Origin of the sequence: Devosia sp., from assembly GCF_036563435.1 — a bacterium.
In the GTDB taxonomy this organism is placed as follows: Bacteria; Pseudomonadota; Alphaproteobacteria; order Rhizobiales; family Devosiaceae; genus Devosia.
Genome location: NZ_DATCMJ010000004.1, coordinates 1 through 54831 on the forward strand (window position 1 = coordinate 1; position 54831 = coordinate 54831).

Consider the following 54831-nt stretch of genomic DNA (forward strand, 5'->3'; position numbering starts at 1 on the left):
ACGAACCCGACGCCGACATCGCTACCTTATCACCGTAGACCAAACCGTAGACCAGCTAACGCTATTGATCTGTGCTGCGTCTGAGCTAACTTATTGAATTTCTTAGGCAGGCAGTTGCCTTGGCTCCGGCGGGGGGCACCATTTCCCGACATAGCTGACAGAAAACGGCTCACGCGAGTCTGGCGGTCACGCGCCCTTGGTGATGGTGAAGCGCATGGTGCCGTCGGCGCTTTCGAGCGCCTGCTCGTGCCCGTTCTGGCGGCAATAGAGCGGGATATCCACCTTGGCCATGGGGTCGGTGGCAAGCACGACCAGAACCGCACCGCGCGGCAGGGCCGCCAGGCGCTTTTCCATCTTCAGCACCGGCAGCGGGCATTTGAGCCCGCGTGCATCGACCAGGTCGGGCTCAGTCGTCAAGAACCAGAACCCAGTGGATGCCGTAGCTCGAGGTGGGGTTGAACATCACGGCCACGCCGGCCTTGCTGGCATTGGCGCGCAGGCCCGCCGCATCGGCGGGGTTGTTGCGCCAGCCCGAGAATGTCTCGGCAAAGGTGGCGTAGCCGGCGCTGAGCTTCATCACTGTCAGGCCCTGCGGGGTCTTGGGCGGCGTTCCGGTCTGGGCATACTGGTTGGCCAGCGCCTGCGCCGTTCCGTCCAGCGCGGCGTCCGAGGTCAGGGCCGGCAAGCCATTGGTGGCGCGATAGGCATTGATGATGCCGATGGCTTCCGCCCGGTTGAGCTGGGCGCCTGGCTGGTCCATGCGCGCCGAAAGCCCCGCCGACAGTGCCCCGGCCGAACTGGCGCCGCCGCCAGCCAGCCCACCCATGCTGCAGGCGGCAATGGTCGTTGCGGCAAGCAGCGCCGCGAGCGGCACAAGAGCCGGCTTCAGATGGGCAAGGTGGAGCATGGTTTATCCTGGGTCAGACAAGGGGTTTGGCGCCGATTAGGGGGCGAGCAAGGCGGAATGATGGTGCCGTTGTAGGACGGGAGGACTGACAGGGGGTAAACGCGCGCCAATTCACCGCTAGCTGGGCGCTGCCGATGTGATTGCTGCCTACGTCACTCGCCTGGCGGCCGACCGGGACGACGGCGGTCCGGTTCGCCGGGCGGTGGCATGGCCAATGCGGGGCTACGTTCAGCTGTGAAGTCGATGGGGATTGTCAGCGTGCCGGTGAAGCCATTTGTCGGGCTGCCCGAGAGCGCAAGGGTCTGCTGCGCGATCTGCGTTTCCGAATTGTCGCGGAACACGTTGTCGGTTGCCAAGGTGATGCGGCTCAGGTTGGCGGTGCCGCCACCATATCGTGCATCGGCCGCATAGACGGCAGCAGCTGCCTGCTCGGGCAGCGCTATCTGCGCGGTGAGTACCGCAGCGTCGCCAGCAACGGCTGCGTCAATGGAGGAGAATATCTCAAAATGCATATGCGGCCACCTGCCGTCATAGCAGCCCGGGAAAATGGTGGTGAAGCGCACGTGGCCTTCCGCATCAGCCTCGCCGACGCCGCGCAGGTAGTTGGCCGAAGGAAGGTCATAGATGGAGTAGCGGCCCGACGTATCGCAGTGCCAGAGGTAGATGACATGGCCCGGTAGCGGCGTGCATCCGTTTGCGTCGACGAGTGTCAGGTCGAGCTCGAGCTGCAGCCCTTCGGCAGTGCCGGTCAGCCGCCCGAAAGACGGCCGCAGGTCGGTGCGGATGATGCCCTCTTGGGTCAGCGCATTCACCAGCTGCCCACCACTGGTATTGCTGCCATCAGCGGGATAGGGGCCGGCGGTCTCCCAGGGCAAGGCCACGCAGTCGAGCGCCGCGGCAGGCAGTCCGGACAGCGACAGGAGACCCGCGCCACCCAGCAGGGCCAGTAGCCGCCGCCGGCCCAGCAGTCGGGGCAGGTCATGGGCCAATCCAAGGTCATGGTCGTTGTGTTCGTCGTGGTGAAGCGTCTCTGCCATTGCCATCTCCGTCGGCTGAGGGAATGGACGCGTTCTAGGTGAGCCAACCTTGCTAGAGCTTGTGCGGCAGATGAACAGTTGGAAAGGCGCAAGGCTGCACAGAGGCGGCGGAGCCAGTGGTGATCTCGACGGGATTCGAACCCATGACCCCCGGATTAGGAATCCGGTGCTCTATCCTGCTGAGCTACGAGACCACGAATTGTGGATAGCAAATGCGGGGCGGGGGCGAAACCCTGTTTGAGCGCCTCGCGTCCTGCCGACCCGCACCCCTCCGGGCCTTCCCCGTGAAGAGGTGCCACCGCCACCAGACCAAGGCCCCCACCACGTCATTCCCGAGCAGGCGGGAATCCCCCTGCCGGACAAAGGGAGATTCCCGCCTGCGCGGGAACGACGCCGTGGCCAAAAACTTATCCCCACCCCTTCAACCGCGCGTACAATCCCCCCATCGCCTGCAGCAGAGCACGGTCATGACGAGTGATTGCTGCAGGGACTGCCGGGGAGGGTGGGTCGCCACCTTCCCGCATGGATGCTGACCACCGGCTTGCTGCTGCGGCGGGGGAGAGATCTCTCCAGGGGAGAGGTTGCGGATACGGCCAGGAGAGCTCGGCTCTTGTGGCACGATCCACCTCCGCCGTGGTTTCTTGCCGCTCGATGCATGTGCGAAAAATCCCGGCCTGATGGCGAGACCGTTCCTCACCATTCCAACTACCCTTCGAGGCTGCGGTCTCGCCATCGCCGCTCCATCCGGGCGGCACCAGAGCCGGTCCCAACCGCCACAAGCGCGGCGCCTTGCCATGTCTTGCGAATGCCCGCCGTTTGGGGCAAACCCATCGCACTTGCTTTGAGGACCCTGCAATGGCTGCCCATCCGGTTTCCCCGCTCGCCCCCAAATCCTATCCGGAGCTGCCCCCGATCGCGGGTGTGCGCTTCGCCACGGCGGAAGCGGGCATCAAGTACAAAAACCGGACCGACGTGCTCCTTATGGCCTTTGACGAAGGCACAACCGTTGCCGGCGTCGTCACGCGCTCGAAATGCTCCTCGGCCGCGGTGGACTGGTGCAAGGCCAACCTTCCCGGCGGCACGGCGCGCGGCCTCGTGGTCAATTCGGGCAATGCCAATGCCTTCACCGGTGCCAAGGGGCGGGAAAGCGTCGAGCTCACCGCCGACTATGCCGCCAGGGCGCTGGGCTGCGCCACGAGCGAAATCTTCCTGGCATCCACCGGCGTGATCGGCGAGCCGCTGGCCGCCGACAAGTTCGCCGGCGTGCTCGACGAGGCCGCTACGCGTCTGGGCGACACGCCGTGGATTGAGCCGGCCAAGGCCATCATGACCACCGATACCTTCCCCAAGCTCAATGGCGCGGTGGTGGAGCTCGATGGCGTCGAGGTCCGGATCAACGGCATCGCCAAGGGTTCGGGCATGATCGCCCCGGACATGGCCACGATGCTGAGCTTTGTGGTCACCGACATGCCTATCGCCGCGCCGGTGCTGCAGGCGCTGCTCAGCCGGCACGTGCAGACGAGCTTCAACGCCATCACTGTCGACAGCGATACCTCGACCTCCGATACGCTCTTGGTCTTTGCCACCGGCAAGGCGCAGGTCGAACCGATCACCGCGCTGGACGACCCGCGCGCCGAAGTGTTCGGCGAAGCTTTGCGCGATGTCCTCTTCGACCTTGCTATCCAGGTGGTGCGCGACGGCGAAGGCGCCACCAAGCAGGTGTCGGTGCATGTGGAAGGCGCCACCTCCGACGCCTCGGCCTTCCGTATCGCCAAGTCGATCGCCGACTCGCCGCTGGTCAAGACCGCCATCGCCGGCGAGGACGCCAATTGGGGCCGCGTGGTCATGGCCGTGGGCAAGGCCGGCGAGCCCGCTGACCGCGACAAGCTCGCCATCCGCTTCGGCGACCTCCTTGTCGCCAAGGATGGCGAACGCGCGCCCGGCTACGACGAGGCGGCGACCTCGGCCTATATGAAGGGCGAGGACCTGGAACTGACCGTGAGCCTGGGACTCGGGGAGGGCCGCGCCACCGTCTATACCTGCGACCTGACGCATGGCTATATCACCATCAACGGCGACTACCGGAGCTGAGATGGCGCTGCCCACGGTTGACGCCTTCGAGCGGGCGGGCCTTGAGGCCTGGCCCGGCATTGACATCAAATGGGACGGCAGCTGGGTGCGGCGCGCCGCCGGCGGCTATACCAAGCGGTCCAATTCGGTGCAGTGCCTCGATCCCGAAGACGGTGAGGATGCCGACCTGCGCGTTATTTCCGCCAGTACCTGGATGGTGATGCGCGGCATCAAGCCCGTCTTCCGCATCACCCCGCTGGCGGCGCCCGAACTTGTCGAGACGCTGGACGAGGCCGGCTGGCAGGAGATCGACCACAGCCACCTCTTCGCCATGGAACTGGAAGCGCAGGAGCGGGACCCCGAGACAAAGCTGTTCCCCGTGCTCGATCCGGCCTTTCTCGCCGCCCAGCAGCAGCTGCAGGGCTATGACGAGACAACCGTCACCAAGCTGCGCAACCTCCTCGCCGCCTGCACGGTGCCGGCTACGGGTGTCGTGGTCTATCGCGACGGCACCGCGGTGGCCTCGGGCCTGATGGCGGTCGCCCAAGGGATCGTCGTCACCGGCAATGTGGTGACCGACGCCACGCGGCGCCGCCAGGGCTTGGCCGCCGCCATGATGCGCAGCGGGCTCAACTGGGCCCGGTCGGAGGGTGCAACCGTTGCAGCCCTCAATGTCCAGGCAGGCAATGCCGCCGCCCAGGCGCTCTACGCTTCGCTCGGCTACGAGCATCAATACGACTACAGCTACCGCATTCCCGGTGCCCGATGAGCGATCTCAAGCTCCTTCTCGTGGTCGCCGTGGCCCTGGTCGATGCCGACCGGCGCGTGCTGATCGCCCAGCGGCCCGAAGGCAAGTCCATGGCCGGTCTCTGGGAATTTCCCGGCGGCAAGGTCGAGCCGGGCGAAAGCCCCGAGGCGGCGCTGATCCGCGAACTCGAGGAAGAGCTGGGCATCAGCACCAAGGAGGCGTGTCTGGCGCCGGTCTCATTTGCCAGCCATGCTTACGAGAGTTTTCACCTGTTGATGCCACTTTATGCCTGCCGGAAGTGGCAGGGCACGCCCCAGCCGCGGGAACATGTGGCTCTCAAATGGGTCCGCCCGCAGCAGTTGCGCGACTACCCGATGCCGCCGGCCGATGAACCGCTGATCGCCGCCCTCTGCGATCTGCTCTAGGCCCCGGGGAAGCCATGCTGGTCCTGTTGAAGTCATTTGCTGCCGACGATGCGGGCGCCACGGCAATCGAATACGGCATGCTGGCCGCCTTCATCGCCATTGCGCTGCTTGCGGGTTTCGCCCTGGTCGGCGGTTCGGTGCAGCAGCTGTTCGACAACGGCAGTGCCGAAGTGATCGCCCGGCAGACGGCGCTGATCCCCTAGAACTACTGCAGCGTCACGACCTTGTATTTCTGCCCCGGCACGATGGCGTCGCCGGGATAAAGGTCGTTGATGATATAGAAGAGCTCGGTGCCGCGGTTGAGGCCCGACATCTGGCGCGCCAGCGAATCGGCGCTGTCGCCGGCCTTGGCCGTGACGATGCGGACGGCCACCTTGCGGATCAGGCCGAGGTCGCTGGCCTCGGCGCGGCGGAAGCTCCTGAGCGTCTGGTCGGCACCCTGGGCGAAGCGGGCGCTGTCGCTCTTGGCGGCAAAGATGAAGCGATAGACCTGCCCGTCGAGGCGCATCACCGAAACGCGGAAGAACCACTGGTCGGTCTGGGCGAGACCCGATGCCGTCTCGATGCCGTTGATGCTTTGCGTCGTGACGCTGTCGGCCTTCAGCCCGGCAATCCAGCCCGACTTGAGATAGTCGGCCAGCGGCACATTGCTCTGCACATCGGCGCTGTCGAAGCGCACGGCCTCGCCGTCGCCGGCCACGCCCACCACCGCGCTCTGCGAATTTTGCAGCGTATAGCCATCGGGCACGGTGAAAGTGAACTTGGAGGCGCTGTGGATGAAGCGGCGGCCCACGATCGACCCCTGCGCCGGGCTGTCGCCGAAGGTCAGGCCGGCGATCGAGGCGAGGTAGCCGTCCGTGTCGGTCTCGCCGGACGGCTGCTGGCCGAACATGGTCTTTGCCGTGTCGAGCGCCTTCTGGATACGCGCCGGGGTGGAGGGATGGGACGACAGGAACCCGTCGCCATTGCTTTCGCCCGCCGAGAAGCTGGCAAAGCGGCTCATCACCCCAAGGAACCGGGCGGCGGCCTGCGGGTCGTAGCCTGCCTTGCCGGCGAACTTGATGCCTTCGCGGTCGGCTTCCAATTCCTGGTTCTGGCTGAAGGCGGCCATGGATTCGCGGGTGCGGTTGGCCGAGGCATCGGTCGAGGTATCGCCGCCAAAGACGCCGGTGATGACGCGATCGACGATCTGCGTCGTCCGCGTCCGGTCGGTGCGGGCCCGGGCATGGCGGAGCGTCACGTGGGCAATCTCGTGCGCCAGCACGGCGGCCAGTTCGCTGGTGTCGGAGGCCAGCGCCAGGATGCCGCGGGTCACGTAGATATAGCCGCCGGGCAGGGCGAAGGCGTTGACCTCGGAACTGTCAAGGATCGTGACCTGGAACTGCGCATTGGGCTGGTTCGCCGCGGCCAGCAGGCGGCCCACGATGCGGGCGACCATGATTTCGGCCGGACGGTCGGAATAAACCCCGCCATAGGCGGCAATGATCCGCGGATGCTCGCGCCGGCCGATCACCACGTCGTCGGGCTCGGTACCTTCGGGCACGACGGTGGGAGCGGGCACGTCGCCGGTCTGACTCACGGCGATGTTGGAGCCGGTCAGGCTGGTGCAGGCGCTCAGGGCCAGCAGCGAAACTGCCAGCACGCCATGGCGCAGACCCTTGCCGAATTGTCCCTTGCGCATCATTGCAGTGCCAGAACCTCGATCTGCTCGGGATGAGTGACTTCGATGCGTGGCCCGTCCCGGTCGTCCACCCATCCGCGAATGCGCAGCAAGGCATTCTCCAGCGTCAGCGGGTCGATACCCGCAGCCTTGAACAGCCGCAAGGCAGGCGCCTCGATCACGGCCGTGAAGTCTTCTTTCCAGAAGCGGCCAAAATTGAGATAGACCCGCCCGCCGCGCTGCTCGGCGAGAAGGACTCTGCCTTCGACAAGTTCGTAATGGCCGGCCCTGGCGAGGAGGTCGCCGGGCGCAGTCGCCGCAATGATCCTGTAATAGGGATCGCGCCAGATGCCAAGCCCGGCAAGCCGCGCGCGCCCCTCGGCGGCAAACAGCAAGTCTAGGCAGGAGCGGTTATCGGGAAAGGAATAGACCCGCGCCATGCCTGCCGCGACCATGGACTGTTGCGCCCAGATCTCGCCTTCCGGCGTGGCGACGAAGACATGCGCCAGCACCCGGCCGTAGCGGTCCATCTCTTCGCCGCCAAAGCCCAGCCGCACCGGCTTCTGCAGGGCCAGCGCCTCAAGCGCCGCCTTGGCTTCGGGCGCCAGCGGCCAGGTGGGAAAATCGGGCCGGTCGAGCGGCAGCTTGGGCGCTTGCGTGCCGATCATGCGCACGACGCGACCATCATCAAGGATAACGGTATCGCCGTCCGTCACCGAGGTGACAATGCCGCCTTCTTCCATGCGCAGCGTTTCGCAGGCCAGAGCTGCCACTGACACGGAGCTGAGGGCCGCAAGCGCGGCAAGGCGGGCGAGACTGGCGGTAAGCATGGCGACCTCTGGAAAGGTTTCGTTCACCATGCATCCTAATACGGCAAAAAAGGATGAAGAGCGGTGGCGCGGATGCCACGGCTGGGGAAATTATCCCCGCCGTGCCGAATGAGCCTATTATGCCGCTACGCGCTTCGTGCCGGCGATGAACTTCCCAAAGCGGGTGGTGATGAAGGGCACGATGAAGAAGACGATGGTTGTGGCCATGAAGGGAACAAGGATCAGGCTGCGCTGCCAGAATTCCCAGCCTGGTGTGAGGGCGGCAACGGCGGTGGCATAGACCACGACCACGGGATAGACGGCAAAGGTCATCAACAAAGCCATACGGGCGCGAGAAGCAAAGGACATGGAAAGCCTCTAATGAAACGGTACGTTTCGTTATTAACGGAACGAGCCGTTTCGTTCAAGCCTTTTCTTTTGCTGTTCCGTGGCCCATATAGGAAGCATGACCGCCACCGATATAGATGAGGCACGCCGCTCGATAGGCGCGCGACGCAATCCTGCCAGTCAGGAGGCAATCCTTGACGCGGCTGAAGCCATCATGCGCGAGGAGGGGATAGCCGGCTTCTCCATCGAAGCTGTGGCTCGACGCGCGCGGGCTGGCAAGCCGACTATCTATCGCTGGTGGCCAAACCGCACTGTATTGATGCTCGACGTCTACCGGCGCTTCAAGAATGCCACGCAGTTCCCCGATACCGGCACCTTGCGGGGCGACCTCGTCGCGTTTCTCGAGAACCAGCTCCTGGGCTTCTGGAAGGACCGGCTTTGCGGCACGGTTTACCGCGCCGTCATCGCCGAGGCGCAGACCAATGCCGATGCGGCCGAAGCGCTTTATGCCTATCAGGCCGAGCGCAAGAAGGTGGCCGTGCAGATCGTGGATCGCGCCAAGGCCCGGGGCGAGATCGGCGCCGATGTTGACGGCGATCTCATCATCGACATGATCGTGTCTTTCGCCTGGCACCAGTTGCTGCTTGGGCGGGTAGGCGAGGCCATGAAGTCGATCGAGGGCGTGGTGGACGGGATTCTCATTGGCTGCGCCGGTCTAAGGAGCAGCTGACGGCCCGCATAGAGCGGGCCGCCGCTTGCGTAATGCTTACGGCTGCGCAGGCTCTCCGGCGGCAGCTTCGGTCTCGGTCTGGGCGTCGACCGCAGCCTTGAGTTCAGCGTCCGGGATTTCGATCTCGACGCCTTCCATCAGGCGAGCGACTGTTTCGTCAAAGGTGCTCATCAGCAACTGCTGCTGCAGCTGGCCGGCGACCTGTTCGAAAGCGGGTGCTTCCGACTGACGCTTTTCTTCGAGCCTGATGACGTGCCAGCCGAACTGGGACTGCACGGGCTCGGACACCTGGCCGACTTCGGTCAGCGCATAGGCGGCTTCCTCAAAGGGAGCGACCATCATGCCCTTGCCGAAAAAGCCGAGGTCACCACCATTGGCAGCACCGGGATCGATGGACTTTTCCTTGGCAATCGTCGCGAAATCGGCGCCGCCATCGAGCTCGGCTTTGACGGCCTTGGCTTCATCTTCGCTGGCGACCAGGATGTGGCTGGCGCGGATCTCCTCGGAGGGCTCGAACTCGGCGACGAACTTGTCGTATTCGGCGCGCACCGCCTCTTCAGTCACCGACTTGGCAATGGCGTCGGCGAAATAGGCGCGGCGCAGGGCGCGGTCCTCGAGGTAGGCCAGGCGCTGCTGGAACAGCGGGGTGTCGGCCATGCCGGCGTCCTGGCCGGCCTTGGCCATGACCTTCATGTCGATCAGGACGCGCAGGAGGAAGGCCTTGCGCTGATCGGGCGGCATCTGCTGCAGCTCGGCGGTAAGATCTTCGGCCGCAAAGCCGAGATCGGCCTCGGTGATGTTTTCGCCGCCAACGGTCGCCACCACCGTATCGGGCGAGACCGGCGCCGCAGCTTCGGCAGCCGGCGCCTCGGCAGCGGGCGCGGCGGCGTCCTGCGCCAGAGCCGGGGCCAGCGCGCCGGCGGCAAGGGTCAGCGCCAGAAGGCTGGTGCGGGCAAGGCGCAAGGAAGAAGAAATCATGGTATCGGTCTCCTGGGCCGGCGCATCAGCGCCCCGGCCGTTGATGATCGGCTCAGCGCCTGGTGCCGGCGCGGGTTCTGCGGCCTGCCTCACACAGCAACGGGGCCAAAATGTGCCCCGGGGCAGCACCAGCTTGTGAGGGGATGAGAAACCCGGTTTGGCCCGGCTTTTCAGCATGCCGCGGTGGTGTCGCCCATTTCCGCGACGTTGACAAGACGGGGCCCCGCTCTTACATCTCAGCCGCTTTTTCCGCCGTCTGGCGGGGACACCACAATTCATAAGCCGGAAAGGCTTTCTCATCGCGTCGAAGCGGCCGAACGGCCCGTTCCGCACCTCCTGCTTCCCCCGATGAGCTATCAAAGGACCTGACATATGGCACTTGCTGCGCTCGCCCGGCGGATCTTCGGGTCTCCGTCCGATCGGTCCGTCAAGCGGTTCCAGGGCAAGGTAGCCGCCATCAACGCGCTCGAGCCGGAGCTGGAAAAGCTCAGCGACGAGCAGTTGCGCGCCCGCACGGCCGAGTTCAAGGCCCATCTGCAGAATGGCGGCAGCCTCGATGACCTGATCGTTCCCGCCTTTGCCACCGTGCGCGAAGCCGGCAAGCGGGTCCTCGGCATGCGCCACTTCGACGTGCAGCTGATCGGCGGCATGGTGATGAACGAGCGCGGCATTGCCGAGATGCGCACGGGCGAAGGCAAGACGCTGGTCGCGACGCTGCCGATGTATCTCAATGCGCTGACCGGCGAAGGCGCGCATCTGGTCACGGTCAACGATTACCTCGTCAAGCGCGACGCCCAGTGGATGGGCCAGATCTACAATTTCCTGGGTCTCAGCTGGGGCGTCATCGTCCACGGTCTCAGCGATGCCGAGCGCAAGGCTGCCTATGCCGCCGACATTACCTACGGTACCAACAACGAGCTCGGCTTCGATTACCTGCGCGACAACATGAAGTATACGCGCCAGCAGATGGTGCAGCGCGGCCACGCCTTCGCCATCGTCGACGAAGTGGACTCGATCCTGATCGACGAGGCGCGGACGCCCCTGATCATCTCGGGCCCATCCGATGATCGCAGCGATCTCTACCTCAAGCTCGACGCCATCATCCCCATCATCGGCGACGAGGATTTCGAGCTCGACGAGAAGCAGCGCGCGGTCACCTTCACCGATAGCGGCATCGAAAAACTCGAGGCGCGCCTCGCCGAAGAAGGCCTGCTGAAATCCGGCTCGCTCTATGACGTGGAAAACGTGGCGCTGGTGCACCACGCCAACTCCGCCCTGCGCGCCCACAAGCTCTTCCGCAAGGACAAAGACTACATCGTTCGCAACAACGAAGTGGTCATCATCGACGAGTTCTCCGGCCGCATGATGCCGGGCCGCCGCTATTCCGAAGGCCTGCATCAGGCGCTGGAAGCCAAAGAAGGCGCCAAGATCCAGCCAGAAAACCAGACGCTGGCCTCGATCACCTTCCAGAACTATTTCCGCCTCTACAAGAAGCTCGCCGGCATGACCGGTACGGCGGCGACCGAAGCGGAAGAATTCGCCGACATCTACAAGCTCGACGTCGTTACTGTTCCCACCAACGTGCCGGTGCAGCGCAAGGATGACGAGGACGCCATCTTCCGCACTGCCGCCGAGAAGTTCGACGCCATTGCCGAACTGATCAAGGAGTGCCACGGCCGTGGCCAGCCGGTTCTGGTTGGCACGACTTCGATCGAAAAGAGCGAGATGCTGGCCGAGTTGCTGCGCGCCAAGAATGTCGGCAACATGAACGTGCTCAATGCCCGCCACCACGAGCAGGAAGCCTTCATCGTCGCCGATGCCGGCCTGCCGGGCGCCATCACCATTGCCACCAACATGGCCGGCCGCGGTACCGATATCCAGCTGGGCGGCAATCTTGAAATGCGCATCCAGAAGGAGGCCGCCGGCCTCGAAGGGGAAGAGCGCGAAGCCAAGATTGCCGAGATCAAGCGCACCATTGCCGAAGACAAGGCCAAGGCGCTGGCCGCTGGCGGCCTCATGGTGATTGGCACCGAACGCCATGAATCCCGCCGCATCGACAATCAGCTGCGCGGCCGTTCCGGCCGTCAGGGCGATCCGGGCCATTCGGCCTTCTTCCTGTCGCTGCAGGACGACCTGATGCGCATCTTCCCGGTCGACAGCATGGATTCCATGCTGGGCAAGCTGGGTCTCGAACAGGGCGAGTCGATCACCCATCCCTGGGTTACCAAGGCCATTGAACGCGCTCAGGGCAAGGTCGAAGCGCGCAACTTCGACATCCGCAAGAACATCCTCAAATACGACGACGTGATGAACGATCAGCGCAAGGTGATCTTCGAGCAGCGTATCGAGTTGATGGATGCCGAGGATGTCAGCGAGACCGTGGTCGAGATGCGCCACGACGTCGTCGAGAACATCGTCAGCAAGGCCATCCCGCCGCGTTCCTACCCCGAGCAGTGGAATGTCGAGCAGCTGGAAGCGGCAGCCAAGACCTATCTCAACATCGATGTGCCGGTGAAAGAGTGGGCCGCCGAGGAAGGCATCGACGCCGAGACCGTCACCGAGCGCCTGATCGCCGCTGCCGACGCAGCAGCTGCCGCCAAGGAAGAACGCACCATCGCCAACATGGAAGCGGCTGGTCAGCCCAATCCTACGGTGATGCGCCAGGTCGAGAAGTCCATTCTCCTGCAGTCCATCGACGGTCTGTGGCGCGAGCATCTGGTGACGCTTGATCACCTTAGCAAGGTCGTCGGCTGGCGTGGCATTGCCCAGCGCGACCCGCTGACCGAATACAAGCAGGAAGCCTATGAGCTGTTCCAGGGCCTGCTGGCCAACCTGCGCGAACTGGTGACCACCCAGCTCAGCCACGTCGAACTGCAGCCGCGTCCCGTTGCCCCGCCGCAGCCCGACTTGTCGCGCCTCCGGGAAACTCACATCGATCCGCTGACGGGCGAGAACGATGCTGATGGCGGCGACACCATCGCCGACTCCCTGGGCGCCACCGGCAGCGATCCATCGCTCAAGCCGCTCGACCCCAAGCTCACCGAAGGCGTCTCCCGCAACGCCCCATGCCCCTGCGGCTCGGGCAAGAAGTTCAAGCACTGCCACGGTGCATTCGTCTAAACACAAAGGCCCGGAGCGATCCGGGCCTTTTGATTTCCGAGGCTGATGGCCTATCCGCCGCTAGCGGTCAGCACGTCACCCGTATTTCCCCAAAGCCGGTCATGCCGTCCTGCCCCGCAGACACAACGGCAATCATGCAGGCCGTGCCGGGCAGCCCAATGTTGCCGCCGGCGGCGATGACCGTGCCATCCCCAAGCGTCAGGAAGCCATTGTCGACCGAGGCGATCTCCACCGTGCCGGCCACGCCGCAGATCGGATAGCTGTCGCCGGCTCCCACCAGGAAGCGCGTGCCGGTGGGCAGGCAATCGCCATCGCTGGCCGCGGCGGTGGTCGGCGCCGTGGGAATTTCCGGTAGCGTGGCGGGTGCAGTCCCTGCGGGGGCGTTGCGCCAGTTCTCTTCCAGAATGGCGAGGCGGTTGGCCAAGTCGGTCACTGCTGCGCTCTCAGGGGCGGCCGCGCCCTGCTGCTGGTTGAAGAGTTCGAGGCTGAGGCGGAGTTGGGCAATGTCGGTGGAAAGCCGCACCACGTCCCGCTGCGTTTGCGTATAGACCCAACCGGCCGCCGCCAGGGCGGCCACGCCGACAAGGCCCACCACAAAGCTGAGGACATGGCCAGGCGCCACGCGGCGCCGCTGCGGGGCAGCAACCGGCTTGGTTTCGCTCTGGACCGGTGGTGTATCTGCCAAAGCCTATCTCCCGTGACGCTTCGGCTTTCTATCACGGCCGATTGCGGCCCAGATATGATGCCTGGCGCTAAAGCCTGGCCGGCCGCATCAATGGGGTGGGCGCCGGCTTGCCGGTGATGACCGGCACCACATCCTCGTCCTTGCCGCCTCCGCCAAAGAGGTTGCCGATGCCGCCCATGAAGCCGGAAATGGCGGCGCTGCGCTCCTTGAGCGCGGCCTCCTCGGCGGCCTCGCGCTGCGCCCGCTGCGCCTCCGTTTCCACCGCCTTGGTGAAGGCGGCTTCCTCGGCCTGCAGCTTCTCGGTCATTCCCGCGATCTGGGTGACGGCCGGGCAGGGGCCCATCGGGTTCAGCGCGCCGCCGCCAGTGGCGTTGAAGATATACTGCCTTTCGCACACGTCCCAGGCCGGGGGTGCCTTGGTCAGCTCGAACAGGTCGTAGCCTTCCTTGATGTCCTTCCAGAAGCCGAGATGCTCGCTCGAAGCTTGCTTGGCGAGGTTTGCGGGTGTCATCTTGAACGGGAAGATCTGCAGCTGGAAGCTGGAATTGCCGCCCTTGAAGGTTTCGCGCGCCAGCGAATAGATCTCCGCGATGCCATCGTCGGTCATGGCGTAGCAGCCGCGCGAGGAACAGTCGCCATGCACCATCAGGTCGCTGCCGGTCCGGCCATGCGCCCGGTCGAACTTGTTGGGGAAGCCGGTATTGAAGGCAAGGTAGTAGCTCGACCTGGGGTTCATCAGGCCCGGCGTGATCGTATAGAAGCCCTCAGGGCTCTGCCGGTCGCCTTCCTTGATCTTGGGCCCGAGATTGCCCGAATAGGCGCAAATCTCGTAGGTCTTGAACTGCTTGAACTGCCCGGAGCTCGTGCGCTTCCACACCTCGAGCACCTTTTCCTGCTTGAAGATGCGGATCACCATGGCCTCGCCCGGCGACGAGCCCATGGCGCGCAAGGCGCTGACGGTGGCGCTGGGCAGCGGCTGGTTGTGTCGGTTGTCGCTGGACTTGGGCAGGAAGCCGCCACAGGCGACGAGACCAAGGGCCACCCAGACCAGAATCAGGGCCGAGGAAAACTTGCGGAGGAAAGTGGCGGTCACGGTCGGCGGCCCAGGGTGGAATCAGCTCCAGACCCTTTTGGGGCCTTAGGTTACCCAAGCATGAGAAATGCTGGTGAACGAAGCGTTATCACGGCCGATTTTAGGCTGAAAGATGGCCCGGATCACGCGAGCGTGTCCAAGCCGTCCCAAGCGCTATAGGCTGGTCCCGATGGCGAGGAACTTCTCGCGGCGGTGTTCGCGGGTTTCCAGCCGTCCGCGGCTGCCGAATTCACTGAGGAAGCTGGCAATCGCATCGCGCGTCGAATCCATCACCGCCTCATGGTGGCGATGGGCGCCACCGGCCGGCTCGGGAATGATGCCATCGATGACGCCGAAGCCGAGCAGGTCCTGCGCCGTGATCTTTTGCGCAATGGCCATGTCTTGCGCCTTGGCGGCATCGCGGAACAGGATCGAGGCGCCCGCTTCCGGCGAGATCACCGAATAGATCGAGTTTTCCAGCATCAGCACGCGGTTGGCCACGGCAATGGCAATGGCGCCGCCCGAGCCGCCTTCGCCGATCACGATGGCAATGTTGGGCACGCCCAGTTCCAGGCACTTCTCGGTCGAGCGGGCAATGGCCTCGGCCTGCCCGCGCTCTTCGGCGCCGATGCCGGGATAGGCGCCGGCGGTATCGACAAAGGAAATCAGCGGGATGTTGAAGCGGTCCGCCATTTCCATGATGCGCACGGCCTTGCGATAGCCCTCGGGGCTGGCCATGCCGAAATTGTGCTTGAGGCGCGTCTCGGTCGAATTGCCCTTTTCCTGGCCGAGGATCGCAACCGACTGGCCGTTGAAGCGGCCGAAGCCGGCCTGCAGGGCGGCGTCTTCGCGGAACTTGCGGTCACCGGCCAGCGGCGTCCATTCGGTGATCAGCTTCCCGACATAGTCAGAAAAATGCGGGCGCTGCGGATGGCGCGCCACCTGCGTCTTCTGCCAGGGGGTCAGGCGGCGATAGATCTCGATCAGGGCTTCGTCGGCCCGGGCAGAGAGACGGTTGACCTCTTCGTCGATGCTGACGGCCTGGTCGGCTGCGGCCATGGCCTTGAGCTCGGCGATCTTGCCTTCGAGGTCGGCAACCGGCTTTTCAAAATCGAGATAGGACTGCATTCCACCTGCCCGTTTGGGGTCTGTTCGTGGACCCATGTCGTGGGCCGCTGCTGTTGCCGCTTAAAGTGGCCGGAAAGTGGCGATGACGCAATGGCAAGTCAAGGCTCTTGGCCGTGGACACAATGCGGCAGCCCTAGCCCTCGGCGAGAGGATGATGGGTCTCCACCAGCGTCCGCAGCTTTTCGTCCAGCACGTGGGTATAGATCTGCGTTGTGGAAATGTCGGCGTGGCCGAGCAGCATCTGCACCACCCGGAGGTCGGCGCCGCCCGAAAGCAGGTGACTGGCAAAGGCATGCCGGAGCACGTGCGGGGCAACGCGCGCCGCGCTGATGCCGGCCCGCGCCGCCAGTGCCTTGAGATCGCGGGCAAAGACCTGCCGGCTGAGGAAGCCATCGCTGCCGCCGGCTGGAAACAGGAAGGGGCCTGGCTCCAGTGTCGCCACATAGGTCTTGATCGCGTCACGCGCCCGGTCGTTGAGCGGCACGATACGCTCCTTGTTGCCCTTGCCCGTGACGGTCAGGAAGCTGGTGTCGCGCATCACGGCCGAGCGCCGCAGGCTCACCAGTTCGCTGACGCGCAGGCCCGTGGCATAAAGCAGTTCAAGCAGCACATAGAGACGCAAGGCACTGGCCTGCTTGTCCGGCGTCGCTTCGGCATTGGCTTCCGCCTCGGCCGTGCTCAGCAGGCGATCCACCTCCGCGATCGACAACACCTTAGGCAGGGCGCGGCGGCTCTTGGGACTGGCGACGATCCGCGTCGGATCATCGCCGCGCAGGCCGTCGGCACAGAGAAAGCGATGGAACTGGCGGATGGCGGAAAGACGCCGTGCGGCGGAAGCGGCCGAGAGCCCATCGAGCCGCAGGCGGTCGAGATAGGCATTGACGAGGTCCCGATCCACGTTGAGCAGCGTTGCCGCGCGGCCGGAAATAAAGCCTGCATAATCGGAGAGATCCCGCCGATAGGCGTCGATCGTATTGCGCGCGGCACCGCGCTCGGCGCTCATCATTTCGAGGAAAGCGCCGATCAGATCTTGGCTCACGGGGTCGGGGGCTCCGCCGGCGCGCTTTCAGCCGGTGCTGCCGGGGTGGCAGGGGCCGTGCCGGGCAGAGGCCGCTGGCCGCCATTGAGCAGTTCGGCCGCGGGGATGCGAATGGTCACTTCCTTGGGCGTGGGCTGCACGAATGACACAAGCGCGATCATCCCGGCATAGGCGAGGCCGGCCAGGAAAAGCAGGGCGATGATAAGGCGGATCAGGGTTGGCATGGCGGTCCGTCAGTCAAACTGCGCGGAGTTTGACGGCAAAAGGTTTCGTTTTTGTAGGCATAGCATCAAATCGTGCTCTGGCGGTGCAAGTTCTTGACAGCGCGGACCGGTGCGGCTTGATAGCGGCATTGTCTGGGGAGCGCCTTTTGAACCGATCGGACGCGGCATCGCGGCAGGCCCGCGCCGAACATCTTGCCCAACTGCTTGCCGGACGGCCCGTCGTGCTGGTGGGCATGATGGGTGCCGGCAAGACCACCGTCGGCCGTCGCCTCGCCACCCGCCTCGGGCGCCAGTTTCGCGACAGCGACGAGGAAATCGAAAAAGCCGCGCAGATGACCATTCCCGAAATTTTCGAGCAGCGCGGAGAACCCGAATTCCGCGCCGGGGAAACCCGGGTCATCGCCCGCGTGCTCAAGGACAAGGATGTGGTGCTGGCCACCGGCGGCGGGGCCTTCGTCAACGGCGAAACGCGTGCCCTGGTCAAGGGCGGCGCCATCTCGGTCTGGCTCAAGGCCGAGGCCGACATCCTGTTTGAGCGCGTGTCGCGCCGCTCCAACCGGCCGCTGCTCAAGACCGCCAATCCGCGCCAGACGCTCGAAAAGCTCATCGAAGAACGCTACCCAATCTATGCCGAGGCCGACATCACCGTCCTGTCGCGCGATGTGCCGCAGGAAGTGGTGGCGAGCGACATTGTCGAGGCGGTCTTTGCCTATCTCGAGCAGCAGGAGCAGGCATGACCGTCCAGATCGATCACCAGGTGCATATCGCCCTGGGCGAGCGCGCCTATGACATCCTGATCGGCGATCGCCTCCTGGATGAGGCCGGCACGATCCTCGCCGAGCGCTTTCCCGGCCGCCGCTACGGCATCATCACCGACGAGACCGTCGCGCAGGTGCAACTGCCCCGGCTGCTGCGTTCCCTCGACGCGGCGGGTCTTAGCCACAGCGAGATCGTCCTGCCCGCGGGCGAAGCAACCAAATCCTGGGCCTTCCTCGGCCAGGCAGTCGAAGCGATCCTTGCCGCCAGGCTCGAACGCGGCGACCTCATCATCGCCCTGGGTGGCGGCGTCATTGGCGACCTGGCCGGCTTTGCCGCGTCCATTGCCCGGCGCGGCATGGATTTCATCCAGATGCCGACCTCGCTCCTGGCGCAGGTCGATTCCTCGGTGGGTGGCAAGACCGGCATCAACTCGCCGCATGGCAAGAACCTGATCGGCGCCTTTCACCAACCCAAGCTGGTGCTGGCCGACCTCTCCACGCTCGATACGCTGCCGTCCCGCCAATTCGCCGCCGGCTATGCCGAAGTGGTCAAGTACGGCCTCATCGACGACGAGGACTTCTTTTTCTGGCTGGAAGAAAAGCAGGCCGAGATCTTTGCCGGCGGACCGGCCCGGGGCGAGGCGGTCGCGCGCTGTTGCCGGCACAAGGCGCGTGTGGTGATCGAGGATGAAAAGGAGCTCGGCGTGCGGGCACTGCTCAATCTCGGGCATACCTTCGGCCATGCGCTCGAAAAGGACACCCTCTATTCCGATCGGCTGCTCCATGGCGAGGGCGTCAGCATCGGCATGGTCCTCGCCCACAGCTTCTCGGCCCAGCTGGGTCTGGCGCCCAGCCAGGACACCGGCCGCATCGCGGCCCACTTGAAGAATGCCGGCCTGCCCACCACCTTGGGCGATATCCCCGGAGCACTGGGGTCAACCCAGACATTGATGGCGGCGATTGCGCAGGACAAGAAGGTTTCGCGCGGTGCGCTGACCTTTATCCTGACGCGCGGCATCGGCCGGGCCTTTATCGAAAAGAATGTCGATCCGGCTGCGGTCTCGGCCTTTTTGGACGAGGTGCGGGCAAAATAAAACAGGCTCCGCTGGTGCGACGCCTGTCTTGTAGTCGAGATGCTGCGTGTTAGACGCGGCCGCGCTCGGCAGCGACTTCGCCCGAAGACATGGCCTTGGCGAAGGGGATGAGCTGGTAGATCGCCGAGAGGCCAACCAGGACATAGACGATGCGAGCGATGGCGCCATCCTGGCCACCAAAGAGGGCTGCAACCAGGTCGAACTGGAAGGCGCCGACCAGGAGCCAGTTCACGCCCCCGATGATGATGAGCAGCAAAGTGATGAGATTAAGGGCTTTCATTACAGTTCTCCATGCAGTTACTCACGCAACCTTCAGGAAGCAAACTGGTTCCGCGGGAACCACAATTTAGCCCGAAAGTGGCCCCGATCAGCTGGTCACGTCACGAGGCAGAACTTCGATGGCGAGGGCATGAACCCGGTCCTTCAGTTCGGCCTCCAAAGCATCCATAACGGCGCGGTGTTGCGCCACGCGGCCGAGCCCGTCAAAATGGCGGGCCGCGATTCTGACACGAAAATGGGTTTCACCACCCTCCCGCCATCCGGCGTGGCCGAAATGCTGGTTCGATTCATCGATGACGTCGAGGAAGGCGGGCTCAAATCGGTCGGTGAGCTTCTGGGTCAGGGTGTCTTTGACGCTCATGGCACTGGCCTCCATCTGGTTGTGGCACTTAACTAGGCGAGAATGAAACTGTCGTCCAAGATCTTTGATTCCATTCGTATCAAGCCTCGCCGCGAAGAGAAGGCGGCCCCGGTCGAACACGTCTGCGACTGGGAAGGATGCGATCTGCCTGGTGAATACCGGGCGCCCAAGGGCGCGCGGAGCGAGGGCCAGTATCACCATTTCTGCCTTGAGCACGTGCGGCACTACAACACCGCCTTCAACTTCTTTGCCGGGATGAGCAAGGACGAGCTCGACGAGGCGCTTCATACACCGCCCAAGGCCGAATCCCGGTCGAGCTTCGCCACGGGCAATCCGCAGATGCGTGGCGCTGCCGCCCGCGCCGCACGGGAATCCCTGCGGCCGGGGGACAAATACGGCGACCCGTTCGGGGTCTTTGCCAAGTATCGTCACCGCCAGGCGCAGCGTCCGGCCGCCGAGCGGGTGAAGCCGCTCCACGAGCAGGATCGGCGCGCGCTCGAAACGCTTGGCATCCTCGGCCATGCCAAATCGGACGAGATCAAGACGGCCTACAAGACGCTGGTCAAGATCCACCACCCCGACGCCAATGGCGGCGACAAGAGCTCCGAAGATCGCCTCCGTGCCATCATTGCCGCCTATGCCCACCTAAAGAAGGTGGGTCTGGTCGCCAAATAGGGCCTATGCCTCCGGCTACCACCACCGTCGCAATGCTGCTATAGAGCCTCGACCTTCCTGCCAGAACTCCTTCCTGCAAGAGCCAAGCCCATGACTGAATACACCAATCTGCCCGACACCGAATATTCGGCCCGGGAGCTGTTCGGTATCGACACCGACATGAAGGTGATGGGCTACAAGGAAGCCAATTCTCACGTGCCGCCGGCCGACCCGGACTACTTGTTCGACCGCAACACGACCCTCGCCATTCTCGCAGGCTTCCAGTTCAACCGCCGCGTCATGGTGCAGGGCTACCATGGTACGGGCAAGTCCACCCATATCGAGCAGGTCGCGGCGCGGCTCAATTGGCCGCTGGTCCGCGTCAACCTCGACTCGCACGTCTCTCGTATCGACCTTGTCGGCAAGGACGCGATCGTGCTCAAGGATGGCAAGCAGGTCACCGAATTCCGTGACGGCATCCTTCCCTGGGCAGTGCAGAACAATGTCGCGCTGGTGTTCGACGAATATGACGCCGGCCGCCCGGACGTGATGTTCGTGATCCAGCGCGTGCTGGAAGTCGCCGGTCGCCTGACCTTGCTTGACCAGAACCGCGTGATCACGCCCCACCCTGCCTTCCGCCTGTTTGCCACCACCAACACGATCGGCCTCGGCGACACGTCGGGCCTCTACCATGGCACGCAGCAGATCAACCAGGGTCAGATGGACCGCTGGTCGCTGGTGACCACGCTCAACTACCTGCCGCATGACAAGGAAGTGGGCATCGTCCAGGCCAAGAACAAAGCCTTTGGCGAGACCGAAAAGGGCCGCAAGCTTCTGTCCAACATGGTGCGTCTGGCCGACCTCACCCGTCAGGCCTTCATCAATGGCGACCTTTCCACCGTGATGTCGCCCCGCGCCGTGATCACCTGGGCCGAAAACACCCAGATCTTCGGCGGCGATGTCGGCTTTGCCTTCCGCCTGACCTTCCTCAACAAGTGCGACGAACTCGAACGCCCCGTGGTCGCCGAGTTCTACCAGCGCGTTTTCGGCGAGGATTTGCCGGAGAGCTCGGCCAACCTGGCCGTGACGGCGTAATCAAGCCACGACCTCGCCCTTCGACAGGCTCAGGGTGAGGTCTACTGTGCGATCTGCGATTTCCAAGTAGACCTCATGGTGAGCCTGTCGAACCACGAGGTCGTGGCACGACGGGCTGCTGAGCCCCTGGGACATCATGGCACAACCACCGCGCAGCAAAGCCAATCGACCCGACCAGACGCAGGCCTTCAAGTCTGCCATCGGTGCCACGCTGCGCACGATCGGCGGCAAGGCCGATCTTGAAGTCACCTTCACGGCCGACCGGCCGCTCCTGACCTCGGACAAGGCACGGCTGGCCAATCTGCCGCGCCTGCCGACCCGGCGCGACATCGCCATTGCCCGCGGGCAGGGCGACGCCATGGCCATGCGCCTTGCCAGCCACGACCCCGATGCGCACCGCAAGCGCGCCCCGATGGATCCCACCGCCCGCGCCGCCTTTGACGCGCTGGAGCAGGCGCGCGTCGAGGCCCTGGGCTGCGTGCGCATGCCGGGCATGGTCGGCAATATCGGTGAGATGCTGGAAGACCGGCTGTTCCGCGCCAACTTCGCCGAGGTCGACGACCGCGGCGACGCGCCCATCGCTGAGGCGCTCGGCTTGCTCTTGCGCGAAAAACTCGCGGGCGTGCCGGTGCCGCCCTCGGGCCACGCACTGGTCGATCTCTGGCGCGAGGAGATCGAAAGCAAGGGCGGCAAGTCGCTCGAACAGCTCCTGACCCGGTTCGAGAACCAGGACGAGTTCGGCAAGGTCGCCAAGATGCTCCTGCGCGATCTCAACCTCGTGCCCGAAAGCGAACTGGAAGACCCCGACGCCTCCGACCAGGAGACCGACGACAACCAGGAGCCCGACCAGGGGGAATCCTCGGACCAGGCGCCGGAACAGGGCGAGGGCGAGAACGACGCCGACCAGAGCCAGGACGACGAGCAGGCCGGCGAGTCGGAAGAAACCGGTGACGTCGAAGGCATCGAGTCCGACATGGCCGATACCGACGAGGACGCTTCGGCCGAAGCCGGAGAAGACGCGCCCATGCCGCCACCGGCCAAGGATGCGGGCACCCAGCTTTCCAACCAGTTCAACTACAAGGTCTTCACCACCAAGTTCGACGAGATCGTCAAGGCCGCCGAACTCTGCCCGCCCGACGAGCTCGACCAGCTGCGCGCGCTGCTCGACAAGCAGCTGGAAAACCTCGCCGGTGCCGTCGCACGCCTCGCCAACAAGCTGCAGCGCCGCCTGATGGCCAAGCAAAACCGCTCCTGGCAGTTCGACCTCGAGGAGGGCCTGCTCGACACCGCCCGCCTCACCCGCGTGGTCACCGATCCCATGCAGGCGCTCTCGTTCAAGGTCGAGAACGACACCGATTTCCGCGACACGGTGGTGACGCTGCTGATCGACAATTCCGGCTCCATGCGCGGCCGGCCGATCACCATCGCCGCGATCTGCGGCGATATTCTTGCCCGCACGCTGGAGCGTTGCGGCGTCAAGGTCGAGATCCTGGGCTTCACCACCCGCGCTTGGAAGGGCGGCAAGTCACGCGAGGCATGGCTGGAAGCGGGCCGCCCCGCCACGCCGGGCCGGGTCAACGACATCCGCCACATCATCTACAAGGCTGCTGACGAGCCGTGGCGTCATGCCCGCCGTAACCTTGGCCTGATGATGCGCGAGGGCCTGCTCAAGGAAAATATCGACGGCGAGGCGCTCGAATGGGCGCGCAAGCGCCTGATGGCGCGTCCCGAAGCGCGCCGCATCCTGATGGTGATCTCCGACGGCGCCCCGGTCGACGACTCGACCCAGTCCGTCAATGCCGGCAACTACCTCGAAGCCCACCTCCGCCAGGTGATCGAAGACATTGAGACGCGTTCGCCGATCCAGCTGGTCGCCGTCGGCATCGGCCACGATGTGACGCGCTACTATCGCCGCGCCGTCACCCTCCTCGATGCCGAAGAACTGGCCGGCGCGCTGACCGACGAACTGGCGGCGCTGTTCGACGAGGAAATGCCGGCCCAGACGCGGCGACGGGGCCGCGGGTGAGACTGACTACCGTCTTTGCTGCGGCGCTGCTGGGCTCCACCCTGCCCGTGGCTGCGGTCGAGGCCACGGTGACCGCCACGCAGATCCCCACCTTCGGGGAGACGGCCATCGGCGAGCCGGTGGGCAAATTGATCTATCGCGGCGGCATCGCCATGACGAGCCCGGACGATACGTTTGGCGGCCTCTCCGGCCTCACCATGACCGGGCCCAATCAGCAGGCGCTGTTTGTCACCGATCGCGGCAACTTCGTTTCCGGCCATCTGGCCTATGACGACCGCGGCAGCCTCTTCGGCTTTATCGGCGTCGCCATCGAGCCCATGCGCAATTCCAAGGGCGAGGTACTGCCGCGCCAATATGCCAAGGATGCCGAAAGTGTCGACACGGTGATGCGTGACGGCGCCCCGGTGGCGGTGCGGGTCGGCTTCGAACACCTGACCCGCGTTGCCGATTTCGCTCTCACCAATGGCGTGCCCGGCGGCCCCGCGCGCGAGGTCACTATTCCGCAATGGCTGACCGACACGCGCTCCAATGAAACGCTGGAGTCGGTGTGCATCGCGCCGCCCGCCTCGCCGGTGGCCGGGTCGACGCTGCTGCTCGCCGAGGGGCATTTCGACGAAAACGGCAATCATCGTGGCTGGCTCCTGGGCCAGAACGACAAGGGGCCGATCGCCTACCAGAACAGTCCGGTGGTCAACCCTACCGAATGCGCCTTCCTGCCCAATGGCGACCTCCTCGTGCTCGAGCGCGGCGTTTCCGTGCTGAGCTTCGAGATGAACCTGCGCCGCGTGCCCGCTGCCGAAGTGCGCCCCGGCAAGGTCATGGAAGGCGAGTTGCTCCTGTCGGCGGTGGGCGGCGCCATCGACAACATGGAAGCCATGACGGTCCACATTGCCCCGGACGGCGAACTGCGCATCCTCATCGGCTCGGACAACAATTTCAACGACTGGCAGCGCACCCTGCTCTTCGAATTCGCGCTGGCGGAGTGAGCGCAGCGCTCGCAGCAGTCTTCCCTCCCCCTTGCGGGGAGGGACGCGAGATAGGACTTAGCTCGCTAAGTCCGTCATCGAGCAGGGTGGGGGGCTGGGGTCATCTACAACGACAGACCTCCCCTGAAGGGGGAGGGACCGCGCGGTGAGAGGGGCTGGATCGGGTCCCAGACCTGGATCTGCTCCTCCCCCTCTGCAGGGGAAGGCTAGGTGTGGGTGGACGCACAGGGCGTTCTTTAAGCCACCACACCCATCGTGGGCAAAGGCTTGATCCGTCCCATCAGCGCCCGATAGGGCGCCAGCAGCACCAGGGCGGCCAGGAACTTCACCGTGAAGTCACCCGCGGCCAGCGAAATCCAGAGCGGAACCTCGGGACCGATGCCCAGGAACGGCGCCGGGAAGCCCAGCGAGCCATCAGGCAAGCCAAAGAAGGTGTCCACGCCGCTCAGCGCCGGAGCAAAGGCGATGGTGAAGAAGATCGTCGTATCGATGATCGATCCCAGCAGCGAGCCCAGAAGCGGCGGCAGGAACCAGGCCGTCGTCGCCCGCAGGCGGGAGAACACCGCAATGTCGAGCAACTGCCCGGTGATGAAGGCTGCGGCAGAAGCCGTGGCAATCCTCTGCGTGGTTGCCGCGGCCCCGCCGGCATTCCAGGGCAGGGGGTGGAAGCTCAGGTAAAACGACACCGCCAGGCCGGCGACAAAGCCGATCAGGGCTACGAGGCGTGCGCGCTGTGCGCCGTCATAGCGGTTGACGAGATCAGTCACGAGAAAGGCAAAGGGGAAGGTGAAGGCGCCCCAGGTCAGCAGATCGGCCAGATTGACCGAGCCGAGCTGCACCGCAAAGGGGTAGAGCACCAGGATATTGGACGCGGCAACCACCACGACCATGGCGGCAACAGCCGCCAGGAAACGAGCCAGCATGGAAATGCACCTCTATATGACCGCCAGCCGGCAACAGACCGGAGCGGATGGAATGCGAGCGGGACGGCGTCCCACCCTCGATCGTTATCCTCGGGCCTGACCCGAGGACACTTCACTTCACCAGCCTCTGCACAGTGCAGTTCCCTCGGGTCAAGCCCGAGGGTGACGGCTGGTTGGTGGGCAGCAGCCCCCAAAACAAAACCGCGCGGAGCGTTTCACCCCACGCGGCTTCTGAACTTCTTGCGGCCGGTCGCTTAGCTGGCGAGGGCGGCGCGGATTTCCTTCTTGATGCCCAGAGCGAGCGGGGACAGCGTGTCATCGCTCTGCTTGAGCAGGAAGGCATCGAGGCCGCCGCGGTGCTCGACCGAACGGAGCGCCGCAGCCGAAACGCGGAACTTGATGCCCCGGTTGAGCGCATCGGAGATCAGCGTAACGTTGACCAGGTTGGGGAGGAACCGGCGGCGGGTGCGGTTGAGGGCGTGCGAAACGTTGTTGCCAACCATTACGCCCTTGCCAGTGAGATCACAGCGACGTGCCATTTGAGATATCCTACTTTGTGTAAAGGTCCTGGGTGGCAGGCAATCCTGCGACCGGCCTCGATTGTTATGAAATCTGGCGCGTCTTTAGAGACTAAGGGCCGCTCCGTCAAGGCAAAGCCGCCTCAAACCGGCGCGAGCGCCTTGCAGGTTCGGTGCACGATAGGCAATTTCGACACTTGAGCCGATTCGCCTTTGATCCAGCACAGAGATACCAGGCCGTTGATCCCGCACCGTTTTGCCGCCCTTTCGGCTTTCGCCCTCCTGTCCCTGTCGCCGGTAGTAGCGGCGGAGGTGGACGCGACGGCCAGCTATGTTCTCACCCTCGGCGGCATCAATATCGCCGCCATGGATGTGGACCTCCAGGACGATGGCAGCCGCTATAGCCTCGACCTTTCGGCCAATGTGGCGGGCCTCGGCGCCGTGGTGGCCAGCGGCACGGCCTCTGCCCGGTCGAGCGGCAGCTCCAGCGGCAAGGTGCTGGCTGCCGACGCGTTCGGGCTGGAAACCCGCGCTAATGGCGAAACCTTCACAGTGGACGTGTCCTTTGCCGGCCGCGACGTCTCCGCTTTCAAGGTGGAGCCGCCCATCATCGACAACTACGACCGCGTGCCGCTGGAGCGGCGCCACCTGACCGGCGTCGGCGACTTCATGTCCGCCTTCGTGCTCAAGGGCAACGCGCTCGACAAGAGCCTCTGCCAACGGCAGTCGCATATCTTCACCGGGGTCGAACGCTTCGACATTGCCATGACCTATGCGGGCGAAGACCAGGCCACCTCGCCGCGCACTGGTTACCAGGGCCCGGTGGTCCTCTGCACGGTGGACTACAACCCGGTCTCGGGCCACTTCACCACCTCCGACATCACCAATTACATGGCCGAGAGCGACCGGATCATCGTCTGGTACGCTCCCTTGGGCGAGACCGGCTATTTCATCCCCTACCGCGTGCTCCTGGGCACCAATATGGGCGATCTCTCCATGGTGCTGACCAGGCTGGAACAGTAAGATCCACCGCGTCATCCCGCTTCCGCGGGGATGACGCCGCGAAGGGGCGCAACGGCTCTCCTACTTCTGCCGCGGCGCGTGCAGCTGGCTGCCGGGGATCTCTCGGCGGTCCCGATGCGCCAGCACCGCCTCCAGCAAGGTCCGCGCCGCGTTGCGCACCTCCCCCTGCATGGCGAGGTCCTTGTCCAGCGACTCATGGCTCGTCGCATAGGGCTCCCAATAGCCGATATAGCGGTCGAGCTCGGCATTGGGCCCTGCCGGGGCCAGTTCCATGAACTTCAGCCAGTCCGAAATCGAGCGGCGCACATCCTTGGTGCCTTCCACGTCTCCATGGACGATCACCGAAAACAGCCGGCCCTTGAGGTGGCGCGGATAATCCCAGCCGTCGAGCTCCACCTGCTTGGCAATGGCGGCCTTCTTGCCCTGGGTCAGGGTTGGGTCGGGATTACCGCCATCGGCGCAGACCATGCGGTCCATCATGGCCTTGAGCGGCGATGACACCTGGTACCAGTTGACCGGCGAAACGATCATGATCACATCGGCGCGCACCCACATGGGGTAGATGTCGTTCATCCAGTCCTGCGTCTGGCCCAGCGAATAGTTGGGATAGCACGAGCAGGGCCAGTGGCAGAGCGGCGCCGCCGTCGAGAAGCACGACTTGCAGGGGTGGATGTTGCGACCATATTCTGAGGTCGTGCGCGAGAGGTCGAGAATCTCGGTATCGAGGCCGCCTTCTTCCAGAATTTCGGCGGCCATTTGCACCAGGCGAAACGACTTGCTCATCTCGCCGGGGCAGGTGTGCTCGCTCCTGGTCGAGCCATTGATCAGCAGCACGCGCTGCGGCCGGTCCCCGGTCTTGTAGTCTGCCATGGCGCGGTCGATCGCCGCCTTGGCCTCGATCCAGTCATCGGCCAGGTCGTAGTCGGGGTCATGGTAGCCCGGCCCGGCCTTTTGCGTGCGCGGCGCCTTGCGCGAATTGTCATACGCATCCCAGGCGGCTTCGGCGATCCTGTCGAGCTCTGCGCCTAGCGCGTCGAAATTGGGATCGATATACTGGCTGAGAAAGCGCTCCTTGAAGGTGGCCTTGTCGAGGCTGGGATCCGGCATGCCCTTGCGGGGCTCCGGGGCGGTCAGGACGTGTGGTTGCTGCATGGTGTTCTCCAGGCGGAGCAACAGCCTGACGCGGGGAGCGGTTCCGTTTCGGCACTGTCCCGCAGCGGAACGGTCAACGGCTTTTTTGCAAACATGCACCGCGGCAGGGCCCGCACAACCGCAGCCGAACCGTTAAAGCCCGACCGATTTCAAAGCTTTTCGCCGCAACCACCTCGTCAGATTCGGCCGATCGGCGCCTCCATTAGCGCTTTGGTCATGAAGATGAAGCGGTTTCGGCCGGAAAAGGCCACTCCACTGATCACTTGAGCGCCGGCTAGTAGCTGCCGCCACTGCCCGCCACCAGATGCTGGGCCAGAACAAAGCGGCATTCGGCGCTCAGACACGATTCTGTCCCTGTTCGTTCGCGGTCCAGCCTTTTGGTAAATTCGCACGCCCGGCCAACAGCCGGACCGTACCATCCCGGGACAGCTAGAGCGTTTCGAGGCTGGCGATCCGGTCGTTCTCCACCACGATCTCCTGGCGCAGCTTGACCGGGCTGCCGGGAAAGGTGCCCGAGACCAGGAAGCTGACCACGGTGCGCGGTCCTTCGGTATCGGCAGACTGAACGAAATAGCGGGGATGATAGCGCGCTTCGACGCTCTCGAGCCAGGCCGCGATCTTGCTGGTGCCCACATGCACGGCGCCCTCATCGAGCACGCGCGCGTCGGGCGCAAACAGCGACAGCGTGTTGCGGTGGTCGGCAGCAGCGAAATAATCGGCCAGTGGCCGGGGCAGGGTTGCAGGATCAAAATGGGACATGGAGGGTCTCGCATGGTGGACGCTGAGCCCGTTTCTGTGCCCCAGCCCTGACAGAGCGTGTCAGCAGGCGCCGTCCCGCTTTAGGACGGTCAATGCCCCTCTTTCATCAATACGGGTAGTCCATCCCGAGCTAATCTGGCCCTGCCGGCCTGAAGCCGGAAAAAACTTACGGGTATCGGTGCTTTACCACCTGTTCACGAACAGCCGAATCCTGGCCCCGTCCACGCTTTGGCAAGAGAGTTGAAGCGTCCAACCTCCCGTTCGACCCGTCCAGGCGCTGCCGCAGGAGGCAAGTAGTGCCTCACCTTCTGCACCTCCTACCACCTCTAGTGGAGAACAAAGCCGGATTCACTGAGTCGCGCCGATTCGATGCCCGTTCGTTCCCCACTTGTTCTATGGGTTAACCTGCGTCACAAAATGGCCGCCTCCGCGTCCTTTCTCGCGCCTCGCGATTGGCCTCTCGCAAGTGCCGTCCTGACGCCCTACATTGAGCCGCAATGACTTTCGCCCCGCCCCAGTCGGTCAAGGCCATCCTTGGCCCCACCAATACCGGCAAGACCTATTTTGCCATCGAACGCATGCTGGCCCATCCCACGGGAATGATTGGCCTGCCGCTGCGCCTGCTCGCGCGCGAGGTCTACCAGCGCTGCGTCGAGCGGGTGGGGGAGGGGGCCGTGGCCTTGGTTACCGGCGAGGAGCGCATCGTTCCGGCCAAGCCGCGCTTTTGGGTTTGTACGGTCGAAGCCATGCCCATGGATATCCGCGTCGATTGCGTGGCTATCGATGAGATCCAGACCGCCATCGACTTCGACCGCGGCCATGTCTTCACTGATCGCATCCTCAATGCCCGCGGCTCGATGGAAACGCTCCTCATGGGCGCCGGCACCATGGCGCCGATCATCCGCAAGCTCCTGCCGCATGCCGAGATCATCGACCGGCCGCGCTTCTCACAGCTGACCTATGCCGGCTCGAAAAAGATTTCGCGCCAGCCGACCCGCTCGGCCATCGTCGCCTTCTCGGCGCGGCAGGTCTATGCCATTGCCGAGCTGATCCGGCGCGAACGCGGCGGCGCGGCGGTGGTGATGGGGGCGCTATCGCCCCGCACCCGCAATGCGCAGGTCGAGCTCTACCAGAATGGCGACGTCGATTTTCTGGTCGCCACCGACGCCATCGGCATGGGGCTCAACCTCGATATCCACCATGTCGCCTTTGCCGACGACCACAAATTCGACGGCCGCCAGAGCCGCGAACTCACCCCCGCCGAGATCGGCCAGATCGCCGGCCGGGCCGGGCGCCATGCCCGCAACGGCACCTTCGGGGTTACCGGCGGCACCGAAGCATTCGACGAAGAACTGGTGGTTCAGCTCGAAACGCACGACTTCGACCCGATAAAAGTGCTGCAATGGCGCAACAATCAGCTCGATTTCTCATCCATCGCCGCCCTGCAGCACAGCCTAGATGCCGTGCCCGAGCACAGGAGCCTCACCCGCGTTCCGGTCGCCAAGGACCAGCAGGCGCTTGAATTCGTTTCGCGCAACGAGGCGGGGCAGCTCGCGCGTGGCCTCGATGGGGCGCGGCTCCTGTGGGAATGCTGCCAGATCCCTGATTATCAGGGCATTTCTCCCGCCAATCACGGGGAAATCGTCACGCGCATTTACACCGACTTAGTCAAGAAGCGGCACGTCAACACCGACTGGATTGCCGAGCAGGTACGCTTTTGCGACAATACCAGCGGCGACATCGACACCTTGAGCAACCGGATCAAACAGATCCGCACCTGGACCTTTGTCGCCAATCGCAAAAACTGGCTTGCAGACCCTTCACATTGGCGCGAAAAGACCCGAGACATTGAGGATAGGCTGAGCGACGCTCTTCATGAGCGGTTGACCCAGCGCTTCGTCGACCGGCGCACCAGCGTCTTGCTGCGTCATCTGAAAGACAAACGTATGGTATCTCCCGAGATCAACGACCGTGGCGAAGTGCGGCTGGAAGGCCACCTCATCGGCACGCTGGAAGGCTTCCGCTTTACCCTCGCCCGCAATGACGGCGATGCCGACATCCGTGGGCTGCGCTCCGCCGCCGAGCAGGTCGTCGCTCCCGAGATCCACAATCGCGCCGATCGTCTGGCCGGTGCGCCCAACGAAGAATTCGTGCTGGCCACCGATGGCAAGCTGCGCTGGAAGGGCGACATCGTTGCCGAGCTGATCGAGGGCGACGCGCTTTATCGCCCACGCATCCTGATGCTGGCCGATGAATCGCTGACCGGCACCGACCTCGAGCGCGTGCAGGACCGCCTCTCGCTCTGGCTGCGTCATCATATCAACACCGTGCTCGAAGGCGTGATGGCGCTGGAAGCGCCGGACGATCTCGAAGGCACCGCCCGCGGCATCGCCTTCCAGCTCTACGAGCATATCGGCCTGATCCCGCGCGCCCAGATCGCCGACGAGGTCAAGAACCTCGACCAGGACGTGCGTGGCAAGCTCAGGAAGCTCGGCGTCAAGTTCGGCGCCTACCACATCTACCTGCCGCTGTCGCTCAAGCCCGCCCCGCGCGAGCTGGCGCTGATCCTTTATGCGCTCAAGAATGGCGGCGTGCGCCAGCCCGGCGTCACCGATATCCCGCACATCGTCCTCTCCGGCCGCACCTCGTTTGTGGTCGACCCGGAAGTCGATACCCGTCTCTACGAGATCGCCGGCTTCAAGGTCGCGGGCCGCCGTGCGGTGCGCGTCGATATTCTCGAGCGCCTCGCCGACATCATCCGCCCGCTGATCGCGCTCGATGCCGGCCGCCCCTATGCCGGCGAGCTGCCGGCCGGCGCTGCCGAAGGCAACGGCTTCCGCGTCACCGTGGAAATGACTTCGCTCCTGGGCTGCTCGGGCGAGGATTTCGCCTCGATCCTCCAGTCGCTGGGTTACAAGGTCAAGCGCGTGCCCAAGGTCGCGCCCCCCGCCGCTCCTGCCGAAGCCTCCGCCGAGGCGCCGGCGCTCGAAGAAGTGCTGGCCGAAAATCCTGCATCGCTCGATGCAGCAGAAGAGACGCCAGTGGAGGCCGTGCCTGCCGAGACTCCGCTCGCCGTGGAAGCCGAACTGCCTGCCACGACCATTGTGGAGTCCGCGCCCGAGACCGCCGAAACAGCTCCGGCCGCTCCGGCCGAACCGGAATTCGACGAGATCTGGTCACCGGCCGGCAAGCGCCCGGACAACCGGCGCCATGAAGGCCGCCGCCGTCCAGAGGGCGAAGGGCAGAGCAAGCGTCCCGAACGCCAGCGCCAGCCGGGCCCCCGCCGCCCCGAGGGCGAGGTGCAGGATCTCAGCAAGGCCCGCCACCTGCAGCCGAAGCCGAAGTTCGAGGGCAAGCCGCGTCCCAACAACCGCCGTCCGGACGATCAGAAGGGCGAGCGCGCCCGCTTCGAGCGTCCTGTCGAGCCGCGCAAGGAAAAGGCGTTCGATCCGGACAGCCCCTTCGCCAAGCTGATGGCGCTCAAGGCCCCAAGGGAGTAGCGATTGGCAGGAGCTGGCGAACCCATCCGCAAGGAGCGGCTCGACAAGTTCCTGTTCTTTTCGCGCGCGCTCAAGTCCCGCACCCTAGCGCAGAAGGTCATCGAGACCGGCGCCATTCGCGTCAATTCCGAACGCACCGAGCGCTCCGATCACAAGGTCGGCGCCGGTGACGTCCTGACCATGACCCTTCATGGACGCATCGTCGTCTGGCGCATTCTCGACCCCGGCACCCGCCGTGGCCCCGCCGCCGAAGCACAAAGCCTCTACGAAGACCTCTCGCCACCACCCCTGCCCAGGGCCGAGCTCTCCCCCTATGAAGCCGCCATCGCGCAACGCGGTGAGGGGGCCGGCCGCCCGACCAAGAAGGAACGGCGCGACATTGATCGGCTGCATGGCGAGGACGAGGACTAGTGCGGCTGGAGACAGAGCGAGGCGATGGCCCAGTTCAAGATCATCGAAAGCAGGCGACTCGGTTTGGAAGAGTGCGAGTTCGACGTCTCGCCTGAGGCCGGTCAGGTCATCAGTGGAGAAATGTTCCCCATCCAAGAGCGGGGATCGCTCTGGGAATACGTCGTCGTGACGGCCCAGCACCGAGGCGAGCATGTCACCTTGCTCTGCAGGCCCTGGCTTCCCGGCGACCAAGCCTTTGTTGGACTGAGCGTAACGACGCGAAAGCTGACAGCGGTTGATCGCAAGCGCTATCGCAAGCTGCTCGATGGCATCGAAAATCTTATGTGAAGCGTACGACCGTGATTCCGACCATCATCACCGAACGCCTGATCCTGCGCCCGCCTGTGCATGCTGACCTCCTGCCCATGCAGGAGATGCTGGCGTCCGACCGCGCGCGTTTCATGGGTGGGCCATATGACAGCAAAGGCGCTTGGCGCCTGTTCTGTCAGGACATCGCCCTTTGGCAGATTTACGGCCACGGTGCCTTGATGATCGATCTTCGGTCGAATGGCGCCTGCGTGGGCGAAGTGGGGATCAATCACGGGCCCTTTTATCCAGAAAAGGAACTAGGATGGCTCCTGTTCGAGGGGCACGAAGGGCAGGGCTATGCCCATGAAGCCAGCGCCGCCCTGCGCGACTGGGCCTTTGACCAGCTCCGGCTCGAAAGCCTCGTCAGCTATATCGATCCCCACAACCACACCTCGATCGCCGTCGCCCAGCGGCTCGGCGCGATCCTCGACCCTGACGCACTTCGGCAGGATGCGGAGGACCTGGTCTATCGCCACTGGCCTGGAAGCAAGCAACCTAGCCCCACTGCGGTGGTTTAGCTCCTGCATCTGACAGGAGGCAAAGTGACGTGAGCGTTGTGCCCGATCCGCTGCCCATCGCCGAGGCCCGGCTGCCCACCAACTCAGCCGAAGCTACCAACGCGATGATCCATTACTACCGCGCCGAGATGGGGCGGATGAATGCCTGGCGCTCGCGTATCGACCTTACCAGCAATTGGGCCATCACCGTGGTCGCGGCGCTGCTTTCGGTGTCGCTGTCGACCCCGGCGGCGCATCATGGCCTTGTGCTCTTTGCCATGCTGATCGTGCTGCTCCTGCTCTGCGTGGAAGCGCGCCGCTATCGCTTCTATGACGTCTATCGCATGCGGGTGCGCCAGTTCGAGCGGCACTATTTCGGCCAGCTGTTCGGTCCCGAAACCGAAGGTGGCGTCGAGCCCTGGCTCCTGATGCTGGCCAAGGACCTGCGCCACCCGCGCTTCCGCATCACCTATGACCGGGCCATCCGCCGCCGGCTGCGCCGCAACTATGTTTGGATGTTCCTGATCCTGCTTGCCGCCTGGCTGGTGAAGCTTGCCTCGCCCGATCTGCAGGAAGGCGTGGTGCTCGACCCGGGCCGGCCCCTGCAGGTGCTGATCGGTCATGCCGCCATCGGTCCGGTGCCCGGCTGGGTGGTGGTGGCGCTGATGACGCTGTTCTACGCCGTCCTGGCCGTCGCCTGCCTCAAGGGCAAGGACCGCGGCGGCGACGAGGTGCACGTCTAGTCCCTGGCGACAACGCAACGAAAGGGGCGGTGAAGGATTGCCGTGGGTACAGTCCCCGGGAGACCTCCATGCCCTTGCTTCTTGTTGTCCGTTTCCTGTTGTCGCTCGTGTCGCTCGCCATCTTGGGCTATGCGGGATACCTCCTCTACGAGTGGTATGACGGCACGCAATATGTGCGCGAGGCCGATGGCGTCCTGGTTCGGGATCGCGAGAACTGGATGCTCTGGCTCGGCCTGGCGCTTCTGGCTTTTTCCGGCCTCGGACGTTTCCTGCTCCTGCCGCTTCTCGCCAAGCCGGACACCGACCCCAGCAGGGCCGAGCGGTCCGCCGGCACCATGATCAAGAGCGCCAGCGGCGCCGATCTCTATGTGGAAAGCCTCGGTGACCGTGACCGGCCAACCATTGTCCTGACCCATGGCTGGTCCCTCGACAGCACCATCTGGTTCTATGCCAAGCGCGATCTGCTGCGCGATTCCCGCGTCGTTACCTGGGATCTGCCGGGCCTTGGCCGCTCACGGCCGGCTTCATCGGAGGGCATTGCGCTACCCGTCTTTGCGCAGGATCTCCGCTCCGTGATCGAGTGGACCGGCGCGCCATCGGTCGTGGTGGTGGGTCACAGCATCGGCGGCATGACAATCCAGACGCTGGCGCGCGACATGCCGGAGTTTTTCTCCGAGCGCATCGCCGGTGCCGTCCTGCTCAACACCACCTATACCAATCCGCTCAAGACCATGATCTTGCCCCGGCTGATGCAGGCGATCCGCTGGCCGCTGCTGGAGCCGATCATGCGCATCATGATCGTCCTGCAGCCTCTCGTGTGGCTGGGCGCCTGGCAGAGCTATCTCAGCGGCTCCGCGCATTTGGCCAACCGGCTGGGCTTCGGCAAATTCGTCACCCGCAGCCAGCTCGATCACGTGACGCTCCTCTCCACGCGCAATCCGCCCGCCAACATCATGCGCGGCAATCTGGCTATGTTCCGCTGGGACGCGACCGGTGCCCTAGCCAAGGTCCCGACGCCGCTGCTGGTGGTCGGGGGCGAGGTCGACATCGTCACCAAGCCTGAAGCCGGCGCCACCATCGCGCAAACGGCGCCCAACGGGCGATACCTGCCCGTCGGCGGCGTCAACCACATGGGCTTTCACGAACTCTCGTCCACCTATGACGCTGAAATTGCCAGCTTCGCCGGAACATGCCTGCTGGCCGCGGCGTCCGGGGTGCCGGCGGGGCAGGGCTCGCCTCCGGCAGGAGGCGAGCGGCTGGTCTAGTGGTGATGCCGGTGTTCGGGCATCGCTTCGAGCTGTTCCTTGGTCCAGGTGGTGACGGCATGCACCGAGCCTTGCTCGTCGCGCATGAAGTCAAGTTCGGTGACGCTGACCGCCACCGGCTTGGCGCCGATGCCCAGGAACCCGCCGACATCGATGATGACCTGGCTGGCCGTACCGCTGCCATGCACATGGTTGACATGGCCGAGCTTGTGATCGTCGGCACCATAGATGGTGGCGCCCTCGAGCAGCGACGGCGTCAGTTCATCGGGCGACAGGCGGACATGCTTGGAATGATCCATGCTGGGACTCCTTTCGAGGTTGATGGGAGGGAAAGTCCCCCGCGGCCCGCATGTTCCGGCGAAAGGGAAATGGTTTCTCACGTGAGGCCGTCCTGCGCCAATTGGTGCATGCTGCCAGCCTTGCGGCATGGGCCAAAAGGGTTTAGCACCGGACCCGTTGAGACCCTGCCGGACTGCCGCCCGATATGACCTATATCGTCACCGATAACTGCATCGCCTGTAAGTATACCGACTGTGTCGAAGTCTGCCCCGTGGACTGTTTCTATGAGGGCGAGAACATGCTGGTGATCCATCCCGACGAGTGTATCGACTGCGGCGTCTGCGAACCGGAATGCCCCGCCGAAGCCATCAAGCCCGACACCGAGTCCGGGCTCGACGAATGGCTCGCCCTCAACACCAAGTTCGCCTCCATCTGGCCCAACCTCACCGAACGCCGCGACCCGCTCCCCGAAGCCAAGGACAAGGACGGCGAAGAGGGCAAGCTGGCCAAATACTTCTCGGAAGCCCCCGGCGAAGGCGACTAGGGGGCGGGGCTGCCCACGGAATTTGCCGCGAACTTCCCTCCCCCTTGCGGGGAGGGAGGCGAGATAGAAGTTAGCTTGCTAACTTCGTTATCGAGCAGGGTGGGGGTTCTAAGCCATCTTGGAACTCGAGACGCTCGGACAGCTCAGAACCCCAACCCTTGATCCCTCCCCTCGAGGGGGAGGGTGTCGACTGAAGCAGCGGCGTCCCGCCACCCCTGTGGATAGCCCGTGTACAACCCGATCAGCCTCATCCTCGCCCCATTGGGCAAGGCTCCACCAGCCCTTGATTCGTAGCTTTTGATTTTGCTGATTTTTTATGCTATGGTCTTCCCATATGCAGTTGAGCCCTTCACCCAGCCCGTGCCTCAAGGCACGATTTTTTTGTGACATCGTTGGATGAGCCGACTTCCGGGTAAAGCGGACCTGGACGGTCGCAGGGTCTTTGCTGCGCGCGGCGTCCCGTTCGGACGCTAGATATGAGTTTGGATGGACGGTCCTTCCCGCCAGGAACTGTCCATTTTGGGGCGTCAACAAGGAGTTCCATGACTATGGTAGCCAAGAAGGTACAGACACGGCTCGGGTTCAAGACCGGTGAATACGTGGTCTATCCGGCGCATGGCGTCGGCGTGATCGTTTCGATCGAGGAACAGGAAGTTGCCGGGCTGACCCTCGAGCTGTTCGTGATCAGCTTCGAACAGGACAAGCTGACCCTTCGCGTCCCCGTGGCCAAGATCAAGTCGGTCGGCATGCGCAAGCTGGCCGAGGAAGACATGGTCAACCAGGCGCTCGCCACCGTGACCGGCCGCGCCCGCGTCAAGCGCACCATGTGGTCGCGCCGCGCGCAGGAATACGAAGCCAAGATCAATTCGGGCGACCTGATCGCCATTTCGGAAGTCGTGCGCGATCTCTACCGCTCCGAAGAGCAGCCCGAGCAGAGCTATTCGGAACGCCAGCTGTTCGAACAGGCCATGGACCGCATGAGCCGCGAAATCGGTGCCGTCAACAAGCTGACGCTGACCGAAGCCGTGCAGCTGATCGAAAAGAACCTCGCCAAGTCGCCCAAGCGCACCAAGGCCGACGCGGCCGAAGCCGAAGGCGACGAGGAAGCTGCCGCTTAAGGTAAAGCCTCGCAGATCGTCTAAGAGAAGGGCTGGTGGAAACACCGGCCCTTTTTCATGAGTTCAGACCCGAAAGCGATTGCTTTCCAAGGCCGCGACCACGGCCCGCAGCGTGTCGTGACGGCTCATGCCGTCTACGGCCAGCGCGTGCTTCTCATGCTCGTCAAGGTCGGCAAACTGGCGATGGAGTTCTGCAACGACCCCAGGATCGGCAAGGGAATCCCCGCCTCGGCTTCGGCAGCGCTCCACCGCTTCCTCCACTGACGTCCGCAGGACGATGTAATGAGTGGTCACGCCAGCGATCCGATAATAGGGCAGCATGGCCGGGCGAATGACGCCGTCCACAGCCACAAAGTACGCCTCTTGAGCGTAGAGGGCGGCCACGTTGCCGGCGATCCTCATGACCATGCGATTCTGCGCATCTGCTTCGGGGAGCCAGGGATCGATATGCCCCTGCTTGATATAGCCCCAGAAGTCATCGGTATGGAGATGCACCTTTTTGCCGCCCGGCAGGTTGGCCAGGGCCTCGGCGGCGGTGGTCTTGCCTGAACCCGGCGAGCCGGAAAGCAGCAGAATCTGGCCGGCCAATGGGTCCATCAACTCCCCCTCAGGGCATCACCCAGACGGGTGGTGGCACTGCCCGGTTTGAGCGGCTGCTGCTGGCTTTCATGCGGCACCCAGCCCGAGAGCCAGATGATTTCCAGCGTCGCGCGCACACGCCCATCCGCATCGCTTTCCCGATCGGCATAGGCCTCTGCCGCAGCGGTCAGCAGCGCCCGTGTCGCCGGCCGTTTCGGCCGATCCCGCAACGGGTTGGCTGCACCCAGCGCCTTGAGCTCCGCCATCAGGGCGAAAGGGGTACTGTAGCGGACGACATGGGTTTCCACATCCGCCACGGGCAGCGCCAACCCGGCTCGCTGCAACAGCGCCCCGCCGTCGCGCACCTGGATCATCGGCGCCACACGCGCCGCCGCACCGCCGAACACCTCCGTGTCGGCGGCAAGAAAGGCCTCGCGCAGCTCGGTCAGCGTCTCGCCCCCCAGCGCAGCCACCATCAGGAGCCCGTCCGGTGCAAGCCTTGTCCGCAGCCGCGCCAGGTAGCCGGGAACGTCATTGACCACCTGGAGGTGAAGCAAGGACACGACAAGGTTGTAACCATCTCCCTCGAGCGGTGGGATGTCGTCATCCCCTTCGAAAGCCGCGTGCCGTTCGTAGGAAAAGCTCGCGCTGGCGGTCTGCCCCTTTTGGGGAAGCCTCGCAAGGTCAGGCCCGATGATCGCGGCCTTGGCAAAGTCGCGGATCAGGGTGCCGAGGCGATCCTCGAGATCGGCCAGAACCAGATCGGTGACGAAGTCGCCCCTATCGGTCCGCCGCGCCAGGTGGCGCCGGATCAGGGCGGTATCGAAAATGGCTGGCGGCTGGCTCATGGCATCCCTTGCGGGCCGTTGGCAGTGTGGCACTATGGGCTTATGGAGAGCGAAGAGGGGCTTGTCAAAACAACGGTCTGGGGCAGCCGCGCACTGGATGGCGCCCGACGGGCGGCCACCGTGTTGCTCGACCTCGTCTATCCGCCCACCTGCCTCAACTGCGATGCGCCGACCGCTGCTCCGGACAGTCTTTGTGCCGGCTGCTTCCAGTCCCTCCGTCCCATCACGGCGCCGCTTTGTCCGGTCCTGGGCCTGCCCTTCGAGGTCTCACTCGGTCCTGACGCCCTCTCAGCCGAGGCCTTGGCCGACCCACCGCCCTTCGGCCGCGCCCGGGCGGCGGTGATCTATAACGACGTCGCCCGCACCCTGGTATCGCGCCTCAAATATGGCGACCGGCCGGAACTGGCCCGCTTCTGCGCCCGCCTCATGGCCGGCGCCGGGCACGAGCTCTGGGAAGGCGCACCCATACTCTTGCCCGTGCCGCTTCATCCCGCGCGCCACCGCCAGCGGCGCTACAACCAGTCGGCCGAACTGGCCAGGGCAATCGGCAGCATCGTCGGCCTCGAGGTCGATCCTCTTCTGGTCCGCAGGATTCGCAAGACTCGTCAGCAGGTTGGCCTCAGCGAAGACGGACGGCAACGGAACGTCGCGGGCGCCTTTGCCGTTCATCCCGACATGCTGGCACGCAGCCGGGGCCGCCGCATCGTGCTTGTCGATGACGTCTATACGACCGGCGCCACGACCAAGGCGGTGACGCGAACCCTGCTCCGAGCCGGTGCCGAATCCGTCGACGTCATCAGCTTCGCCCGCGTTGTTATCGGCGCGGACTTGCCCATATAAGAAACAGCTTTTCTCCCAGGAGATTCCGTTGGCCAAGATCGAAATCTACACCACGCCGACCTGCCCCTATTGCCATGCCGCCAAGGCGCTGCTGAACGAAAAGGGTGCCGAGTTCACCGAGATCACCGTGCTCGATCCGGAACTGCGCGCCGCCATGACCCAGCGCGCCCATGGCCGCCGCACCGTGCCGCAGATCTTTATCGGCGAAACCCATGTCGGCGGCTATGACGACATGGCGGCCCTTGACCGGCAGGGCGGCCTCGATCCGCTCCTGGCACAGTAGCAGCGTGAAGATCGCCGCCATCCAGATGCGCTCCGGCCTCGACCCCGAGGCCAATGTCGCAGCGCTCGAGCCGCTTCTTGCCGAGGCGGCAGAGGCGGGTGCCTCCTACGCCCTGACGCCCGAGGTCACGGTGCTGTTCCCCGAGAACCGCGACCACCTGCGCAGCGTGGCGGCGCCTTTCGAAAATCATCCGCAGCTGCGCCGCGTCGGCGAGCTGGCGCGCCAGCATGGCATGCACGTCCATATCGGCTCACTGGCGGTGCCACTCCCGGACGGGCGCTTCGCCAACCGTTCGGTGCTGTTCGGACCCGATGGCAACATCCGGGCGACCTACGATAAGATCCATCTGTTCGATGCCGATATCGCCGGGCTCAATGCCTATCGTGAAAGCGCCACCTATGCCGCTGGCGAGCAGGCGGTGACGGCCGATCTCGGCCCATTCACCCTTGGCATGACGATCTGCTACGACATGCGCTTCCCCCGGCTCTACAATGCGCTCGCCAATGCCGGCGCCTCGCTGATTGCCGTTCCGGCGGCCTTCACCGTACCCACAGGTGAGGCGCACTGGCATGTGCTCCTGCGCGCCCGGGCCATCGAAACGGGCTCCTATGTGATCGCCGCCGCGCAGGGGGGCCAGCATCCCAATGGCCGGGCCACCTATGGCCACTCGCTTGTCGTCGACCCGTGGGGCCGGATAGTCGCCGAGCTCGAGCACGATGAGCCCGGCGTGCTGCTGGCAGAAATTTCGCCCGAAGCGGTTGCGGACGCCAGGAGCCGCGTCCCGGCCCTTGCGAATGCGCGAAACTTTGCCCCGCCGCCGCCATTGCGGGCGTGAGCTGGCGGCCTATATCTTCTTGACCTTCGAGCAACGCTCAAAAGACACCTGCCTTGATCCAATATTCCCTCCATTGCAGCAAGGGCCACGCCTACGATGCCTGGTTCAAGAGTGCTGCGGCCTTCGATGAACAGCAGCGCCGCGGCATCGTGACCTGCGCAATCTGCGGCGATAGCGCCGTCAGCAAGGCGCCCATGGCGCCGGCCGTTGCCCGGACCGATCGGGAAAAGGTCTCCCTGGCTTCCTCTCGGCCCGACGCTGCCAAGATCCGCGAACTGCTGCGCGCCTATCGACAGAAGGTGATCAGCGAAGCCGACTATGTCGGCGACAAGTTCGCCGAAGAAGCGCGCAAGATCCATTTCGAGGAGGCGGAGGCCCGCGGCATCTATGGGCAGGCGACCCGCGACGAAGTCGTGGCGCTGGCCGAGGATGGCATCGACTTCCTCCCTCTGCCCGATCTGGCAGACGACAACTAGTTCCGAGCGCCAGTCCCGGCGCGACCAACGGAGACGATCATGACCAAACTCGACGCAGCCCTTTCGGGAACCTTCGCCATTGGCGGTGACCTCAAGGTCAACCGGCTCGGCTTCGGGGCCATGCGCATCACCGGCAAGGGCATCTGGGGCCCGCCGGAAGACCCCGAGGAGGCGCGGGCAACGCTTCGCCGCCTGCCCGAGCTCAATGTCAACTTCATCGACACGGCCGAAAGTTACGGTCCCTATATCAGCGAAGAGCTGATCGGCGAGGTGCTGGCGCCTTACGGGCAGGGCACCATTGTCGCCACCAAGGGCGGCCTCACCCGTCATGGTCCCGACCTCTGGCCGCAGCTTGGCCGTCCCGAATTCCTGCGCCAGGGCGCGCTGCTGAGCCTGCGCCGCCTCAAGGTCGAGCGCATCGACCTCTGGCAGCTGCACCGCATCGATGCCAAGGTGCCGGCACGCGAGCAGTTCGAGACCATCGCCGAACTGCAAAAGGATGGCATCATCCGTCATGCCGGCCTCAGCCAGGTCAGCGTCGCGGAGATCAAGGAAGCGCAGAAATACTTTCCCGTCACCACGGTGCAGAACCTCTACAACTTCGCCAACCGGCAGAGCGAGGACGTTCTGGAATATTGCGAAGCCAATGGCATCGGCTTCATCCCGTGGTACCCGCTGGCCGGCGGCGATCTGGTCAAGGGCCATGCCGACGCCCAGGCCATCATCGAAAAGCACAATGCCTCGCCCAGCCAGATCGCGCTGGCCTGGCTGCTGAAGCGCTCGCCGGTCATGTTGCCCATCCCGGGCACCGGCAAGCGCAAACACCTGGAAGACAATGTCGCGGCAGCCGCCATCGAACTCAGCGACGAGGATTTCGCCACGCTGGACAAGATCGGCAAGAAGGGCTGATCGTACGGCACGACTGCTTACAAGCCGGTGGCGCAACAGCGCTGCCGGCTTTTTCGTGCCGCGGCATTGCAACGATGTGAGGAGGTTAGGGTCGGTTCGATAGGGAGGGTGGAATCCCCGCTATCGAACCTGACCAGTTCAGCTGTCTTGGCAGACCGCTGAGTGGCTGAGGGCCATGTAGCACCGGCGGAAGCGGTTGTCACGCAATTGTCGTGATCACCACCGGCCGTCATCCTCGGGCTTGACCCGAGGACGCTTCACTTAACTAGGGCGCCGCAAGAGGTCACCATCAGGTCAAGCCCGAGGGTGACCTCTTGCGGGTGAGACTAATTCCACAGCTTGTCGATCGCCTGCGTGTCCCGCACCGCGCCGCGCGCCGCGCTGGTCGCAAACGCCGCATAGCCCTTGAGCGCGGTGGTGACGTTGCGCTTGCGCGGATGGGCCGGCTTCCAGCCGAGCTGGTCCTGGTCGTGCCGGCGCTGCACCAGCTCGTCGTCGCTGACAAGAAGCGTGATCGAACGGTTGGGGATGTCGATCTCGATCATGTCGCCTTCGCGCACAAGACCGATCGTGCCGCCTTCCGCCGCTTCGGGCGAAACGTGGCCGATGGAAAGCCCCGACGTACCGCCCGAGAAGCGCCCGTCGGTCAGGAGCGCACAGGCTTTGCCCAGGCCCTTCGATTTCAGGTAGCTCGTGGGATAAAGCATTTCCTGCATGCCGGGGCCGCCGCGCGGGCCTTCGTAGCGGATGACGATCACGTCGCCTGCCTTGATCTCGTTGCTGAGGATCGCCTTGACGGTCGCGTCCTGCGACTCGAACACGCGCGCCGGGCCGGTGAACTTGAGGATGGACTCGTCGACGCCCGCGGTCTTCACGATGCAGCCATCGATGGCGACATTGCCCTTGAGCACAGCGAGCCCGCCGTCCTTGCTGAAGGGCGATTCCGCCGAACGGATCACGCCGTTCTGGCGGTCGAGGTCGAGCTCGGCCCAGCGGTTGCTCTGCGAAAAGGCCTGCGTCGTGCGCACGCCGCCCGGTGCGGCCATATAGAAATTGCGCACGCTTTCCGAATTGGTGCGCGAGATATCCCACCTATCGATGGCGTCGCCCATGGTCGCGGCATGCACCGTCGGCTCGCGGCGGTTGATGAGGCCAGCACGGTCGAGCTGGCCCAGGATGGCGAAGATGCCACCGGCGCGGTGAACGTCTTCCATATGGACATCGTTCTTGGCCGGCGCGACCTTGCTCAACACAGGAACGCGGCGCGACAGGGCGTCGATGTCGTCCATGGTGAAATCGACCCCACCCTCATGGGCGGCAGCCAGGATATGAAGCACCGTATTGGTGGAGCCGCCCATGGCGATATCGAGCGCCATGGCGTTCTCGAAGGCCTGCTTGGTTGCGATAGAGCGCGGCAGGACGGACGCATCCTCCTGCTCGTACCAGCGGCGCGCCAGGTCGACGATCAGGTGGCCCGCTTCCTGGAACAGCCGCTTGCGATCGGAATGGGTGGCGAGCGTCGAGCCATTGCCAGGCAATGAGAGGCCGAGCGCCTCGGTCAGGCAGTTCATGGAATTGGCGGTGAACATGCCGGAGCAGGAGCCGCAGGTAGGGCAGGCGGCTTCCTCGACGGCCTGCACTTCTTCGTCGGTATAGCCTTCGTCGGCCGCCATCACCATGGCGTCGACCAGGTCCAGCGCCTGCAGCTTGCCCTTGATCAGGGCCTTGCCCGCTTCCATCGGTCCGCCGGAGACGAAGACCACAGGGATGTTGATGCGCATGGCGGCATTCAGCATGCCGGGGGTGATCTTGTCGCAATTGGAAATGCAGACCATGGCGTCGGCGCAGTGGGCGTTGACCATGTATTCCACGGAGTCGGCGATGATGTCGCGCGATGGCAGCGAATAGAGCATGCCGTCATGGCCCATGGCGATGCCGTCATCGACCGCGATGGTGTTGAATTCCTTGGCGACGCCACCCGCCGCCTCGATCTCGCGCGCCACCAGCTGGCCAAGGTCTTTCAGATGCACATGGCCAGGCACGAACTGTGTGAACGAATTGACCACCGCAATAATGGGCTTGCCGAAGTCGCCGTCCTTCATGCCCGTGGCGCGCCAGAGGCCACGCGCGCCGGCCATGTTGCGGCCATGGGTGGTTGTGCGGGAGCGGTAAGCGGGCATGGGATCATCCTCGGAGGTCGGCCGCGACCCTGATGGCCGCTTGTGGTCATTCTTAGACCCATTCCAACAAGGGATCAACGGAAACCGTACCGACGGGTACGGTTGATTGCATCGCTTTGCCGTGATCAACGTTTCCGTCACCGGAGACAAAGGAGCAGCCCATGCAGAGCTATCGTCAGGTCCCCGTCGGGCAGGACACGCCGGACGCGGTAACCGTCGGCATCGAACGCGACGGCACCGGCGCCTTGAAGGCCGCCGTTTGGTGGGATTCCATCCGTGACGTGGATGCCGACGAAGCCGAATATGAGGATGTGCCCACCGCCCTTGCCGCCGCCGAGGCGGCCCGCGAGCTGCATGGCTTTGCCGAGGTGGTCGTTGCCCTGCAGGAAGGGCTCCAATGGCAGGGCGCCTGGGGGCGGCTGGGCGGCGGCCGCGAACCGATCGGCGACGTGTCGCATACCGATCTTTCCGATGACGAGGTCTTCACCCTCGCCGCCGGCATCGAGGCCGAGCGCGACGCCTGAGCCCCTCAGTTATCAATGCGGATGATGCCCCATTCGGCGTCTTCGCAAGCATCGTCGAGGCACACCAGCGACATCCAGAGCGCGCCATCGGCAAAGCCGACGCCTTCGCTCGTGACGATTAGGTCGGCGAAATCCTGGCTCCCCAGCGCCGCCAGGGTGTCTTCGGTCAGGAGGCTGTCGAAATTGTCGACCAGATCCTGCGCTTCGAGCACATCATAGAGCTCGCCATTGGCGGCAACCTCGAGCGGATAGAAGGCGAGGTTGGCCAGTGTCGCAGGATCGTCGAACAAAAAGGCGTCCTGCAGCTGCGCAAAGGCTTCGCCGAATTCTTCCGACATGCCGTGGAGGTTCTCGATCCGGGCCATCACATCCTCTTCGCTTTGCGCGAAGGCCGGCGTGGCAAGCAGGGCGGCCAGGAGGGCGAGCGGGGCAAGAAGGCGCATGGATGGCTCCGTGTTGGAGCCTCCGTTCTAACCTGCCGCCGGCCGCTCCGCCATGATCATGTAGTTGATGGACATGTCGGTCGAGCGGCGCCATTCGTCGCCCAGCGGATGAAAGACCACGCCCGTCTCCCCGATCACCCGCAGTCCGTTGCGCGTCAGCAGCGTCTTGATCTCGTCGGGTGTCAGGAACTTGTTCCAGTCATGCGTGCCCACCGGCAGCCAGCGCAGGACGCGCTCGGCGCCAATCACGGCGAAGAGGTTGGCGCGCAGCGTGCGGTTGATGGTGGCGGTGAGGGTCAAGCCACCCGGCTTTACCAGGTCGGCGCAGCTCTTCATGTAAAGGGGAACATTGTCGACATGCTCCACCACTTCCATGTTGAGCACCATGTCGAACTGCCGCCCCTCGGCCGCCAGCGCCTCGCTGGTCGTCGCCTGGTAGCCGATGGCAAGCCCCGACTGTTCGGCATGGAGGCGCGCCACCGCGATGTTGCGCTCCGCTGCATCGATGCCGGTCACCGTCGCGCCCAGCCGCGCCAGAGGTTCGCAGAGCAGCCCGCCACCACAGCCGACATCGAGAATGGAGAGCCCCTCAAAGGGACGCATGTTGGTGCCGTCGCGCTCGAAGTGGCTCAGCAGATAGTCGCGGATATAGCCAAGCCGCACCGGATTGAACTTGTGCAGCGGCTTGAACTTGCCCTTGGGGTCCCACCACTGCTCGGCCATCGCGGTGAACTTGGCGATTTCGGCATCGTTGATGGTGGTCTCGGTCATGGCGCGCTCCGTTTGCGGCATATGACCCTGCCGAAGCGGCAGAGGCAAGGCACGGTTGGTCGCAGATGTGGCTTGGGAGGAGGTCGCGCTCAACGACAGCTTCTGGTCCGATTGAGGCTTTGTTTGAAGGCTGAGCCAGTCTGGAAGCTGACAAAGCTTGTTGCTGCCGAAGGGCAGATGTATAGGCACGCCGCAAACCTTTTAGAGGCGCCTCTGGCTGTCATTGTTGTTTCCGCTTAGTCGACTCCTGTCGACCTAGATCTCTCAGATCCTGAGAGCGTGAAGTCACGGCTGTTTATCAGCCAAAAAACTCCGGTTCGAAATGACAGAACTTTTCAAAGATGGCGTGCGCCTTGTGCCCGCGGCGATCGAGCAACTCAACCTCGAGGACAGGTCGGTAGACGTCCTCGTGAGGGCGCTGGGCGTAGCGGCGCCTCCTTCCTGGCCTCCAGAATTCAATGATCGGGAAACAAGGGCGTGGGTGCGGGAACGCCTTGTAGCGCAACCGCTAGAGTACTCCTGGTACAGCCGCTACATCATTGCCCAGATAGATAATGAACCTGTTCTCGCGGGCGTCGCCGGTTACAAAGGGGCGCCCGACATGACGGGCCAGGTGGAAATTGGCTACTCGGTGGTGGTCGAGCTTCAGCGGCGCGGCATCGCAACAGCGGCAGTCAGGCAGCTCTGCATCGATGCCTTCCATCAAGGCGCGGAGACCATCATCGCCCACACTATTCCAGCATTGATCGCCTCGCAAGGAGTCTTACGCAAGTTGGGCTTCAAGCCATCACAGACTATTATAGACCCCAACGATGGAGAGGTTTGGCAGTATCAACTGCAGCGCGCGAACGTGATCTGAGTGTAGACAACAGCGCAATCGACAGTCGCGATCAGCTTAGGCAGGCGCGACTGTTTCCTCTCTTGTCCGACAAGGTTACACCTCCAATGTCCAATTCCTCCATTTTGATACGGGAGTACGAGCCTGCTGATCTCGACGCCCTTATCGACGTTTTCCGAGCCGCCATCATGCAGACAGCGTCCGCCAACTACTCGGAGGCGCAAAGGACCGCCTGGGCGCAGGTCGACAAAGTGACGTGGTCCGAGCGAAGACTCAGCCGGCCAACCTGGCTGGCGGAGGTGAATGGATCGGTCGCCGGCTTCACTGATCTAGAGCCCGATGGTCACCTCGACATGATGTATGTGCATCCCCGTTTCGCCCGGTTCGGCGTGGCCACAGCGCTGCTTGATACTGCCGAGCACCACGCCAGGAAGCTTGGCCTTGCGCGCATCTATTCCGAAGTCAGTCTTACCGCCCGCCCGTTCTTCGAGCGCCATGGCTTTCGCGTTGTTGAACCAGAACGAGTGCACCGAAACGGACAGTGGTTCGATCGCTTCCGGATGGATAAGGCATTGGTGACCACACAGCCGGGTGGCTAAGTTTCCCGACGGCCGATACTTCGCCTTGGCGCAATGATTGGATCCCGCGATCAGCGATCTTGCCCTTGGCCAATGCGGACTCAATCAGAACGATTGCTGGGCTTGTGCGCTGCATCAGCGAGCGAAGGGTCGACGGAGGAGTTGGATCGCAAGGCTTGCCATAAGCATGACAGCGCCGGAGGCAAAGGCCCAGCGCACGCCAACGAGCTGCACCAGGCCTCCCAGCACGATCGGCGTAGCGATGCCGGCAAGGAACGCCATTTGCGAGAGGGACGACACGTTGGTCGCTGCCGGACGATCTCCAAGGCGAGCAGCCGCCGCAATGGCCATTGGAAAGAGAGCGCTGGTACCGATACCCATGAGGAAGAGGCCCAGGAAGGCAGCGGCCGCAACCGGCGAGATCACGACCATGGCGAGGCCAAGTCCGGCCGTTGCAGCCATCAGCAGGGCGAGCTTCTCCTTGCCGACAAGGTTCGAGAGGTTGGGGAAGCCGAGCCGGCCTGCTGCCTGTCCAATTGCCCAGGCGGTCACCGCCGCGGTGACGGTGGTTGGATCTGCCCCATAGCCATCGCGCAGCAGAATGCCGGACCAGTCGGAAGCGGCGTTGTCGAGGTAAAGGGCCGCACCGCCGGCCACAAACAGCACCAGAACCTGGCTTGTGGGTAGCACGATCCTGGCAGGTTGCTCGGTGGGAGCTGGCTTTCCGATGCTCCCACCAATGCCAATGGTCGCGATCACCACCAGAATTGTTGCCACTGGCAGGGCGATGGAAAGGTGCCACCAGGGCGCGACATCAAGGGCCCGGAAACCGATACCAGCCCCTCCGGCCATCACGGTAGCAACACTATAGAAGCCGTGGGCTCGAACCAGAACCGGTCGGCCAAGCGCAGCCTCGATCTGATCGGCCTCGACATTGCCCGTAACAGCGAGGATACCCTGCAGCGCTCCGGCCGCCGCCATGCACGCGAACAAGGCCGCTGCATTGCCCGCCATGGTAGCGGCGATCAGCGCAACGCCCAGTGCAGGAACAACAAGGCGGAAACTTCGGCGGAAACTCAGCCGGGCTGCCCATTGCGTGCCGAAGGTAAAAAGCAACAGCGTGCCGGCGGGATAGCCGGCAAGCCCAAAGCCGAGCTCCCAGCCATCCAGGCTTCCCAGGCGCTGCACGTCAGGGATGCGGGGGTACCAGCTGCCGAGCATCACGGCGCAGGCGAAAAAGGCGCAATAGAGCTGCCACGGCGAAGGGAGCTCCTGTTTCGCTTCGGGTTGCAACCTCTCCTCCACCAACCCCATAGCCGCACAATGCATAATCGTGGCGATGGCTCCTTGACTTCAGCATGTGGAGTTTACCTATGAAGCGTCATGGCTTGGCTTGCGTCCATGGCGATGATGCTGTCGAGCGCTGCTGAGGTGCTTACGGAGTCCGCCCGCTCGATGGCGTTGATCAGCGCGTCATGGGCGGAGAGCGAGGCAGACAGATAGTTCGTGCCCTCCGCCTCCAGGATGGACTTCAGTGCCAGGGCAAGTGTCAGTTCCACGATACCGGTGACCGAGCGCAGCAGGCTGTTGCCCGAGCTTTCGGCGATCGCCTTGTGGATCTCGAGGCAGGCCAGTCCATGTGCCTCGTGATTGCCGTCGGACATGTCCATCTGATGGAGCCAATACTTCATCAGGCGCACATGTTCGGCCGTCCGCCGCTCGCTCGCCAGCTTCACCGCCCGCGTTTCCAGCGCCTGCCGGATATCGAACACGCTCTCAAAGAACCGCCGGTCGGGACGGGCATAGAAGTGCCAGGACAGAACCTGCGGATCAAAAAAGCTCCAGCGGCTGGCGGGCGAAACGCGGGTGCCCACCTTGGGGCGGGCCTCAATCATCCCCTTGGCCTCCAGCGTCTTGAGCGCCTCGCGCAGCACCGTGCGCGAGACGCCGTAAGTGTCCATCATCGCCGCATCGCTAGCCAGGATCGAGCCGACGGGAAACTTGCCCGTCACGATGCCGAGCCCGATCTCGTTGATCACGAAGGTGTGGAAGTTTCGCGCAGCGGGCCGCCCGGACAGTGAGCGGATAAGGCTGCCTGCTTCGATCATACTAGGCCTTCTCGGGCTTCTCTTCTCCAGGGGCCGAAGCCGCAAAGATCACCCGCTGCAGCACGATGAACAGGAACAGCAGCACACCGATCACGATCTTGGTCCACCAGCTCGATAGCGTACCATCGAAAATAATGTAGGTCTGCACCAGCCCCAGCAGCATGACGCCGATGAATGTACCGAGCACAAAGCCATAGCCCCCGGTCAGCAGCGTGCCCCCGATCACCACGGCGCTTATGGCATCGAGCTCGACGCCCACTGCTGCCAGGGGATAACCGGCGGAGGTGTAAAGCGAAAAGACGATGCCCGACAAGGCGGCAAGAGTACTCGAAAGGACGTAGATCTGCACGGTAGTCTTGGCCACGGGAACGCCCATGAGCGACGCAGATACGGCATTGCCGCCCAGGGCATAGACATAGGAGCCGAACCGCGTGCGGTGGGCCAGCAGGGCGCCGAGGAGGAAGATGACGATCATCAAAAGGCCGATGAAGCTCAGCCGACCGCCGCCGGGCAGGCGTATGATGAGGTCCGAGATCCAGCCATAGAAGTCGTGGTTGATGGGCACCGAATCCTGCGTGATCACCGAGGCGCCGCCGCGGGCCAGGAACATGCCGGCCAGGGTGACGATGAAGCTGGGCACCTGCAAATAATGGATCGTCAGCCCCATGGCCGCTCCGAACAGGGCGGCAACGCCGAGGGCGATCACGAAGGCCAGAAGCGGATGCAGGCCCAGCCAGGTGACAAGGACGGCCACCAGCACGCCGGTGAAGCCGATCACTGCACCTACTGACAAGTCGATCCCACCCGAAATGATCACGAAGGTCATGCCCACGGCGGCAATGCCGAGGAAGGCGTTGTCGGTGAGGAAATTACCCAGCACGCGGGTCGAGAGCATGCCCGGAAACTGCAGCACGCTCACGGCATAGGCGATGACGAAGATGATGGCAGTCGCGGCCAGCGGACGGAGGGAGCGCTTCATTTGGTCACCGTCCGCCGAGTGTCGCGCTTGAAGAAGCCTGCCGCCGTACCCACTAGCGGCGACTGCAACAGCAGGATCAGGATGATCATGCCCGCCTTAACGATGAGGTTGAATTCGGGCCGGAAGCCCGACACCAGGATGCCGGTATTCATCGCCTGGATGATGATGGCGCCGACCACGGCCAGCGGGATGGAGAACCGCCCACCGAGGAGCGATGTCCCACCGATCACCACCGCCAGGATGGCGTCGAGTTCGAGCCAGAGGCCGGAATTGTTGGCATCGGCACCACGAATGTCGGCGGCCACCACGATGCCGGCGATGGCGGCACAGAAGCCGCTCAGCGCATAGACGAGGATCAGCAGCATGCGCGAGTGGATGCCTGCGAGCGAGGCGGCGGCGCGGTTGACGCCGATGGCCTGGATAAAGAGCCCGATTGCCGTCTGCTTGACCAGCAGCGTCACGAGCACCATCAGCACGACGGCGATAACGGCTGCCATAGGGAAGCCAAGGAAGGAGCCGGTGCCGATAAAGATCAGGGCCGGGTCGTTGAAGGTGACGATATAGCCCTCGGTGATCAATTGGGCGATGCCGCGGCCCGCCACCATCAGCACCAGGGTCGCAATGATGGGCTGGATATCGAGCACGGCGACAAGGAAGCCGTTCCACAAGCCGCACAGGAGGCCAACGGCGAGCGCCGCAATCACCGCGACTGGCGTTGGATAGCCCGCCACCACCATGGTCGCCGCCACCGCACCACAAACGGCCATGATGGCACCCACCGACAGGTCGACGCCCTTGGTAGCAATGACCCCGGTCATGCCGATGGCGAGGATTGCCACCGGCGCGCCGCGGTTGAGCACGTCGATCAGCGAGCCGAACAGGCGCCCGTCCTGCCAGGTGATGCGGAAGAAATTGGGAAACAGCGCCCAGTTGATCAGCAGGACGGCGGCAAGGGCCAAGAGCTGTGGATTGGCCAGGCGTTCGAGATGGAGCCGCTTCATGCGACGGCCTCGTCGGGGTTGTTGGCGATCGCCTGGACGATGACGCCGGGATTGATGTTGCGGCCGCGCAGTTCGGCGACCATCTGCCGGTCGCGCATCACCACGATGCGGGAGGAGTAGGCCACGACCTCGTCGAGCTCGGAGGAGATCACCAGCATGGCCATGCCCTCGTCGCGCAGGCGGTTGATGGTGCGCACAATCTCGGCATGAGCTCCCACGTCGATGCCGCGCGTGGGTTCATCGAGGATCAGGAAGGCTGGGTCTGTCGCCAGCCAGCGCGAGAGGATGACCTTTTGCTGGTTACCGCCCGACAGGAGCTTGACCGGCATATCGAGCGAAGCGGCGCGAATATCCATGGCCTCGCCGAAGCGCCCGGCGATTTCGAGCTGCTCGTCGCGATTGAGGGCGCGGAACCAGCCGAGCTTGCCCTGGAGGGCAATGACGATGTTTTCGCGTACCGACAGGTCGCCTAGGATGCCCTCTGCTTTCCGGTCCTCCGGGGTAAAGCCGAAGCCGTGCCGTATGGCATCGGTCGTGTTGCGAATGGCGCTGGGCTGTCCCTTGACGGTGACGGTCCCCTGATCTGCCGGGTCGGCGCCGAACATCATGCGCGCAACCTCGGTGCGTCCCGAGCCCAGGAGCCCCGCGACACCGACGACCTCGCCCTTGTGGATGGTGAGGTCGAAGGGATGAACGCCGCGCTTGCGGCCATAACCCTTGAATACGAGCAGCACTTCCTGCGCGGCCTCGCTGGGCTCCACGTCGGTGGCGCCCGAAAAAGCGATGTCCTTGCCCAGCATCAGGCGCACCACTTCGGTGCGGTTCAGGGCATTGAGGGGACGCGTATCGATCAGCTTGCCATTGCGCAGCACCGTCACGCGGTCGGAAATGGCAAAGACCTGATCGAGAAAATGGGTGATGAAAATGATGGCTAGGCCCCGCGCCTTGAGCCCGCGAACCACCTCGAACAGCCGCTCGACCTCGTTACGGTCAAGGCTCGCGGTCGGTTCGTCGAGGATCAGCACCTTGCCCGAGAGCTGCACCGCCCGCGCAATCGCAACGATCTGCTGCACGGCCACTGAGTGGGTGCCGAGTTCGCTGGATGGGTCGATGTCGAGGTCGTAGTTCTTGAGCACCGCCCGCGCGTCGCGCTCCATCTTGCGGAAGTCGACGAGCCCGAAGCGGCGCGGCTGATGGCCGAGAAAGAGGTTTTCCGCAACCGATCGATTGGGCAGGAGATTGACCTCCTGATAAACTGTACCGATGCCAAAGGTCTGCGCGTGCAGGGGGTTGTCGAGCTGGACCTGGGCGCCATCGACAAAGACGCCGCCGCCGTCGGGCTGGTAGGCGCCGGTCAGGATCTTGATCAGCGTGGATTTGCCGGCGCCGTTCTCGCCCAGCAGGGCATGCACTTCGCCCGGCTCGAGGCCAAAGGTGACATTATCCAGGGCAACATGATTGCCGAAGATCTTCATCACCCCGCGCGCTTCGAGCACGTAGTTGGTGTCGGCCATGCCGTTCCTCCGCAGTCATCAAAGACGTCTACGTGTAGATCATCCCGGCACAGAGCCGGGATGATCCCATTCTTGTAGATGCGTCGGCAGGTTGCTTAGTAACCCAGGCCTTTGCGGCGGTCATACTCGCCCTGCGGATCGTCGGCAGGCGTATAGAGCTTGGACTCGGTGATGATGAACTTCTCGGGCTCGGTGCCGTCGGCGAGGTAGGCCGAGAGGGCGTCGAAGGCGGGGCCGGCCATGTTGGGGGTCAGTTCCACCGTGGCATTGGCTTCACCGGCGGCCATGGCGGCGAAAATGTCCGGGACGGCGTCGATCGAAACGATCTTGATGTCAGTGCCGGGCTTGAGGCCCGCATCCTTGATGGCCTGGATGGCGCCAACGGCCATGTCGTCATTATGGGCATAGACCGCGCAGATGTCGGCGCCGCCGTTTTCGGCCTTGATGAAGCCTTCCATCACTTCCTTGCCCTTGGCGCGGGTGAAGTCACCCGTCTGCGAGCGGGCGATGGTGATGTTGTCGTGTCCCGCAATGGCCTCCTCGAAGCCCTGCTTGCGGTTGATCGCAGGGGTGGAGCCGACGGTGCCCTGCAGTTCGACGACCTTGCAGTCCTCGTCGCCTACCTCTTCGACTAGCCACTCGCCGGCCACGCGGCCTTCAAGAACCTGGTCGGAGGCAACGGAGGTCAGGTAAAGGTCTTCGGGCGCATCGACGCCGCGGTCGAGCAGCATGACGGGGATTTCGGCTTCCTTGGCCTCGGTCAGCACGTCTTCCCAGCCGGTGGCAACCACGGGCGCCACGAGGATGGCGTCAACGCCCTGGGCGATAAAGCCGCGGATGGCCTTGATCTGGTTTTCCTGTTTCTGCTGGGCGTCGGCAAACTTGAGGTCGATGCCGCGCGCTTCGGCTTCCTGCTTGGTGACCGAAGTCTCGGCGGCGCGCCAACCCGATTCGGAACCGATCTGCGAAAAGCCGACGACGAGGCCGTTCAGATTGTCTTGGGCAACGCTGACGGACGTCAAAGCGGTAGCGAGGCTCGCCGCGAGGGCGAGCTTGGAAATGATGGTCACGATGTCCTCCCAATGTGGTCGCCACGGCGTGTTCACCTGCAGCGATGGGAGGAAGCTACATAAAGTACTATTATATGTAAAGTGGGGTCGATAGCGCACATCCAACAGGCGTGCTTCAGCATGAAAGTGTCATCGGACCGAGTGATTCCGGTGCTAGACTGTGGCGCAAAGCCTTGAGGGTTAGCCGATGCGGAAGATACTGGTGATTGTGGCAGCGATGGTTTTCGCGGGGAGTAGCGTAGCCTTGGCGCAAGAAAACCGTATTGACCTCATCCGGCCGGATGCTCCGGAACTTGCCACGTTCGGCTCTTTGGCCGTCGGCGTGCGCACGATCCAGCTGAGCAACCCGGATCAGGTGGATGTCTTGCATGTGGAAGCCGGCAAGGACCTGCCGCTCTATGACCGACCCTTAACGGTGGAAGTCTGGTATCCAACGGAAGATGGTGGTGTCCCGAGCCCATACGAGAACGTCTTCCTCCGCGATGGCGAGACGCAGGTAACGCTCCATGGCCGCGCCTCGCGCGATGCCAAGCCGAAAGCGGCAGAAGGCGGGGAGGGTTATCCGCTCGTCATCATCTCGCATGGCTATCCCGGCAACCGCTTCCTGCTCAGCCACCTGGCCGAAAACCTCGCCTCCAAGGGCTATGTCGTGGCCTCTATTGACCATACCGACTCCACCTATGCCGACCAGGGCGCATTCGCCTCGACGCTGGTCAACCGCTCGCTGGACCAGAAGTTCGTG

General features: G+C 64.0%; 60 protein-coding genes and 1 tRNA gene (1 of these 61 only partly in view). 30 read left to right on the top strand and 31 right to left on the bottom strand.

Features of this window, described 5'->3' with window-relative positions; genetic code table 11:
- Positions 1-186: 186 nt before the first annotated feature.
- From VIL88_RS02985 to VIL88_RS03000, 4 genes are all read right to left on the bottom strand, one after another.
- The gene (locus VIL88_RS02985) at positions 187-417 is read right to left on the bottom strand and encodes a sulfurtransferase TusA family protein (RefSeq protein ID WP_331985811.1); all 231 of its coding nucleotides are present in this window, start codon (positions 415-417) and stop codon (positions 187-189) included.
- Positions 407-907, bottom strand: a complete 501-nt coding sequence (locus tag VIL88_RS02990) for a CAP domain-containing protein (RefSeq protein WP_331985813.1) — start codon at positions 905-907, stop codon at positions 407-409. Before VIL88_RS02990 ends, VIL88_RS02985 begins: the two co-directional genes overlap by 11 nt.
- A gap of 152 nt (positions 908-1059) precedes the next feature.
- A complete protein-coding gene (locus tag VIL88_RS02995; RefSeq protein WP_331985815.1) occupies positions 1060-1944 on the bottom strand; it encodes a hypothetical protein in 885 nt (294 codons plus the stop codon).
- 117 nt (positions 1945-2061) lie between these two features.
- Positions 2062-2138, bottom strand: a tRNA-Arg gene (locus tag VIL88_RS03000).
- Between the two features lie 661 nt (positions 2139-2799).
- On the opposite strand from VIL88_RS03000, the gene argJ reads away from it, so the two are divergent.
- Genes argJ through VIL88_RS03020 form a run of 4 tightly spaced genes read left to right on the top strand, consistent with a single transcriptional unit; the run spans position 2800 to position 5390 of the window.
- Entirely contained in the window at positions 2800-4035 is a 1236-nt protein-coding gene (argJ, locus tag VIL88_RS03005; protein ID WP_331985817.1) for a bifunctional glutamate N-acetyltransferase/amino-acid acetyltransferase ArgJ, read from the top strand.
- A 1-nt stretch (position 4036) separates the two neighbouring features.
- Positions 4037-4783 (top strand): GNAT family N-acetyltransferase, encoded by a 747-nt coding sequence (locus VIL88_RS03010; protein WP_331985819.1) that lies wholly within the window; start codon positions 4037-4039, stop codon positions 4781-4783.
- Positions 4780-5187 (top strand): (deoxy)nucleoside triphosphate pyrophosphohydrolase, encoded by a 408-nt coding sequence (locus tag VIL88_RS03015; RefSeq protein ID WP_331985821.1) that lies wholly within the window; start codon positions 4780-4782, stop codon positions 5185-5187. Before VIL88_RS03010 ends, VIL88_RS03015 begins: the two co-directional genes overlap by 4 nt.
- A gap of 14 nt (positions 5188-5201) precedes the next feature.
- Positions 5202-5390 carry a Flp family type IVb pilin gene (locus VIL88_RS03020; RefSeq protein ID WP_331985823.1) on the top strand — a complete coding sequence of 63 codons (189 nt, stop codon included), beginning with the start codon at positions 5202-5204 and terminating at the stop codon, positions 5388-5390.
- A gap of 2 nt (positions 5391-5392) precedes the next feature.
- On the opposite strand, the gene VIL88_RS03025 is transcribed toward VIL88_RS03020, so the two are convergent.
- The 3 genes from VIL88_RS03025 to VIL88_RS03035 all read right to left on the bottom strand — a co-directional run bounded on the left by VIL88_RS03025 (position 5393) and on the right by VIL88_RS03035 (position 8025).
- Positions 5393-6868 carry a M48 family metalloprotease gene (locus VIL88_RS03025; RefSeq protein WP_331985825.1) on the bottom strand — a complete coding sequence of 492 codons (1476 nt, stop codon included), beginning with the start codon at positions 6866-6868 and terminating at the stop codon, positions 5393-5395.
- Positions 6868-7704, bottom strand: a complete 837-nt coding sequence (locus tag VIL88_RS03030; RefSeq protein WP_331985827.1) for a thermonuclease family protein — start codon at positions 7702-7704, stop codon at positions 6868-6870. Before VIL88_RS03030 ends, VIL88_RS03025 begins: the two co-directional genes overlap by 1 nt.
- Before the next feature lie 90 nt (positions 7705-7794).
- Positions 7795-8025 carry a hypothetical protein gene (locus tag VIL88_RS03035; protein ID WP_331985829.1) on the bottom strand — a complete coding sequence of 77 codons (231 nt, stop codon included), beginning with the start codon at positions 8023-8025 and terminating at the stop codon, positions 7795-7797.
- Between the two features lie 97 nt (positions 8026-8122).
- On the opposite strand from VIL88_RS03035, the gene VIL88_RS03040 reads away from it, so the two are divergent.
- Positions 8123-8734 carry a TetR/AcrR family transcriptional regulator gene (locus tag VIL88_RS03040; RefSeq protein ID WP_331985831.1) on the top strand — a complete coding sequence of 204 codons (612 nt, stop codon included), beginning with the start codon at positions 8123-8125 and terminating at the stop codon, positions 8732-8734.
- 36 nt (positions 8735-8770) lie between these two features.
- Here the strand turns inward: VIL88_RS03040 and VIL88_RS03045 are convergent, their stop codons facing one another.
- Positions 8771-9712, bottom strand: coding sequence for a peptidylprolyl isomerase (locus tag VIL88_RS03045; RefSeq protein ID WP_331985833.1), 942 nt, complete (start codon positions 9710-9712; stop codon positions 8771-8773).
- 372 nt (positions 9713-10084) lie between these two features.
- Between VIL88_RS03045 and secA the strand changes: the two genes are divergently transcribed.
- Positions 10085-12832: a preprotein translocase subunit SecA gene (secA, locus tag VIL88_RS03050; protein WP_331985835.1), complete on the top strand. Its 2748-nt coding sequence runs from the start codon at positions 10085-10087 to the stop codon at positions 12830-12832.
- 67 nt (positions 12833-12899) lie between these two features.
- Here the strand turns inward: secA and VIL88_RS03055 are convergent, their stop codons facing one another.
- From VIL88_RS03055 to VIL88_RS03075, 5 genes are all read right to left on the bottom strand, one after another.
- Positions 12900-13517: a hypothetical protein gene (locus tag VIL88_RS03055; protein ID WP_331985837.1), complete on the bottom strand. Its 618-nt coding sequence runs from the start codon at positions 13515-13517 to the stop codon at positions 12900-12902.
- 67 nt (positions 13518-13584) lie between these two features.
- Complete coding sequence (locus tag VIL88_RS03060; protein WP_331985839.1) at positions 13585-14610, bottom strand: murein L,D-transpeptidase family protein; 1026 nt, start codon at positions 14608-14610, stop codon at positions 13585-13587.
- Between the two features lie 153 nt (positions 14611-14763).
- Positions 14764-15717 carry an acetyl-CoA carboxylase carboxyltransferase subunit alpha gene (locus VIL88_RS03065; protein WP_331985841.1) on the bottom strand — a complete coding sequence of 318 codons (954 nt, stop codon included), beginning with the start codon at positions 15715-15717 and terminating at the stop codon, positions 14764-14766.
- A 133-nt stretch (positions 15718-15850) separates the two neighbouring features.
- The gene (locus VIL88_RS03070; protein ID WP_331985843.1) at positions 15851-16756 is read right to left on the bottom strand and encodes a site-specific tyrosine recombinase XerD; all 906 of its coding nucleotides are present in this window, start codon (positions 16754-16756) and stop codon (positions 15851-15853) included.
- Positions 16753-16980 carry a hypothetical protein gene (locus tag VIL88_RS03075; protein ID WP_331985845.1) on the bottom strand — a complete coding sequence of 76 codons (228 nt, stop codon included), beginning with the start codon at positions 16978-16980 and terminating at the stop codon, positions 16753-16755. Before VIL88_RS03075 ends, VIL88_RS03070 begins: the two co-directional genes overlap by 4 nt.
- Positions 16981-17126: 146 nt before the next feature.
- Here VIL88_RS03075 and VIL88_RS03080 point away from each other — a divergent pair, with 146 nt between their 5' ends.
- Both VIL88_RS03080 and aroB read left to right on the top strand, forming a co-directional pair.
- The gene (locus VIL88_RS03080; RefSeq protein WP_331985847.1) at positions 17127-17717 is read left to right on the top strand and encodes a shikimate kinase; all 591 of its coding nucleotides are present in this window, start codon (positions 17127-17129) and stop codon (positions 17715-17717) included.
- Positions 17714-18832: a 3-dehydroquinate synthase gene (gene aroB / locus VIL88_RS03085; protein WP_331985849.1), complete on the top strand. Its 1119-nt coding sequence runs from the start codon at positions 17714-17716 to the stop codon at positions 18830-18832. The genes VIL88_RS03080 and aroB overlap by 4 nt, the downstream gene beginning before the upstream one ends.
- A 49-nt stretch (positions 18833-18881) precedes the next feature.
- Here aroB and VIL88_RS03090 read toward each other — a convergent pair whose 3' ends face one another.
- The gene (locus VIL88_RS03090) at positions 18882-19112 is read right to left on the bottom strand and encodes a DUF378 domain-containing protein (protein WP_331985851.1); all 231 of its coding nucleotides are present in this window, start codon (positions 19110-19112) and stop codon (positions 18882-18884) included.
- Between the two features lie 87 nt (positions 19113-19199).
- The gene (locus VIL88_RS03095) at positions 19200-19472 is read right to left on the bottom strand and encodes a BolA family protein (protein ID WP_331985853.1); all 273 of its coding nucleotides are present in this window, start codon (positions 19470-19472) and stop codon (positions 19200-19202) included.
- 42 nt (positions 19473-19514) lie between these two features.
- Between VIL88_RS03095 and VIL88_RS03100 the strand changes: the two genes are divergently transcribed.
- From VIL88_RS03100 to VIL88_RS03115, 4 genes are all read left to right on the top strand, one after another.
- Positions 19515-20147, top strand: coding sequence for a J domain-containing protein (locus VIL88_RS03100; protein WP_331985855.1), 633 nt, complete (start codon positions 19515-19517; stop codon positions 20145-20147).
- Positions 20148-20237: 90 nt separating this feature from the next.
- Positions 20238-21221 carry a cobaltochelatase subunit CobS gene (cobS, locus tag VIL88_RS03105; protein WP_331985857.1) on the top strand — a complete coding sequence of 328 codons (984 nt, stop codon included), beginning with the start codon at positions 20238-20240 and terminating at the stop codon, positions 21219-21221.
- Between the two features lie 136 nt (positions 21222-21357).
- A complete protein-coding gene (gene cobT / locus VIL88_RS03110) occupies positions 21358-23247 on the top strand; it encodes a cobaltochelatase subunit CobT (RefSeq protein ID WP_331985859.1) in 1890 nt (629 codons plus the stop codon).
- A complete protein-coding gene (locus VIL88_RS03115) occupies positions 23244-24233 on the top strand; it encodes an esterase-like activity of phytase family protein (RefSeq protein ID WP_331985861.1) in 990 nt (329 codons plus the stop codon). Before cobT ends, VIL88_RS03115 begins: the two co-directional genes overlap by 4 nt.
- 236 nt (positions 24234-24469) lie before the next feature.
- Here the strand turns inward: VIL88_RS03115 and VIL88_RS03120 are convergent, their stop codons facing one another.
- Both VIL88_RS03120 and rpmB read right to left on the bottom strand, forming a co-directional pair.
- Positions 24470-25156: a queuosine precursor transporter gene (locus VIL88_RS03120; protein WP_331985863.1), complete on the bottom strand. Its 687-nt coding sequence runs from the start codon at positions 25154-25156 to the stop codon at positions 24470-24472.
- A gap of 254 nt (positions 25157-25410) precedes the next feature.
- A complete protein-coding gene (gene rpmB, locus VIL88_RS03125) occupies positions 25411-25695 on the bottom strand; it encodes a 50S ribosomal protein L28 (RefSeq protein ID WP_331985865.1) in 285 nt (94 codons plus the stop codon).
- A gap of 219 nt (positions 25696-25914) precedes the next feature.
- Here rpmB and VIL88_RS03130 point away from each other — a divergent pair, with 219 nt between their 5' ends.
- Complete coding sequence (locus VIL88_RS03130) at positions 25915-26697, top strand: DUF3108 domain-containing protein (protein WP_331985867.1); 783 nt, start codon at positions 25915-25917, stop codon at positions 26695-26697.
- Between the two features lie 60 nt (positions 26698-26757).
- On the opposite strand, the gene VIL88_RS03135 is transcribed toward VIL88_RS03130, so the two are convergent.
- On the bottom strand, positions 26758-27849 hold the full coding sequence (locus tag VIL88_RS03135; protein WP_331985869.1) for a flavodoxin family protein: 1092 nt from the start codon (positions 27847-27849) through the stop codon (positions 26758-26760).
- A gap of 429 nt (positions 27850-28278) precedes the next feature.
- Complete coding sequence (locus tag VIL88_RS03140) at positions 28279-28608, bottom strand: nuclear transport factor 2 family protein (RefSeq protein ID WP_331985871.1); 330 nt, start codon at positions 28606-28608, stop codon at positions 28279-28281.
- 497 nt (positions 28609-29105) lie between these two features.
- On the opposite strand from VIL88_RS03140, the gene VIL88_RS03145 reads away from it, so the two are divergent.
- The 6 genes from VIL88_RS03145 (at position 29106) to VIL88_RS03170 (ending at position 35372) form a co-directional block, all read left to right on the top strand.
- Positions 29106-32108 carry a helicase-related protein gene (locus tag VIL88_RS03145; protein ID WP_331985873.1) on the top strand — a complete coding sequence of 1001 codons (3003 nt, stop codon included), beginning with the start codon at positions 29106-29108 and terminating at the stop codon, positions 32106-32108.
- A gap of 3 nt (positions 32109-32111) precedes the next feature.
- Positions 32112-32519 carry an RNA-binding S4 domain-containing protein gene (locus VIL88_RS03150; protein ID WP_331985875.1) on the top strand — a complete coding sequence of 136 codons (408 nt, stop codon included), beginning with the start codon at positions 32112-32114 and terminating at the stop codon, positions 32517-32519.
- Positions 32520-32543: 24 nt separating this feature from the next.
- Positions 32544-32846, top strand: a complete 303-nt coding sequence (locus VIL88_RS03155) for a hypothetical protein (protein ID WP_331985877.1) — start codon at positions 32544-32546, stop codon at positions 32844-32846.
- Positions 32843-33385, top strand: coding sequence for a GNAT family N-acetyltransferase (locus VIL88_RS03160; protein WP_331985879.1), 543 nt, complete (start codon positions 32843-32845; stop codon positions 33383-33385). The genes VIL88_RS03155 and VIL88_RS03160 overlap by 4 nt, the downstream gene beginning before the upstream one ends.
- Positions 33386-33414: 29 nt before the next feature.
- A complete protein-coding gene (locus VIL88_RS03165) occupies positions 33415-34107 on the top strand; it encodes a DUF2270 domain-containing protein (protein ID WP_331985881.1) in 693 nt (230 codons plus the stop codon).
- Between the two features lie 68 nt (positions 34108-34175).
- Positions 34176-35372: an alpha/beta hydrolase gene (locus VIL88_RS03170; RefSeq protein ID WP_331985883.1), complete on the top strand. Its 1197-nt coding sequence runs from the start codon at positions 34176-34178 to the stop codon at positions 35370-35372.
- On the opposite strand, the gene VIL88_RS03175 is transcribed toward VIL88_RS03170, so the two are convergent.
- Positions 35369-35671: a PRC-barrel domain-containing protein gene (locus VIL88_RS03175; protein WP_331985885.1), complete on the bottom strand. Its 303-nt coding sequence runs from the start codon at positions 35669-35671 to the stop codon at positions 35369-35371. The two genes, VIL88_RS03170 and VIL88_RS03175, sit on opposite strands and share 4 nt — an antisense overlap.
- Positions 35672-35856: 185 nt before the next feature.
- On the opposite strand from VIL88_RS03175, the gene fdxA reads away from it, so the two are divergent.
- Complete coding sequence (gene fdxA / locus VIL88_RS03180; protein ID WP_331985887.1) at positions 35857-36195, top strand: ferredoxin FdxA; 339 nt, start codon at positions 35857-35859, stop codon at positions 36193-36195.
- Between the two features lie 542 nt (positions 36196-36737).
- Positions 36738-37313: a CarD family transcriptional regulator gene (locus VIL88_RS03185; protein ID WP_331985889.1), complete on the top strand. Its 576-nt coding sequence runs from the start codon at positions 36738-36740 to the stop codon at positions 37311-37313.
- Positions 37314-37376: 63 nt separating this feature from the next.
- Here the strand turns inward: VIL88_RS03185 and VIL88_RS03190 are convergent, their stop codons facing one another.
- Both VIL88_RS03190 and VIL88_RS03195 read right to left on the bottom strand, forming a co-directional pair.
- A complete protein-coding gene (locus tag VIL88_RS03190; RefSeq protein WP_331985891.1) occupies positions 37377-37910 on the bottom strand; it encodes an AAA family ATPase in 534 nt (177 codons plus the stop codon).
- Positions 37910-38740, bottom strand: coding sequence for an SAM-dependent methyltransferase (locus VIL88_RS03195; protein ID WP_331985893.1), 831 nt, complete (start codon positions 38738-38740; stop codon positions 37910-37912). Before VIL88_RS03195 ends, VIL88_RS03190 begins: the two co-directional genes overlap by 1 nt.
- A 120-nt stretch (positions 38741-38860) precedes the next feature.
- Between VIL88_RS03195 and VIL88_RS03200 the strand changes: the two genes are divergently transcribed.
- From VIL88_RS03200 to VIL88_RS03220, 5 genes are read left to right on the top strand one after another with little or no spacing between them, the layout of a single operon-like run.
- Positions 38861-39580, top strand: coding sequence for a ComF family protein (locus VIL88_RS03200; RefSeq protein ID WP_331985895.1), 720 nt, complete (start codon positions 38861-38863; stop codon positions 39578-39580).
- A 28-nt stretch (positions 39581-39608) separates the two neighbouring features.
- Positions 39609-39863, top strand: coding sequence for a glutaredoxin 3 (gene grxC / locus VIL88_RS03205; RefSeq protein ID WP_331985897.1), 255 nt, complete (start codon positions 39609-39611; stop codon positions 39861-39863).
- Between the two features lie 4 nt (positions 39864-39867).
- Positions 39868-40698: a carbon-nitrogen hydrolase family protein gene (locus tag VIL88_RS03210; protein ID WP_331985899.1), complete on the top strand. Its 831-nt coding sequence runs from the start codon at positions 39868-39870 to the stop codon at positions 40696-40698.
- Between the two features lie 53 nt (positions 40699-40751).
- Positions 40752-41174: a DUF1178 family protein gene (locus tag VIL88_RS03215; RefSeq protein ID WP_331985900.1), complete on the top strand. Its 423-nt coding sequence runs from the start codon at positions 40752-40754 to the stop codon at positions 41172-41174.
- Positions 41175-41213: 39 nt separating this feature from the next.
- Positions 41214-42083, top strand: a complete 870-nt coding sequence (locus tag VIL88_RS03220; protein WP_331985902.1) for an aldo/keto reductase — start codon at positions 41214-41216, stop codon at positions 42081-42083.
- Between the two features lie 326 nt (positions 42084-42409).
- Here the strand turns inward: VIL88_RS03220 and ilvD are convergent, their stop codons facing one another.
- Complete coding sequence (ilvD, locus tag VIL88_RS03225) at positions 42410-44263, bottom strand: dihydroxy-acid dehydratase (RefSeq protein ID WP_331985904.1); 1854 nt, start codon at positions 44261-44263, stop codon at positions 42410-42412.
- A gap of 161 nt (positions 44264-44424) precedes the next feature.
- Between ilvD and VIL88_RS03230 the strand changes: the two genes are divergently transcribed.
- A complete protein-coding gene (locus VIL88_RS03230) occupies positions 44425-44787 on the top strand; it encodes a hypothetical protein (protein WP_331985906.1) in 363 nt (120 codons plus the stop codon).
- A gap of 5 nt (positions 44788-44792) precedes the next feature.
- Here the strand turns inward: VIL88_RS03230 and VIL88_RS03235 are convergent, their stop codons facing one another.
- Together VIL88_RS03235 and ubiG are read right to left on the bottom strand one after the other, a co-directional pair.
- Positions 44793-45230, bottom strand: coding sequence for a hypothetical protein (locus VIL88_RS03235; protein WP_331985908.1), 438 nt, complete (start codon positions 45228-45230; stop codon positions 44793-44795).
- A gap of 27 nt (positions 45231-45257) precedes the next feature.
- Positions 45258-46001, bottom strand: coding sequence for a bifunctional 2-polyprenyl-6-hydroxyphenol methylase/3-demethylubiquinol 3-O-methyltransferase UbiG (gene ubiG, locus VIL88_RS03240; RefSeq protein ID WP_331985910.1), 744 nt, complete (start codon positions 45999-46001; stop codon positions 45258-45260).
- A gap of 322 nt (positions 46002-46323) precedes the next feature.
- Here ubiG and VIL88_RS03245 point away from each other — a divergent pair, with 322 nt between their 5' ends.
- Positions 46324-46860, top strand: a complete 537-nt coding sequence (locus VIL88_RS03245; protein ID WP_331985912.1) for a GNAT family N-acetyltransferase — start codon at positions 46324-46326, stop codon at positions 46858-46860.
- Positions 46861-46946: 86 nt separating this feature from the next.
- Entirely contained in the window at positions 46947-47438 is a 492-nt protein-coding gene (locus VIL88_RS03250; protein ID WP_331985914.1) for a GNAT family N-acetyltransferase, read from the top strand.
- Between the two features lie 114 nt (positions 47439-47552).
- On the opposite strand, the gene VIL88_RS03255 is transcribed toward VIL88_RS03250, so the two are convergent.
- The 6 genes from VIL88_RS03255 to ytfQ form a co-directional block, all read right to left on the bottom strand.
- Positions 47553-48710, bottom strand: a complete 1158-nt coding sequence (locus VIL88_RS03255) for an MFS transporter (RefSeq protein ID WP_331985916.1) — start codon at positions 48708-48710, stop codon at positions 47553-47555.
- 74 nt (positions 48711-48784) lie between these two features.
- Positions 48785-49525, bottom strand: coding sequence for a FadR/GntR family transcriptional regulator (locus VIL88_RS03260; protein ID WP_331985918.1), 741 nt, complete (start codon positions 49523-49525; stop codon positions 48785-48787).
- Between the two features lies 1 nt (position 49526).
- Positions 49527-50504: a galactofuranose ABC transporter, permease protein YjfF gene (gene yjfF / locus VIL88_RS03265; protein WP_331985920.1), complete on the bottom strand. Its 978-nt coding sequence runs from the start codon at positions 50502-50504 to the stop codon at positions 49527-49529.
- Positions 50501-51505 carry an ABC transporter permease gene (locus VIL88_RS03270; RefSeq protein WP_331985922.1) on the bottom strand — a complete coding sequence of 335 codons (1005 nt, stop codon included), beginning with the start codon at positions 51503-51505 and terminating at the stop codon, positions 50501-50503. The genes yjfF and VIL88_RS03270 overlap by 4 nt, the downstream gene beginning before the upstream one ends.
- Positions 51502-53019 carry a sugar ABC transporter ATP-binding protein gene (locus VIL88_RS03275; RefSeq protein WP_331985924.1) on the bottom strand — a complete coding sequence of 506 codons (1518 nt, stop codon included), beginning with the start codon at positions 53017-53019 and terminating at the stop codon, positions 51502-51504. The genes VIL88_RS03270 and VIL88_RS03275 overlap by 4 nt, the downstream gene beginning before the upstream one ends.
- A 95-nt stretch (positions 53020-53114) precedes the next feature.
- Positions 53115-54089 carry a galactofuranose ABC transporter, galactofuranose-binding protein YtfQ gene (ytfQ, locus tag VIL88_RS03280; RefSeq protein WP_331985926.1) on the bottom strand — a complete coding sequence of 325 codons (975 nt, stop codon included), beginning with the start codon at positions 54087-54089 and terminating at the stop codon, positions 53115-53117.
- Between the two features lie 244 nt (positions 54090-54333).
- Here ytfQ and VIL88_RS03285 point away from each other — a divergent pair, with 244 nt between their 5' ends.
- A protein-coding gene (locus VIL88_RS03285) for a dienelactone hydrolase (protein WP_331985928.1) crosses the window boundary here: on the top strand, positions 54334-54831 show its 5' end (the start). The gene runs 759 nt beyond the window's last position; only the first 498 of its 1257 coding nucleotides appear in the window; its start codon is at positions 54334-54336; its stop codon lies beyond the right edge, outside the window.

What these genes read in the sequence shown, in the direction of transcription:
- VIL88_RS02990 (WP_331985813.1), bottom strand. Translation starts at nt 907, where the DNA reads ATGCTCCACCTTGCCCATCTGAAGCCGGCTCTTGTGCCGCTCGCGGCG.
- VIL88_RS02995 (WP_331985815.1), bottom strand. Translation starts at nt 1,944, where the DNA reads ATGGCAGAGACGCTTCACCACGACGAACACAACGACCATGACCTTGGA.
- argJ (WP_331985817.1), top strand. Translation starts at nt 2,800, where the DNA reads ATGGCTGCCCATCCGGTTTCCCCGCTCGCCCCCAAATCCTATCCGGAG.
- VIL88_RS03010 (WP_331985819.1), top strand. Translation starts at nt 4,037, where the DNA reads ATGGCGCTGCCCACGGTTGACGCCTTCGAGCGGGCGGGCCTTGAGGCC.
- VIL88_RS03015 (WP_331985821.1), top strand. Translation starts at nt 4,780, where the DNA reads ATGAGCGATCTCAAGCTCCTTCTCGTGGTCGCCGTGGCCCTGGTCGAT.
- VIL88_RS03020 (WP_331985823.1), top strand. Translation starts at nt 5,202, where the DNA reads ATGCTGGTCCTGTTGAAGTCATTTGCTGCCGACGATGCGGGCGCCACG.
- VIL88_RS03025 (WP_331985825.1), bottom strand. Translation starts at nt 6,868, where the DNA reads ATGCGCAAGGGACAATTCGGCAAGGGTCTGCGCCATGGCGTGCTGGCA.
- VIL88_RS03035 (WP_331985829.1), bottom strand. Translation starts at nt 8,025, where the DNA reads ATGTCCTTTGCTTCTCGCGCCCGTATGGCTTTGTTGATGACCTTTGCC.
- VIL88_RS03040 (WP_331985831.1), top strand. Translation starts at nt 8,123, where the DNA reads ATGACCGCCACCGATATAGATGAGGCACGCCGCTCGATAGGCGCGCGA.
- VIL88_RS03045 (WP_331985833.1), bottom strand. Translation starts at nt 9,712, where the DNA reads ATGATTTCTTCTTCCTTGCGCCTTGCCCGCACCAGCCTTCTGGCGCTG.
- secA (WP_331985835.1), top strand. Translation starts at nt 10,085, where the DNA reads ATGGCACTTGCTGCGCTCGCCCGGCGGATCTTCGGGTCTCCGTCCGAT.
- VIL88_RS03065 (WP_331985841.1), bottom strand. Translation starts at nt 15,717, where the DNA reads ATGCAGTCCTATCTCGATTTTGAAAAGCCGGTTGCCGACCTCGAAGGC.
- VIL88_RS03075 (WP_331985845.1), bottom strand. Translation starts at nt 16,980, where the DNA reads ATGCCAACCCTGATCCGCCTTATCATCGCCCTGCTTTTCCTGGCCGGC.
- aroB (WP_331985849.1), top strand. Translation starts at nt 17,714, where the DNA reads ATGACCGTCCAGATCGATCACCAGGTGCATATCGCCCTGGGCGAGCGC.
- VIL88_RS03090 (WP_331985851.1), bottom strand. Translation starts at nt 19,112, where the DNA reads ATGAAAGCCCTTAATCTCATCACTTTGCTGCTCATCATCATCGGGGGC.
- VIL88_RS03095 (WP_331985853.1), bottom strand. Translation starts at nt 19,472, where the DNA reads ATGAGCGTCAAAGACACCCTGACCCAGAAGCTCACCGACCGATTTGAG.
- VIL88_RS03100 (WP_331985855.1), top strand. Translation starts at nt 19,515, where the DNA reads ATGAAACTGTCGTCCAAGATCTTTGATTCCATTCGTATCAAGCCTCGC.
- cobS (WP_331985857.1), top strand. Translation starts at nt 20,238, where the DNA reads ATGACTGAATACACCAATCTGCCCGACACCGAATATTCGGCCCGGGAG.
- cobT (WP_331985859.1), top strand. Translation starts at nt 21,358, where the DNA reads ATGGCACAACCACCGCGCAGCAAAGCCAATCGACCCGACCAGACGCAG.
- VIL88_RS03120 (WP_331985863.1), bottom strand. Translation starts at nt 25,156, where the DNA reads ATGCTGGCTCGTTTCCTGGCGGCTGTTGCCGCCATGGTCGTGGTGGTT.
- rpmB (WP_331985865.1), bottom strand. Translation starts at nt 25,695, where the DNA reads ATGGCACGTCGCTGTGATCTCACTGGCAAGGGCGTAATGGTTGGCAAC.
- VIL88_RS03135 (WP_331985869.1), bottom strand. Translation starts at nt 27,849, where the DNA reads ATGCAGCAACCACACGTCCTGACCGCCCCGGAGCCCCGCAAGGGCATG.
- VIL88_RS03140 (WP_331985871.1), bottom strand. Translation starts at nt 28,608, where the DNA reads ATGTCCCATTTTGATCCTGCAACCCTGCCCCGGCCACTGGCCGATTAT.
- VIL88_RS03145 (WP_331985873.1), top strand. Translation starts at nt 29,106, where the DNA reads ATGACTTTCGCCCCGCCCCAGTCGGTCAAGGCCATCCTTGGCCCCACC.
- VIL88_RS03155 (WP_331985877.1), top strand. Translation starts at nt 32,544, where the DNA reads ATGGCCCAGTTCAAGATCATCGAAAGCAGGCGACTCGGTTTGGAAGAG.
- VIL88_RS03170 (WP_331985883.1), top strand. Translation starts at nt 34,176, where the DNA reads ATGCCCTTGCTTCTTGTTGTCCGTTTCCTGTTGTCGCTCGTGTCGCTC.
- VIL88_RS03175 (WP_331985885.1), bottom strand. Translation starts at nt 35,671, where the DNA reads ATGGATCATTCCAAGCATGTCCGCCTGTCGCCCGATGAACTGACGCCG.
- fdxA (WP_331985887.1), top strand. Translation starts at nt 35,857, where the DNA reads ATGACCTATATCGTCACCGATAACTGCATCGCCTGTAAGTATACCGAC.
- VIL88_RS03185 (WP_331985889.1), top strand. Translation starts at nt 36,738, where the DNA reads ATGACTATGGTAGCCAAGAAGGTACAGACACGGCTCGGGTTCAAGACC.
- VIL88_RS03190 (WP_331985891.1), bottom strand. Translation starts at nt 37,910, where the DNA reads ATGGACCCATTGGCCGGCCAGATTCTGCTGCTTTCCGGCTCGCCGGGT.
- VIL88_RS03195 (WP_331985893.1), bottom strand. Translation starts at nt 38,740, where the DNA reads ATGAGCCAGCCGCCAGCCATTTTCGATACCGCCCTGATCCGGCGCCAC.
- VIL88_RS03220 (WP_331985902.1), top strand. Translation starts at nt 41,214, where the DNA reads ATGACCAAACTCGACGCAGCCCTTTCGGGAACCTTCGCCATTGGCGGT.
- ilvD (WP_331985904.1), bottom strand. Translation starts at nt 44,263, where the DNA reads ATGCCCGCTTACCGCTCCCGCACAACCACCCATGGCCGCAACATGGCC.
- VIL88_RS03230 (WP_331985906.1), top strand. Translation starts at nt 44,425, where the DNA reads ATGCAGAGCTATCGTCAGGTCCCCGTCGGGCAGGACACGCCGGACGCG.
- VIL88_RS03235 (WP_331985908.1), bottom strand. Translation starts at nt 45,230, where the DNA reads ATGCGCCTTCTTGCCCCGCTCGCCCTCCTGGCCGCCCTGCTTGCCACG.
- ubiG (WP_331985910.1), bottom strand. Translation starts at nt 46,001, where the DNA reads ATGACCGAGACCACCATCAACGATGCCGAAATCGCCAAGTTCACCGCG.
- VIL88_RS03245 (WP_331985912.1), top strand. Translation starts at nt 46,324, where the DNA reads ATGACAGAACTTTTCAAAGATGGCGTGCGCCTTGTGCCCGCGGCGATC.
- VIL88_RS03250 (WP_331985914.1), top strand. Translation starts at nt 46,947, where the DNA reads ATGTCCAATTCCTCCATTTTGATACGGGAGTACGAGCCTGCTGATCTC.
- VIL88_RS03260 (WP_331985918.1), bottom strand. Translation starts at nt 49,525, where the DNA reads ATGATCGAAGCAGGCAGCCTTATCCGCTCACTGTCCGGGCGGCCCGCT.
- yjfF (WP_331985920.1), bottom strand. Translation starts at nt 50,504, where the DNA reads ATGAAGCGCTCCCTCCGTCCGCTGGCCGCGACTGCCATCATCTTCGTC.
- VIL88_RS03270 (WP_331985922.1), bottom strand. Translation starts at nt 51,505, where the DNA reads ATGAAGCGGCTCCATCTCGAACGCCTGGCCAATCCACAGCTCTTGGCC.
- VIL88_RS03275 (WP_331985924.1), bottom strand. Translation starts at nt 53,019, where the DNA reads ATGGCCGACACCAACTACGTGCTCGAAGCGCGCGGGGTGATGAAGATC.